This window comes from Comamonas sp. BIGb0152 (genome assembly GCF_024809975.1).
GTDB lineage: Bacteria > Pseudomonadota > Gammaproteobacteria > Burkholderiales > Burkholderiaceae_C > Comamonas.
This window is the reverse complement of sequence record NZ_JANUDY010000014.1, coordinates 1-56,757: the sequence shown is the minus strand read 5'-3', so window position 1 is coordinate 56,757 and position 56,757 is coordinate 1. Positions and strand designations below refer to the sequence as shown.

The 56,757-nt window shown below is 63.7% G+C and carries 50 protein-coding genes (1 of these 50 only partly in view); 23 read left to right on the top strand and 27 right to left on the bottom strand.

Annotated features, from left to right (window positions below; translation table 11 throughout):
* On the top strand, positions 1 to 802 hold the 3' portion of the coding sequence (hmpA, locus tag M2375_RS21335) for an NO-inducible flavohemoprotein (RefSeq protein ID WP_259170268.1). It extends 374 nt beyond the left edge of the window; the window shows 802 of its 1,176 coding nt (coding positions 375–1,176); its start codon lies beyond the left edge, outside the window; the stop codon is at positions 800 to 802.
* A 154-nt stretch (positions 803 to 956) separates the two neighbouring features.
* On the opposite strand, the gene M2375_RS21330 is transcribed toward hmpA, so the two are convergent.
* Entirely contained in the window at positions 957 to 1,208 is a 252-nt protein-coding gene (locus M2375_RS21330; RefSeq protein ID WP_259170267.1) for a DUF3297 family protein, read from the bottom strand.
* A 140-nt stretch (positions 1,209 to 1,348) separates the two neighbouring features.
* Between M2375_RS21330 and M2375_RS21325 the strand changes: the two genes are divergently transcribed.
* From M2375_RS21325 to M2375_RS21310, 4 genes are all read left to right on the top strand, one after another.
* Positions 1,349 to 2,674 carry a DUF445 domain-containing protein gene (locus tag M2375_RS21325; protein WP_259170266.1) on the top strand — a complete coding sequence of 442 codons (1,326 nt, stop codon included), beginning with the start codon at positions 1,349 to 1,351 and terminating at the stop codon, positions 2,672 to 2,674.
* Positions 2,675 to 3,016: 342 nt separating this feature from the next.
* Complete coding sequence (locus M2375_RS21320) at positions 3,017 to 5,083, top strand: ligand-gated channel protein (RefSeq protein ID WP_259170265.1); 2,067 nt, start codon at positions 3,017 to 3,019, stop codon at positions 5,081 to 5,083.
* A 682-nt stretch (positions 5,084 to 5,765) separates the two neighbouring features.
* Complete coding sequence (locus M2375_RS21315) at positions 5,766 to 7,685, top strand: ligand-gated channel protein (protein WP_404979364.1); 1,920 nt, start codon at positions 5,766 to 5,768, stop codon at positions 7,683 to 7,685.
* A 70-nt stretch (positions 7,686 to 7,755) separates the two neighbouring features.
* Positions 7,756 to 8,742: a siderophore ABC transporter substrate-binding protein gene (locus M2375_RS21310; protein ID WP_259170263.1), complete on the top strand. Its 987-nt coding sequence runs from the start codon at positions 7,756 to 7,758 to the stop codon at positions 8,740 to 8,742.
* Between the two features lie 88 nt (positions 8,743 to 8,830).
* Here M2375_RS21310 and M2375_RS21305 read toward each other — a convergent pair whose 3' ends face one another.
* The 8 genes from M2375_RS21305 to M2375_RS21270 all read right to left on the bottom strand — a co-directional run bounded on the left by M2375_RS21305 (position 8,831) and on the right by M2375_RS21270 (position 16,166).
* The gene (locus M2375_RS21305) at positions 8,831 to 10,057 is read right to left on the bottom strand and encodes a CaiB/BaiF CoA-transferase family protein (protein WP_259170262.1); all 1,227 of its coding nucleotides are present in this window, start codon (positions 10,055 to 10,057) and stop codon (positions 8,831 to 8,833) included.
* Between the two features lie 8 nt (positions 10,058 to 10,065).
* Complete coding sequence (locus tag M2375_RS21300; protein WP_259170261.1) at positions 10,066 to 10,845, bottom strand: enoyl-CoA hydratase-related protein; 780 nt, start codon at positions 10,843 to 10,845, stop codon at positions 10,066 to 10,068.
* Between the two features lie 192 nt (positions 10,846 to 11,037).
* Positions 11,038 to 11,832, bottom strand: a complete 795-nt coding sequence (locus M2375_RS21295; RefSeq protein WP_259170259.1) for a MetQ/NlpA family ABC transporter substrate-binding protein — start codon at positions 11,830 to 11,832, stop codon at positions 11,038 to 11,040.
* 93 nt (positions 11,833 to 11,925) lie between these two features.
* Entirely contained in the window at positions 11,926 to 12,378 is a 453-nt protein-coding gene (locus M2375_RS21290) for a hypothetical protein (RefSeq protein WP_259170258.1), read from the bottom strand.
* Positions 12,379 to 12,447: 69 nt separating this feature from the next.
* Positions 12,448 to 13,032: a DJ-1/PfpI family protein gene (locus M2375_RS21285; RefSeq protein WP_259170257.1), complete on the bottom strand. Its 585-nt coding sequence runs from the start codon at positions 13,030 to 13,032 to the stop codon at positions 12,448 to 12,450.
* Between the two features lie 216 nt (positions 13,033 to 13,248).
* Entirely contained in the window at positions 13,249 to 13,974 is a 726-nt protein-coding gene (locus M2375_RS21280; protein WP_259170256.1) for an OmpW family protein, read from the bottom strand.
* Between the two features lie 277 nt (positions 13,975 to 14,251).
* Positions 14,252 to 15,169: a tripartite tricarboxylate transporter substrate binding protein gene (locus tag M2375_RS21275; RefSeq protein WP_259170255.1), complete on the bottom strand. Its 918-nt coding sequence runs from the start codon at positions 15,167 to 15,169 to the stop codon at positions 14,252 to 14,254.
* 79 nt (positions 15,170 to 15,248) lie between these two features.
* A complete protein-coding gene (locus M2375_RS21270; protein WP_259170254.1) occupies positions 15,249 to 16,166 on the bottom strand; it encodes a LysR family transcriptional regulator in 918 nt (305 codons plus the stop codon).
* 149 nt (positions 16,167 to 16,315) lie between these two features.
* Here M2375_RS21270 and M2375_RS21265 point away from each other — a divergent pair, with 149 nt between their 5' ends.
* Positions 16,316 to 17,686, top strand: a complete 1,371-nt coding sequence (locus M2375_RS21265; RefSeq protein WP_259170253.1) for a hypothetical protein — start codon at positions 16,316 to 16,318, stop codon at positions 17,684 to 17,686.
* Between the two features lie 240 nt (positions 17,687 to 17,926).
* Here the strand turns inward: M2375_RS21265 and M2375_RS21260 are convergent, their stop codons facing one another.
* The 4 genes from M2375_RS21260 to M2375_RS21245 all read right to left on the bottom strand — a co-directional run bounded on the left by M2375_RS21260 (position 17,927) and on the right by M2375_RS21245 (position 22,948).
* The gene (locus M2375_RS21260; protein WP_259170252.1) at positions 17,927 to 18,433 is read right to left on the bottom strand and encodes a hypothetical protein; all 507 of its coding nucleotides are present in this window, start codon (positions 18,431 to 18,433) and stop codon (positions 17,927 to 17,929) included.
* A 96-nt stretch (positions 18,434 to 18,529) separates the two neighbouring features.
* Positions 18,530 to 19,198 (bottom strand): TetR family transcriptional regulator, encoded by a 669-nt coding sequence (locus M2375_RS21255; RefSeq protein ID WP_259170251.1) that lies wholly within the window; start codon positions 19,196 to 19,198, stop codon positions 18,530 to 18,532.
* Between the two features lie 159 nt (positions 19,199 to 19,357).
* Positions 19,358 to 21,796, bottom strand: a complete 2,439-nt coding sequence (locus tag M2375_RS21250; protein ID WP_259170250.1) for a membrane-bound PQQ-dependent dehydrogenase, glucose/quinate/shikimate family — start codon at positions 21,794 to 21,796, stop codon at positions 19,358 to 19,360.
* A gap of 264 nt (positions 21,797 to 22,060) precedes the next feature.
* Positions 22,061 to 22,948: a LysR family transcriptional regulator gene (locus tag M2375_RS21245; protein WP_259170249.1), complete on the bottom strand. Its 888-nt coding sequence runs from the start codon at positions 22,946 to 22,948 to the stop codon at positions 22,061 to 22,063.
* Between the two features lie 93 nt (positions 22,949 to 23,041).
* On the opposite strand from M2375_RS21245, the gene M2375_RS21240 reads away from it, so the two are divergent.
* The 5 genes from M2375_RS21240 to M2375_RS21220 are packed head-to-tail and all read left to right on the top strand — an operon-like array spanning position 23,042 to position 26,971.
* Positions 23,042 to 23,929 carry an amidohydrolase gene (locus M2375_RS21240; protein ID WP_259170248.1) on the top strand — a complete coding sequence of 296 codons (888 nt, stop codon included), beginning with the start codon at positions 23,042 to 23,044 and terminating at the stop codon, positions 23,927 to 23,929.
* A gap of 21 nt (positions 23,930 to 23,950) precedes the next feature.
* Positions 23,951 to 24,784: an SDR family NAD(P)-dependent oxidoreductase gene (locus M2375_RS21235; RefSeq protein ID WP_259170247.1), complete on the top strand. Its 834-nt coding sequence runs from the start codon at positions 23,951 to 23,953 to the stop codon at positions 24,782 to 24,784.
* A gap of 25 nt (positions 24,785 to 24,809) precedes the next feature.
* The gene (locus M2375_RS21230) at positions 24,810 to 25,796 is read left to right on the top strand and encodes a tripartite tricarboxylate transporter substrate binding protein (RefSeq protein ID WP_259170246.1); all 987 of its coding nucleotides are present in this window, start codon (positions 24,810 to 24,812) and stop codon (positions 25,794 to 25,796) included.
* A gap of 15 nt (positions 25,797 to 25,811) precedes the next feature.
* On the top strand, positions 25,812 to 26,330 hold the full coding sequence (locus M2375_RS21225; RefSeq protein ID WP_259170245.1) for a carboxymuconolactone decarboxylase family protein: 519 nt from the start codon (positions 25,812 to 25,814) through the stop codon (positions 26,328 to 26,330).
* Positions 26,330 to 26,971: a hypothetical protein gene (locus M2375_RS21220; RefSeq protein ID WP_259170244.1), complete on the top strand. Its 642-nt coding sequence runs from the start codon at positions 26,330 to 26,332 to the stop codon at positions 26,969 to 26,971. Before M2375_RS21225 ends, M2375_RS21220 begins: the two co-directional genes overlap by 1 nt.
* On the opposite strand, the gene M2375_RS21215 is transcribed toward M2375_RS21220, so the two are convergent.
* The 4 genes from M2375_RS21215 to leuS form a co-directional block, all read right to left on the bottom strand.
* Positions 26,968 to 27,363 (bottom strand): VOC family protein, encoded by a 396-nt coding sequence (locus M2375_RS21215; protein ID WP_259170302.1) that lies wholly within the window; start codon positions 27,361 to 27,363, stop codon positions 26,968 to 26,970. The genes M2375_RS21220 and M2375_RS21215 overlap by 4 nt on opposite strands.
* Positions 27,364 to 27,499: 136 nt before the next feature.
* Entirely contained in the window at positions 27,500 to 28,552 is a 1,053-nt protein-coding gene (holA, locus tag M2375_RS21210; RefSeq protein WP_259170243.1) for a DNA polymerase III subunit delta, read from the bottom strand.
* Between the two features lie 40 nt (positions 28,553 to 28,592).
* Entirely contained in the window at positions 28,593 to 29,105 is a 513-nt protein-coding gene (gene lptE / locus M2375_RS21205; RefSeq protein WP_259170242.1) for an LPS assembly lipoprotein LptE, read from the bottom strand.
* A 5-nt stretch (positions 29,106 to 29,110) separates the two neighbouring features.
* On the bottom strand, positions 29,111 to 31,777 hold the full coding sequence (leuS, locus tag M2375_RS21200) for a leucine--tRNA ligase (protein WP_259170241.1): 2,667 nt from the start codon (positions 31,775 to 31,777) through the stop codon (positions 29,111 to 29,113).
* Between the two features lie 276 nt (positions 31,778 to 32,053).
* On the opposite strand from leuS, the gene M2375_RS21195 reads away from it, so the two are divergent.
* A complete protein-coding gene (locus M2375_RS21195) occupies positions 32,054 to 33,280 on the top strand; it encodes a mechanosensitive ion channel family protein (RefSeq protein WP_404979363.1) in 1,227 nt (408 codons plus the stop codon).
* 43 nt (positions 33,281 to 33,323) lie between these two features.
* Here the strand turns inward: M2375_RS21195 and M2375_RS21190 are convergent, their stop codons facing one another.
* The 6 genes from M2375_RS21190 to M2375_RS21165 all read right to left on the bottom strand — a co-directional run bounded on the left by M2375_RS21190 (position 33,324) and on the right by M2375_RS21165 (position 39,092).
* The gene (locus M2375_RS21190) at positions 33,324 to 35,153 is read right to left on the bottom strand and encodes a GDYXXLXY domain-containing protein (RefSeq protein ID WP_259170239.1); all 1,830 of its coding nucleotides are present in this window, start codon (positions 35,151 to 35,153) and stop codon (positions 33,324 to 33,326) included.
* Positions 35,153 to 36,154 carry a DUF2157 domain-containing protein gene (locus M2375_RS21185; protein WP_259170238.1) on the bottom strand — a complete coding sequence of 334 codons (1,002 nt, stop codon included), beginning with the start codon at positions 36,152 to 36,154 and terminating at the stop codon, positions 35,153 to 35,155. Before M2375_RS21185 ends, M2375_RS21190 begins: the two co-directional genes overlap by 1 nt.
* Positions 36,155 to 36,337: 183 nt before the next feature.
* Positions 36,338 to 36,766 carry a biopolymer transporter ExbD gene (locus M2375_RS21180; protein WP_259170237.1) on the bottom strand — a complete coding sequence of 143 codons (429 nt, stop codon included), beginning with the start codon at positions 36,764 to 36,766 and terminating at the stop codon, positions 36,338 to 36,340.
* A 27-nt stretch (positions 36,767 to 36,793) separates the two neighbouring features.
* On the bottom strand, positions 36,794 to 37,528 hold the full coding sequence (locus M2375_RS21175; protein WP_259170236.1) for a MotA/TolQ/ExbB proton channel family protein: 735 nt from the start codon (positions 37,526 to 37,528) through the stop codon (positions 36,794 to 36,796).
* Positions 37,529 to 37,570: 42 nt separating this feature from the next.
* Entirely contained in the window at positions 37,571 to 38,407 is an 837-nt protein-coding gene (gene dapB / locus M2375_RS21170) for a 4-hydroxy-tetrahydrodipicolinate reductase (protein WP_259170235.1), read from the bottom strand.
* Positions 38,408 to 38,525: 118 nt separating this feature from the next.
* On the bottom strand, positions 38,526 to 39,092 hold the full coding sequence (locus tag M2375_RS21165; RefSeq protein ID WP_259170234.1) for an outer membrane protein assembly factor BamE: 567 nt from the start codon (positions 39,090 to 39,092) through the stop codon (positions 38,526 to 38,528).
* A gap of 100 nt (positions 39,093 to 39,192) precedes the next feature.
* Here M2375_RS21165 and fur point away from each other — a divergent pair, with 100 nt between their 5' ends.
* The 3 genes from fur to M2375_RS21150 all read left to right on the top strand — a co-directional run bounded on the left by fur (position 39,193) and on the right by M2375_RS21150 (position 42,588).
* Positions 39,193 to 39,615, top strand: coding sequence for a ferric iron uptake transcriptional regulator (gene fur / locus M2375_RS21160; protein WP_182325810.1), 423 nt, complete (start codon positions 39,193 to 39,195; stop codon positions 39,613 to 39,615).
* Between the two features lie 139 nt (positions 39,616 to 39,754).
* Positions 39,755 to 41,359 carry a DUF1800 domain-containing protein gene (locus M2375_RS21155; RefSeq protein ID WP_259170232.1) on the top strand — a complete coding sequence of 535 codons (1,605 nt, stop codon included), beginning with the start codon at positions 39,755 to 39,757 and terminating at the stop codon, positions 41,357 to 41,359.
* Positions 41,360 to 41,370: 11 nt separating this feature from the next.
* Positions 41,371 to 42,588 carry a DUF1501 domain-containing protein gene (locus M2375_RS21150; protein ID WP_259170231.1) on the top strand — a complete coding sequence of 406 codons (1,218 nt, stop codon included), beginning with the start codon at positions 41,371 to 41,373 and terminating at the stop codon, positions 42,586 to 42,588.
* Positions 42,589 to 42,621: 33 nt separating this feature from the next.
* On the opposite strand, the gene hprK is transcribed toward M2375_RS21150, so the two are convergent.
* The 3 genes from hprK to hpf all read right to left on the bottom strand — a co-directional run bounded on the left by hprK (position 42,622) and on the right by hpf (position 44,661).
* Positions 42,622 to 43,578 carry an HPr(Ser) kinase/phosphatase gene (gene hprK, locus M2375_RS21145; RefSeq protein ID WP_259170230.1) on the bottom strand — a complete coding sequence of 319 codons (957 nt, stop codon included), beginning with the start codon at positions 43,576 to 43,578 and terminating at the stop codon, positions 42,622 to 42,624.
* Between the two features lie 127 nt (positions 43,579 to 43,705).
* On the bottom strand, positions 43,706 to 44,191 hold the full coding sequence (locus M2375_RS21140) for a PTS sugar transporter subunit IIA (RefSeq protein ID WP_259170229.1): 486 nt from the start codon (positions 44,189 to 44,191) through the stop codon (positions 43,706 to 43,708).
* Between the two features lie 137 nt (positions 44,192 to 44,328).
* Positions 44,329 to 44,661 (bottom strand): ribosome hibernation-promoting factor, HPF/YfiA family, encoded by a 333-nt coding sequence (gene hpf / locus M2375_RS21135; protein ID WP_116927826.1) that lies wholly within the window; start codon positions 44,659 to 44,661, stop codon positions 44,329 to 44,331.
* 483 nt (positions 44,662 to 45,144) lie between these two features.
* On the opposite strand from hpf, the gene M2375_RS21130 reads away from it, so the two are divergent.
* Entirely contained in the window at positions 45,145 to 46,065 is a 921-nt protein-coding gene (locus tag M2375_RS21130; RefSeq protein WP_259170228.1) for a phosphoribosylaminoimidazolesuccinocarboxamide synthase, read from the top strand.
* 33 nt (positions 46,066 to 46,098) lie between these two features.
* Here the strand turns inward: M2375_RS21130 and M2375_RS21125 are convergent, their stop codons facing one another.
* Positions 46,099 to 46,386: a hypothetical protein gene (locus M2375_RS21125; protein WP_259170226.1), complete on the bottom strand. Its 288-nt coding sequence runs from the start codon at positions 46,384 to 46,386 to the stop codon at positions 46,099 to 46,101.
* 109 nt (positions 46,387 to 46,495) lie between these two features.
* Between M2375_RS21125 and M2375_RS21120 the strand changes: the two genes are divergently transcribed.
* The 7 genes from M2375_RS21120 (at position 46,496) to gshB (ending at position 56,627) form a co-directional block, all read left to right on the top strand.
* Positions 46,496 to 47,794: a glutamate-5-semialdehyde dehydrogenase gene (locus M2375_RS21120; RefSeq protein ID WP_259170225.1), complete on the top strand. Its 1,299-nt coding sequence runs from the start codon at positions 46,496 to 46,498 to the stop codon at positions 47,792 to 47,794.
* Positions 47,795 to 47,916: 122 nt separating this feature from the next.
* Entirely contained in the window at positions 47,917 to 49,404 is a 1,488-nt protein-coding gene (gene trkA / locus M2375_RS21115) for a Trk system potassium transporter TrkA (RefSeq protein WP_259170224.1), read from the top strand.
* 8 nt (positions 49,405 to 49,412) lie between these two features.
* A complete protein-coding gene (locus M2375_RS21110; protein WP_259170223.1) occupies positions 49,413 to 50,879 on the top strand; it encodes a TrkH family potassium uptake protein in 1,467 nt (488 codons plus the stop codon).
* Between the two features lie 117 nt (positions 50,880 to 50,996).
* Entirely contained in the window at positions 50,997 to 52,286 is a 1,290-nt protein-coding gene (gshA, locus tag M2375_RS21105; protein WP_021026705.1) for a glutamate--cysteine ligase, read from the top strand.
* Positions 52,287 to 52,447: 161 nt separating this feature from the next.
* Positions 52,448 to 54,325, top strand: a complete 1,878-nt coding sequence (locus tag M2375_RS21100) for a potassium transporter Kup (protein ID WP_259170221.1) — start codon at positions 52,448 to 52,450, stop codon at positions 54,323 to 54,325.
* A gap of 67 nt (positions 54,326 to 54,392) precedes the next feature.
* Positions 54,393 to 55,574, top strand: coding sequence for a benzoate/H(+) symporter BenE family transporter (locus M2375_RS21095; protein WP_259170220.1), 1,182 nt, complete (start codon positions 54,393 to 54,395; stop codon positions 55,572 to 55,574).
* Positions 55,575 to 55,673: 99 nt separating this feature from the next.
* Positions 55,674 to 56,627, top strand: coding sequence for a glutathione synthase (gene gshB / locus M2375_RS21090; RefSeq protein ID WP_259170219.1), 954 nt, complete (start codon positions 55,674 to 55,676; stop codon positions 56,625 to 56,627).
* The last annotated feature ends 130 nt before the right edge of the window (positions 56,628 to 56,757 follow it).

The following is a 56,757-nucleotide window of genomic DNA, read 5'->3' as shown; positions in this document are numbered from 1 at the left end:
CGCCTACACCCAGCTGGCCGATATCCTGATCGCTGCCGAGACCCAGGCCTATGACGACATTGCCCATGCCGAAGGCGGCTGGCGCGGTGCGCGTGCCTTCAAGCTGGTGCAGAAGGTGGCAGAGAGCGCCGAGATCAGCTCCTTCTACCTGGAGCCCGCCGATGGCAAGGCGGTGATCAGCCACCAACCGGGCCAGTACATTGGGCTGCGTGCCATCGTGGATGGCACAGAACAGCGCCGCAACTACTCGCTGTCGGCCCCCAGCAATGGCCGCAGCTACCGCATCAGCGTCAAGCGCGAGCCCGGTGGCAAGGTCTCCAACTACCTGCATGGTCTGCAAGTGGGCGACACCTTGGAGCTGTTTGCACCGGCCGGCCATTTCACCCTGCAGGCCAGCGAGCGGCCCCTGGTGCTGATCAGCGGCGGCGTGGGCATCACCCCCACGTTGCCGATGCTCGAAGCCGCGTTGCAGACCGACCGCCCCATCACCTTTATTCACTGTGCCCGTGGCAGTGCGGTGCATGCCTTCCGTGCGCAGATCGATGCGCTGGCCCAGGCGCACAGCCAGCTGCAGCCGCTCTATGTGTATGACCAGGTGGCCGATGGCGAGGCGGTAGCCGCCCAGGGCCCTTTGACCGAGGACCTGCTGGGCCAGTGGCTGCCGGCCTCGCGCGATGCCGATGTGTACTTTCTCGGCCCCAAGCCATTCATGCGTTCGGTCAAAGCCTCGCTGCACAAGCTGGGTGTGCCCGCAGCCCAGGTGCGCTACGAGTTCTTTGGCCCGGCCGAGGCGCTGGCCTGATACCAGGCCTGTGACCGCCTGACGGGCCTGCGGCAAGGCCAGCCGCATGCAAAAACCCGGCCCATCCCCGCCAGCATCGGCGAGGGTGGGTCGGGTTTTTTTGAATCACCGGACTGCTGTGAGGGCAGTCCGGGGAGGTCGATCAGGCCAGGACTCAGTCCTTGTAATAGGCCTCGACCTTGCCCTTGATCTTGATCAGCAGGGGCTTGCCCTTGCGGTCCACGGTCTTGCCGGCGGGCACCTTGACCCAGCCTTCGCTCACGCAGTATTCCTCGACATCCACGCGCTCCGTGCCGTTGAAGCGGATGCCGATATCGTGGTCGAAGACCTCGCGCACAAAGTGCGGGCTCTTGGGATCGATGGACAGGTGGTCGGGCAACTCGGGGCGGGCGGTGGTATCGGTCATGGTCTTGGGCAGAAGAGGACGCGGCCATTGGCCGCACAGGCCGACATTGTCCACACTTTGCGGGCACCCCGCCCGGTAGAGGGAAACAGCGCAGTTGGCTGACTTGGCAAGCCCTGGTGCTTGCCGCTACAGTGCTCTGCATGCCCTTGCTCCTGACTGAAGAACAGCAGCGTTTGCTGCGCCGCGCCAAGCTCACCCCTCTGCTGCTGCTGCTGCTGGTGGCCTTGCTGTTCATCGTGGCCAGTTGGTGCCTGGGCCAGCCGTTTGCCCAGACGAAGCACTGGCAGCTGGCATTGCGCTGCTTGCGCGCGATGACCGAGGCGGGCATGGTGGGCGCGCTGGCTGACTGGTTTGCCGTGGCGGCGCTGTTCAAGCACATCCCCATTCCCTGGATCTCGCGGCACACGGCCATCATTCCGCGCAACAAGGACCGCATTGGCGAGAACCTGGCCGTGTTTGTGCGTGAGCGCTTTCTCGACGGGGATTCGCTGGTGCAACTGGTGCGCACCCACCAGCCGGCCGACAAGCTGGCGCAGTGGCTCAAATCCCCTGCCAATGCCGAGCTGCTGGGCCACCAGGTGGCACGCCTGGCCGCCGCTGCGCTGGCCACGGTGCAGGATGCGCAGGTCGAGCGTTTCATCAAGCTGGCGCTGCGCACCTTGCTGGGCCAGCTCGATCTGTCGCAGTCGCTGTCGAAACTGCTGACGGTGCTGACCCACAATGGCCGCCACCAGGTGCTGCTGGCGCAGGCGCTGGACAAGCTGGTCGAGCTGCTGCACGAGGCCGAGACCCGCACCTTGATCGCCCAGACCATTGCCCACTGGCTCAAGACCGAGCACCCGCTCAAGGAAAAGATGCTGCCCACCGGCTGGCTCAGCGACAAGGGCTCGGCGATGATCGCCAGCAGCCTGGAGCACCTGCTGGACGCGATTGCCGATAACCCAGGCCATGTGCTGCGGGCCAAGTTTGACCAGACCATGCAGGAATGGGTGGAGCGCCTGGCGACCGACCCGGCCTGGCATGCCAAGGGCGAAGAGGTGCGCCGCTACCTGCAGCACGACCCCGCTGTCGGCCAGTATGTGCAGGAGCTGTGGCAAAGCCTGCGCGCCAGCCTGCAGGCCGATCTGGCCAACGAGCATTCGGCCATGTCGCGCAATGTGCGGGGCATGGGCCTGTGGCTGGGCAAGTCGCTGGCAGGCGACCCCGCCCTGCGCAGCGCGCTGAACACGCGCATGGAGCTGTGGGTGCGGGAGCTGGCGCCAGAGATTTCGCAGTTCTTCGGCACCCATATTGCCGACACCGTCAAACGCTGGGATGCACGTGAACTGGGCGAGCTGATCGAGTGGAATATTGGCCGCGATCTGCAGTACATCCGCATCAACGGCACCTTGGTGGGCGGCCTGATCGGCTTTGTGCTGTTCTGGTTGGGTTGGCTGTTGAACCACCTGGGCGCGGGTACGGTGTAGGCATAACAGCAACATGTCGGGATCAAACTGCTTCACCTTGTCTTCACATTAGTCAACACTTCTTTATCGATGCATATAATAAGAAGCATTCGCATTTGTTAATCGTCAATCCACGTTCTTCGTTGCCCAGCCAGGTGGCACCAGCCATCTCCATGCCGCACAGCCCGGCATGCACGCCAGGGCGGCCCAGGTTCAGACCGCTCTGACCACCTGCCGCGCCGCGACTGACACCTCCAACCCCCGCGAATAACCGCTGGCCCTGCGCCTGCGCTTTGCCTGAACGTCACGAGCGACCAGGTGGCGCAGCCGCATGCCATACCTTGATCTGAACCGGAGTTTTCCATGACCGCCCGCCACCTCGCCGCCGCCTGCGCTGCCCGCCCTTCTTTGCAGCGCCATGACCGCCTTTCATCGCGCCTTGCTGCACCCCATGCGTGGCGTGCCACGGCCTGGGTGGCAGCGGCCTTGCTGAGCGGGCCTGCCATGGCACGGGCCGAGACGGACGCCGACAAAACCTTGTCGACCGTGGTGGTGACGGCCTCGGGCTTTGAGCAGGCGGTGGAAGATGCGCCAGCGTCGATCACCGTGATCCCGCGCCAGGAGCTGGAGAAAAAAGCCTACCGCGATGTGACCGATGCGCTGCGCGATGTGCCCGGCGTGGTCATCACCGGCGGTGGTAGCTCCAGCGACATCAGCATTCGGGGCATGGCATCGAACTACACGATGATTCTGGTGGACGGCAAACCGCAAAACTCACGCGAGACCCGCCCCAACAGCGATGGCGCGGGCATCGAGCAAGGCTGGTTGCCGCCGCTCAGCGCCATCGAGCGCATCGAGGTGGTGCGCGGCCCCATGTCTTCGCTCTACGGCTCGGACGCGATGGGCGGCGTGGTCAACATCATCACGCGCAAGGTGGCCAAGCAGTGGACCGGCACCTTGAGCGCCGAGACCATGCAGCAAGAGTCCTCTGCCTCGGGCGATATCTACCAGACCAACTTCTACCTGGCCGGCCCGATCAAGAGCGATGTGCTGGGCCTGCAGATCTACGGCCAGAAATCGCGCCGCCTGGAAGACAAGTTTGTCGGCGGTTTCAACGAGCAAGACAGCAGCTCGGGCACGGCCAAGCTCACGCTCACCCCCAACAAGGACCATGACTTTGCGCTGGAAGTGGGCCGCACCTTGCAGGACCGCTATGCCACGGCCGGCAAGAGCGCCAGCCGCGCCTCCAGCTACTCGGACTATGCGCGCAACCACGTGGCGATCTCGCACACCGGGCGCTGGGGTTTTGGCACCTCGACCACCTACCTGCAGCACGAAGAGGTGGACAACCCCGGCCGCCAGATGAATCTGAAGAACACCGAGTTCAACAGCCAGATCGTGATGCCGATCGGCGAGCGCAACCTGACCACCTTGGGCCTGAGCTACAAGCATGAAAAGCTGATGGACAACGGCAACCAGATGAAGGTGGACAACCCCATCAACACGCTCAAGCGCTACCAGTGGGCGCTGTTTGCCGAGAACGAATGGCGGGTGACCGATGCGATTGCGCTGACCACCGGCCTGCGCATGAACCATGACCAGAACTACGGCACTGACTGGACGCCCCGCGTCTACGGCGTCTGGCATGCCACGCCGCAGTGGAGCGTCAAAGGCGGCATCTCCACCGGCTTCAAATCGCCCAGCCTGCGCGCGGCAGTGGCCGATTGGGGCCAGATCACCGGTGGCGGCGGCGACCCGGCCATCATCCGGGGCAACCCCGACCTCAAACCAGAGAAGAGCACCAGCCAGGAGCTGGGCGTGATTTGGGACAACCGCCGCGACTTTACCGGCAGCCTGACCCTGTTCAACACCGACTTCAAGGACAAGATCACCGAGGTGCGCAGCTGTGAGGACACCGAGGGCGGCGGCCGCGCTATCGTGACTGGCAACTGCACGGTGCTGGGCACGCCCTACAAGTTCATCAGCGACCGCACCAATGTCGACAAGGCCACCATGCGCGGTGTGGAGGCCACGGCCACCTGGAAAGCCAGCGAAGCCCTGCGGCTGGCCGCCAACTACACCTTCACCCGCTCGGAGCAAAAGAGCGGCCGCTTTGCGGGCCAGCCCCTCAACAAGATGCCCAAGCACATGCTCAATGCCACCCTGGATTGGCAGAGCACGGACAAGCTGGGCGTGTGGAGCCGGCTCAACTTCCGGGGCAAAAGCTCGGACTACCTCAGCCGCACCTCCATCGCCAAGGGCTCGCCGTCGTTCACCTTCCTGGACCTGGGCCTGAACTACGCCTACAGCAAGGATGTGCGCTTGAGCACCGGCATCTACAACCTGTTTGACAAGCGGGTCGATACCGCCACCTATGACGCGGTGTATGACGGCCGCCGTTATTGGGCCAAAGTCACTGTCGGTTTCTAAGGACCGGTTGCAGAACCGTCGCCGCATGGGATGGAGGTGGATCGGGATGGGCCGCAAGGCATCTTTTGCAGTCAATATGGCCCTATTGGCGAGGAAGATAATGCAGCGAATCGCCCGCGACCGCGTTCAGACCACGGCAGGGAGTTTTGCAGCGGATCCTAAGCTGTAGCTTTTAAACCATAGCGGAGAGTTGGCGCAGCACCCCAGCGCCAGCACCCGCACACCCGCGCCCCGCCTGGCTGTCATGCAGTTGCAGAGCGCGCGGATTAGTTGCGCCCGAAATAACTTTACAGTCGCGAAACTTCGCATTCCGTAACAATTCTTCATCAATCTCTATAATGAGAACTATTCGCATATAAATGTCTCGCGTTCCCCTGGCTGCCTATCGCTGGATAGGGCAGACATGCCTCCTCGGGACGGTGCCCTGACAAGCGCCGGGACCGCAGACCTGCACAACAAGCGAAGCATCGCTGGCCCGCCGCCAGCGCCAGTCGATGGCCACCATCTGCTGGCGCCTGAGGCGTGGCTGTTGACCCCCTCATTACTGAAAATTTCCATGTCCTCCTCTGCCTCCCTGGCAGTGGGTCGCGCGTCAGCACGGCCTCTGCGTCTTGATTTCCACCGGCTGCCATCGGCACCCCAGGGCCTCGCGCTGCGCGCCATCGCTGGCGTGGTGGCCGGCATGCTGGTCCATGGCGCAGCGGCAGCGCAGGCAGCCGATACCGCAGAGCCATCTGCCAGCGAAAAAACGCTGGGCACCGTGGTGGTCACGGCGGCAGGCTTTGAGCAGGAGGTGACCCAGGCACCCGCATCAATCACGGTGATCCCGCGCGAGAAGCTGGAGCAGGGCGCCTACAGCAACCTGCACGACGCGCTGCGCGATGTGCCGGGTGTGATCATGACGCCGTCGGACAACAACTCCAACGACATCAGCCTGCGCGGCATGGGTGCCAACTACACCTTGATCCTGGTCGATGGCAAACGCATGAGTACGCGTGAGACGCAGACCAATGGCTCGACCGGTACCGACCAAAGCTGGGTGCCACCGCTCGAAGCGATCGAGCGCATCGAGGTGGTGCGCGGGCCCATGTCCTCGCTCTACGGCTCGGACGCCATGGGCGGCGTGATCAATATCATCACCCGCAAAGTCGCCAAGCAGTGGCATGGCTCGCTGCGCGCCGATGCCACCTTGCAAGAGCGCTCCGCATCGGGCAATGCCTACCAGAGCAATTTCTACCTCTCGGGCCCCATCAAGGAAGAGATGCTGGGCATCAGCCTGTACGGCAACTACAGCAAGCGCGACGAAGACCGCATCTACCAGGGCTACAACGACAGCGATACCAAGGCGCTCAACGCCCGCATTGCGCTGACGCCCAACAAGGACCACGACATCATTGCCGAGCTGGGCTCGGCCAAGCAGCATTTCATCTCCACCCCGGGCAAGACCTTGCTCGATACCGAGGCGCTGTCGGACCGCAAGTTCGAGCGCGAGAACTACGCGCTGCAGCACAAGGGCCGCTGGGGCTGGGCCTCGTCCGATACCTATGTGCAGCATGAGAAGACGCGCAACATCTCGCGCGAGATGACCATCAAGAACACGGTGGCCAACAGCAGCTGGGTGGTTCCGGTGGGTGAGTCGCACATCGTCAGCACCGGCCTGTACTACAACAAGCAGGACCTGACCGATACCACCACCAACACCTTGCCGGGCAGCAACCGCACCACCGCCGACCGCACCCAGTACGCCTGGTTTGCCGAGGACGAATGGCGCCTGCGCGAAGACTTTGCGCTGACTGGCGGCCTGCGCTTTGACCACGACAGCAAGGGCGGATCGCAATGGAGCCCGCGCCTCTACGGCGTGTGGAACCTGAGCCCGCGCTGGACCGTCAAGGGCGGTGTCTCCACCGGCTTCCGCGCCCCATCCTTGCGCCAGACCTTGGGCGACTGGGGCCAGGCCAGCCGGGGCGGCAACATCTATGGCAACCCGGATCTGAAGCCGGAGAAATCGCTGTCCAAGGAAGTGGGCGTGCTCTACAACGATGGCGCAGGCTTGTCAGCCGGGCTGACGGTGTTTGACAACGACTTCCGCGACAAGATCACCCGCATTGCCTGCCCCGAGTGCGGGCCGCTCAATGCCTCCGGCAACACCCCGACCACGAACGTCAACATCGACAAGGCAGTGACGCGCGGCATCGAGGCAACCCTGACCATGCCGCTGGCCCGCAGCCTGGATCTGAACTCCAGCTACACCTTTACCCGTTCCGAGCAAAAGAGCGGCGAGTTCGCCGGCCAGCCGCTGTCGCAGCTGCCGCGCCACATGCTGAACGTGGCGCTGGACTGGAAGCCGTCTGACCGCTGGAACGGCTGGACCAAGCTCTCCTACCGGGGCAAGGAAAGCCAGCCCACCGGCGGGCGCTCTGCCCGTACCTGGGTGGCTGGCAGCTATGCGATGTTCGATATCGGTGGCTCGTTCCACTACAACAAGAACACCACCTTCTTCGCCGGCATCTACAACCTGTTTGACAAGGATGTGTACTACGAAGACTACGCCACGGTGCAGGATGGCCGTAGGTACTGGGTGGGCATGAACCTCAAGTTCTAAACCACCCACGCGGCGCTCCGCGTTTGCGGGGGCGCCGCCTCAATTTGATGGACTTGCATTGGAGATAGACATGACCCAGCCATTCACCTCGGCCTGCTGGCGCGCCAGCGCTGCAGCCGCCCTCGCCACGTCGCTGTTCACTGCGCCTGCAGCCTTTGCGCAAACGCCCACCACCCAGGCCCCGGCCACCCTCACCGTGCAACATGCCAAGGGCAGCGCGACGGTGCCATTGGCACCCAAGCGGGTGGTCGTCTACGACCTGGCATCGCTGGACACCATGCTGGCGCTGAACCTGCCAGTGACCGCCTTGGCCAAGGCCAACTTCCCCAGCTATATGCAGGCCTACGCGGATGCGCGCTACCTGCCGGCTGGCACTTTGTTTGAGCCCGATTTTGACGCGCTGAGCCAGATCCGGCCTGACCTGATCGTCGTGGCCGGGCGCAGCGCCGGCAAGTACGACATCCTGAGCAAGATTGCGCCGACGCTGGATCTGTCGGTCAACAACCAGCAGCTGCTGGCCGACATGCAGCGCAATGTGACGACGCTTGCATCCCTGTGGGGCAAGCAGGCCCAGGGTGAGCAGCTAATGCAGCGCGTGCGCGCCGAGGTGGAGAGCACCCGCGCGCTGGCCCAGCAGCAGGCGCCCGGCCTGTTGGTGCTGGCCATCAGCACGACGATCAACGCCCAGCCGCCCGGCGCCCGCTTTGGCCTGCTGCACGATGTGCTGGGCGTTAAGCCCGCCTTGCCGGCCGATGCCAGCAAGCCACGCGGTGTGCCGATGAAGATGGAAGACATCAGCCAGCTCAACCCCGCCTGGCTGTATGTGATTGACCGCAATGCCGGCACCGGCAGCACCACGGGCCGCGACGGCAAGCCGGTCGTCGCCAGCACCGAGCTGTTCAACAACGACGCCATCCGCAACAGCGCCGCTGGCCAGCAAGGCCGGCTGGTGTTTTTGGATCCGCAGGTCTGGTACCTGCTGGGCGTGGCGGGCCCACAGGCCATGCTGCAGACGACGGCACAGCTCAAGGCGGCCTGGCAGGCCAAGCAGCGCTGAGCGCCTTACCTAAGCAATCCCTGCGCAGATGCAAAAAAGGAGTGCGGTACAGCACTCCTTTTTCTTGGGACGATGGCGCTTGCTTTGATCAGCGGCCGTGCAACTGCACCGCCTGGCTGGCGGCCAGCGCGGCAATGTCTTCGCTGCTGTAGCCCAGCTCCTGCAGCACCTCGGCGGTGTGCTCGCCATACTGCGGCGCGCCGCGCCGGGTCACGCCATTGCCGTGCGAGAACTTGATGGGCAGGCCCAGTGCCTGCACCTGGCCGGCGACGGGGTGGTCGACCTCGATGACCATGTCGCGTGCCAGGGTCTGCGGGTCTTCCAGCATGTCCTTGATCTTGCGCACCGGGCCGGCGGGCACGCCGGCTTGCTCGAACTTGTCGACCCAGTAGTCGGTGCTGTTGCTGCGCATGGCCTCGGTGATGAGGGAGATCAGCAGATCGCGGTTGGCCATGCGCTCGCGGTTGCTGGCAAAGCGCTCGTCCTCCAGCAGGTGTTCGAGCTGCAGCACGCGGGTCATGCCCACCCAGGTGGCCTGGCTCACCGCGCCAATGTTGATCCAGCCGTCTTGCGTAGGTATCGCCTGGTAGGGCGCGGCGACCGGGTGGGCCGAGCCCATGGGGCCGGCCGATTCGCCAGTCGCAAAGGCCATGGCGACTTGCCAGTAGGTATGCACCATCGAGGCCTCGTACAGCGAGGTATCGACGTACTGGCCTTCACCCGTGCGCAGCCGCTCGACATAGGCGGCCAGCACGCCGGTCGAGGCCAGGATGCCGGCGGTCACATCACCAATCGGCACGCCGACCTTGACGGGCGGGCGGCCCGGGCCTTCGCCAGTCAGGCTCATGATGCCGGACATGCCCTGCGCAATCAGGTCGTAGCCTGCGCGCTTGGCATAGGGGCCGTTGAGGCCAAAGCCCGTGATCTTGCAGTAGATCAGGCCGGGGTTGCTGGCGCGCAGCACCTCATAGCCCAGGCCGAGTTTTTCCATGGTGCCGGGGCGGAAGTTCTCGATCACCACATCGGCCTTGTCGATGAGGCGGCGCACCACCTGCAGGCCATCGGGGTGCTTGAGGTCGACGGCAATACCGCGCTTGTTGCGGTTGACGATCATGAAGGTGGCGGACTCACCCTGGATCTCGGGGGGGATCGCGCGGCGGGTGTCGTCGCCGCCGGGCAGGCGCTCGACCTTGACCACCTCGGCGCCCATGTCGGCCAGCAGCAAGCCGCCCACGGGGCCTGCCATGACATTGGTGAGCTCAACAACAACGAGGCCCGACAGCGGGCCTGTGCGCGGGGAAGGGGAGGGCTGCATGAACGCTGTTACTTTCCTGTGAAAACCGGCTTGCGCTTGTCCAAAAAGGCGCGGTAGCCTTCGGTGAAATCCTGCGTGTCAAAGCAGGCGTAGCCCTCTTGCTGGTCGGCATCCGTCAGCGGGGTGCCGCTTTGCAGCCGGGCGATGAATTTTTTGTGCCAGCGTGCTGACAGCGGCGCCAGGCCGCTGATGCGGGCGACAGTCTGGGCCAGCTCCTCGTCCCAGGCTGCCTGCGGAACCACGCGGGTGACCAGGCCTTTGGCATAAGCCTCTTGCGCATCCAACAGCCGCCCTTCGAGCAGCAGCTCCAGCGCCACCTGGGGGCCCGCGACATGCACCAGCGCTTCCAGCTCTGGGTAGGCGAGCACACCGCCCAGGCGGCCGATGGGGATGCCAAAGCGGGCGTCATCACTGGCCAGGCGCAGGTCGCAGCAGGCTGCCAGCTCCAGGCCGCCGCCCACACAGGCGCCACGGATCGCTGCCAAGGTAGGGATGGGGCAGTGGCGCAGCAGGCCCATGGCCCGGTGCGCTTGCTGGGCAAAGGCGATGCCTTTTTCCTTGGATGAGCGCAGCGATTCGAACTCGTCGATATCAGCGCCGCTGCCAAAGGCCTGGGTGCCTGCGCCGCGCAGCACAATGCAGCGCAGATCGCTGTCTTGCACCAGTGCGTCCAGCTGCTCAGCCAGGCTGATCCACATGGCGTGGCTGATGGCATTGCGCTTGGCCAGGTTGTCGATCCACAAGGTGGCGACATGGCCGTCGCGGCTAAGGGTGATCTGTCCACTCATGGGCTGGCTTTGTCAAAGGATGATGAAGAAAGGCGCGCCAGTCTGCGCGCCACTGGCGTTGAACGGGTTTTGAGGGGCTAAGACGGCCCAGCAAACCGAAGGTTTGCGGTTGAGACGAGGCGCGATGCCGCAGGCAGTACAAGCGTACGACAAGGCATCGCAACGATGTATCAAGGGCCGTGTTAGCCCCTTTCAGAAGGCGGGGACGATGGAGCCCTGGAACTCCTTGTCAATGAACTGGCGCACCTCCTCCGAATGGTAGGCCTTGACCAGGCGTGCCACCCAGGGCTTGTCCTTGTCGGCCTGGCGCACCGCAATCAGGTTGGTGTACGGCGACTTGGCCGACTCGCGGGCAATGGCGTCCTTGCTGGGGTTGAGCTTGGCGGCAATCGCATAGCTGGTGTTGATGACGGCGGCATCCAGGTCATTGAGCGCATGCACCAGCTGGGCGGCATCGAGCTCGCGCAGGCGCAGCTTCTTGGGGTTGTCCACCACATCCAGCGGCGTGGCCTTGATGCCGGCCGATGCGCGCAGCTTGATGAGGCCATGCTCTTGCAGCAGCAGCAAGGCGCGGCCACCATTGGTGGGGTCATTGGGCAGGCCGATCTGCGCGCCGGGGGGCAGGGCATCGAGCGATTTCACTTTCTTGGAGTACAGCGCAATCGGCAGCACCACGGTGTTGGCGGCTGCGACCAGCTTGTAGCCCCGGTCCTTGACCTGCTGGTCCAGATAAGGGTGGTGCTGGTAGGCATTGGCATCCAGATCACCGGCCACCAGTGCGGCATTGGGCTGGATGAAATCGCTGAACTCGATCACCTGGACTGTGAGGCCCTCTTTGGCGGCCGCTTGTTTGACGGCTTCGGCGATTTGCGCATGCGGGCCGGCCGTGACGCCCAGTTTCAGGGGCTTGTCCTGCGCAAAGGCGGGGGCGGCAAAGGCCGCAGAAACCGCCAGCAGGGCGGCGAGGGTGAAATGGCGCTTGAGCATGGGAGCAGTCGGTAGGCAAGAGACGGCTCACATGCTACGTGCGATCGATAAGATTAAAAAATAATATTATCGAATAACCAAAGATGCGATTCGCTATATGGCGGATGGCTCGTCGCCGGGTTGGCGGTCTGGATCTTGGGCCTGGTTGGCCTCCGATGCCAGGTGCTGGCCGATCTGCATCCAGGCCTCGGCCGCTTCGGCATCACCTGCATAGTGGTGGCAGCTGGCGGCAGCCATCGCAATGCGGGCATTGCGCGGGTCCAGGTCAAAGGCCAGCTCGCTTTGTGCGGCTGCGTTCTGCCACATCACCGTGGCATTGGGCGAGCCTTCCTTGTGCAAGGCATGGGCCTCAGCCATCCAGGCCTGTGCCAGCCGCAAGGCGGCTTCGGGCTGGTTACGGTCGGCCTGGTGGGCGCGGTAAAACGCCTGGCCCGCCTGCTGCCACAAGGCGCGGGCGGCGGCGAAATCCGTGGTGGCAATCTTTTGTGCATCGGCAACGAACTGGTTGCCGGTGGCGAGGTGGTGGCTGTGGCTGTCTGCGGTCATGGGGCTGCGATGGTAGCAGCGATGGCAAGGGCTTGCAGGCGGGTCAGCACTTGCCACCGCGCGGACGGTTTAGCTGTGTTGGATGCGGGTGCCCAGCAAGGCCAGAAACTGCGCCAGCCACTGCGGGTGGGCAGGCCAGGCGGGAGCGCTCACCAGGTTGCCATCGGTGTAGGCCTGGTCCACGGCAATATCTGCATAGGTGCCGCCGGCCAGTACCACCTCGGCCTTGCAGGCCGGGTAGGCCGAGCAGGTCCGCCCTTGGAGCACACCGGCACCCGCCAGCAGCTGCGCGCCGTGGCATACCGCTGCGACGGGTTTGTTGGCCGTGAAGAAGTGGCGCACGGCGGCCAGCACCGCTTCGTTGTTGCGCAGGTACTCGGGGCCGCGCCCGCCGGGGATGACCAGCGCGTCATAGTCCTCCGCTTTGATGTCGGCAAAGCTCGCGTTCAATGTGAAGTTGTGGCCGGGCTTTTCGCTGTAGGTCTGCGCGCCTTCAAAGTCATGGATCGCCGTCTTGATATGGTCGCCAGCTTTTTTGTCCGGGCAGACCGCATGCACCTGGTGGCCCACGGCCAGCAAGGTCTGGAAGGGCACCATGGTTTCGTAGTCCTCGCAGTAGTCACCACAGATCATCAGGATTTTCTTGGCCGGCATAGGGTCTCCAACAGTTGGGTTCAGGCGGGTCTGCCTGCGCCATTGTGGGCCGAGCAGGCGGAGATGCCAAGGGCGCCGCGTGCGGGCAAAAAAAACCCTGCTTTGCAGCAGGGTGGCAAAAGATGGCTTGGAGCCACCGCAGACTGTGGCGTTCAGGGAATGCAGGCCACTTGTTGAGAGCAGCGCATGCGCTGCCGGCTTCTCCTCACTGAAGATTCAGAACTTGTAGGTCACGTAGACGAAAGGAATGATCGGGTCCAAGGTCAGGCGGGTCTGCGAGCTCGCCACCTTTTTGCCATTGACCGTGGTGGTCAGCTTGGCATCGGTCTTCATCGGCACATAGGACACCGAGAAGGTCACGCCCCAGTTCTTGTCGATGGCGTAGTTGGCACCAATGTTGAAGACCGGCGCCCACTGGCTGTCGATCTTGGCGGTGGTTTTGGAGGCGCCGGGAGGCGCACCGATGAATTGGCCCAGGCTGTTTTGCAGACCGCTGCTCAGCCGCACATTGCGGAACTGCGAATAGGTCACGCCCAGGCCCAGCGAGACGCGGAACTTGTCATCAGCATTGCCAAAGAAATACTTGCCCAGCAACGAAGGTGCATACAGGCGCGCATTGCCCAGCTCACCAATGGGGGCCAAGGAACCGGCGCCGTTGAGCTTGAGGCGTGGCGGAATGCCCAGCACGCCTTCCACGGCCCAGTTGTCGGTCAGGAAGTAGTGCACGTTCAAGCCCAAGGTCGTGGCGCTCTTGAGATCAGCACCCGAGTTAGGAATCTGTCGCTCAAAGGGCTCCGTGAAGGTCAGCGGCTTGCTCTTGTCCTGGGGCGAATAGTTGAGCGCTCCGCCGCCTATCACCCAGTCGCCCGCCTTTTGTGCGTAGGCGCTGCTTGCGAGCAAGGCGGTGGCCGCCAGCCACATCCATTTTTTGGCTTGTTTCATTGCTTTGTCTCCTTGGGTTGCTGTTTGAACGATCGTCAAATCTGGCTTGTCTCAGGACAGAGCATAGGAAGACCGACAGGCCATGTCGACAGGGTAAGCGCTGAATTTCAGCAAAAAAAGCACACTCGTTCTAATTTGTGCGGACCTGGGGAAAACGCAGATGGGAAAGGGCGGGAGTTTGTTGTAGAAGCACGCCTTTTTTAGAGGTGCGCCGAGGGATGTGCTACCCCCAAACGCCTTCACACTGATCTCAACCCTTAATGAAAAGCTGCTTGGATCAACGATCGGTTTCGTGCTGCACCTGCAGTGCAAAGTCCTGCATGGAGCCCTCGTAGGGCTGGTTGTTGGCATCGAGTAGGGGATTGCGAATCGATGGCGAGCGAAGGGCTTGCTCGATCAACGCGTGCAGACGCACCACCACCTGGGAGGGCGTGCCCGGAGGGGCGAAGAGCCCGAACAAGGAATCCAGGTTCGCGGATGGGTAACCCAGTTCAGCGAGGGTCGGCACCTCTGGGAGCACGGGCAGTCGCAGCGGTGCACCTACCGCCAAGGCCTTGAAGCGCCCGTCACGCAAGGCGCTGAGCTGGCTCGGTGCGACGTTGGTCGACAATAGCTCGAAGTGGCCACCGAGCGCATCCGTCAATTGCTGCCCGCCCCCCTTGTACGGAACATGGGTGATGCGCACGCCCGCGCGTTGGCTCACGCGTTGCAGCACGGTGTGCCCCGTTGTGCCTTCGCCTGTCGTCGCCCAGCGCAGCATGCCAGGGTGCTTGCGCGCCTCTTCGATCATGTCGGCGAAAGTAGCTGCTTCGAGCGCGGAGGTGCCCACCAAGAGCAGCGGCGTGCGCATGACACCCGCCACGGGCTGCACCGGCAATGGCGCGGTGGCCGCTGAAGTTGGGTCACGCCGCGCAGCTGCGTGGCGCACCAGGCCCACTGCAGCGGCGGCGGTTAAGACCAGTGTTTGGCCATCGGGCGGACTGCGTTGCAAGAGTTCCAGCGCCAAGGTCCCACTCGCTCCGGGCCGGTTCTCGACGATCACCGGCACCTTGCGCTGATTGAACATCTCTTTGGCCAAGGCGCGCGCCACCAGATCGCTCACACCGCCGGGTGGATAGGCCACCAGAATCTTGAGACCAGCGCCTGGCCTTCTCGGGGCGGCCTGTCCTTCCGGGATCACAAGCGATGCGCCCATCAAGCCGCTCAGGAGCATGTCCCTTCGCGACCATCGTTGGGCGTTTGCCGGGATCAGCTTGTGCCATTCGGACATAGGTTTACCTGCTTTTGGAACCATGGCGCTTGGCCAGCTTCTTGGCCAAGGCGATCACCGTTCCTAGAGGGCCATCGCAGTCATGCGCGCGGTACACCAAAGTCAACGGCGCCCATAGATCGAGGGACGGATCGAGCGAGCGATACACCACGGCATGGCGATGCGATCCTTTGATCGACGCCGGAACAATGGACAAGCCCACGCCTGCCGCAACCAGGTTCACATTGGTCATCATGCGCTCGACTTCGGCGGCCACTTCCACATGGACATGGCGTTGCGCACACAGTGCCAGCAGATTGGCATACAGGCCCGGCGCACCAGGCCTGCGCACCAGCACCAGTTTCTCGCCATCGAGCTCATCGAGCATGACGGGCTGGGTGCTGTTGTGCGCCAATCGATGGTCCACCGGAATGGCCAGCAGCGCTTCTTCCTGGAGCAGGGGCTCGAACGCCAATCCATCGGGGTGAGCCACCGGCACGCGCAAAAATCCGCAATGCAGACGTTGCGCAGCGACGGCTTCGGTGATCTCAGCGGCGTTGTTCTCGCTGACGCTCAGCAGGATGTCGGGGTGCGATTTGCGGCAGGTGCGCAGCACTTCCGGGGTGAAGGCATGGGCCGCGGCCGAGCTGGTGAATCCTATGCGCAGATGGCCCCGCTCACCACGCGCAAAAGCCTCGATGCGCTGCTGCATGGCGCCAAAGTCGCCCAGCAGCCGCTCGGCTTCGGCGCGCAACTCATGGCCCAGATCGGTGAGATCCACGCCTTTGGGATGGCGACGAAACAGCGCACTGCCCAGCTCATTCTCCAGCGCCAAAATCTGCTGCGACAACGGCGGCTGCTGGATGCCCAGGCGCTCTGCGGCACGCGTGATATGGCCGCATTCGGCCACCGCAAGAAAATACCGGAGATGACGCAATTCCATATATTTAAAAAGTATGCAGTTGATATCTTAGAAATCTTTGAAATATTTCGCAAGCCGACCAAGAATAGGGAAGCCCTCGCAAACCTACCGCTGGTCCGCCAGCCTTGCGGAGAGCCTCACCCATAAAAACGCTTGATAGGAGACAACCCATGCGATCACACTTTCCCAAACTCGGCCTGCCCCTGCTGGCGCTGCTGGCGCTCAGCGGCTGCGGCGACGGATCCTTGGTGTTGCGAGGGCCTTCCACGTCCGACGAGGCGGCGCCGGTGTTGGCCACCTGCCCTGCCGATGTGCCCAGCGATGCGAAATGCCTGTCCGGCCGCGACTCCAAGGGCGCGTTCTACATGATGGCAGTGCCCGCGAAGTGGAATGGCATCTTGGTGATGCATGCGCATGGAGGCCCCGATCTCGCCGCCCCCGATCTGGACCGCTCCATGGAAGACCTGACCCGCTGGTCCATCATGGTGAAGTCAGGCTACGCATGGGCGGGCTCCTCCTACCGCCAGGGCGGGGTGGAAGTGCGCGCCGCCGCCGAAGACACGGAACGTCTGCGCGGCATCTTCCGCAAGCATGTGGCGATCCCCAGCAAGACCATCTTGCATGGCCAGTCATGGGGGGCTGGCGTGGCAGCCAAGGGCGCGGAGATGTTCACGGCAGATACCGTGGGCGAGCGTCCCTACGATGGCGTTTTGCTCACCAGCGGCGTGCTGGGCGGGGGCACACGTTCCTACGATTTCCGGCTCGACCTGCGCGTGGTCTACCAGTACCTGTGTGGCAACCATCCACGGTCCAGCGAACAGCCCTACGCGCTCAACCTCGGCCTGCCCGCCAATGTCACGATGAAGCAGGCGGATGTGGCGCTGCGCGTGAACGAATGCCTGGCGCTCAACAAGCCCGCTGCCGAGCGCACACCCGAGCAGAAGGCCAAAATCCAGACCATCGTCAATGTGATCAAGATTCCTGAGAGTGCCATCCAGTCGCACATGAACTGGGCGACCATGCATTTCCAGGATATCTCGGCCAAGCGCACCGGCGGCGACAGCCCTTTTGGCAATGAAGGAGCCATCTACACCGGATCTGCCGACGATGCGGCCTTGAACGCAGGCGTGCTGCGCTACAAGGCCCATCCCGCCGCCTACCAGAAGTTCGCCACCGACACCGATCCGGTAGGCAAGATTCCTGTGCCGGTGCTGTCCACCAAATGGATCAGTGACCCGACTGCGTTTGTGGAGCTCGATTCTCGTTTCCGCGAGGTGATGCAAGAAGGCGGCAGTGGGGGTCGTCTGGTGCAGACCTTCACGACCAATGGCACCCACAGCTTCATCAGCGATCCCAGCTATCCCGCGCTGATGGACGCGCTGCTGCAGTGGGTGAACACCGGCACAAAGCCCACGCCTTCCGGTATCGCCAGTGCCTGCCTGGCCCTGGAAGCGACCTACGGCAAGGGCTGCAGCTTTGATGCGAGCTACACGTCACCAGCCCTGTCCACACGCGTCGTGCCGCGTCAACGTCCGCAGTAGTGCCTGCTTGCGTTGGCACCAGTGGTTGGGTTCCATGCCAACTTTACCCCCGGGACATCGCTAGGAGCGACGGCAAGCAGCTAATGTTTTTTGCACTGGTCAAAGCGGAGGCCGGTGCAAAGGCAGTGGATGGGGGCGCCGGCATGGATGCGGCTGCACGTGCTTTGCGAGGGTTTGGCAAACGATGCGATAGGAGCGCCAGTTCTGCCAACAATGAGAGCGGACAAGACGCTCATGCGTTTAGTCGCTGGGTGTGCCGGATGGGCGCTGCTTGAACATTCGGTTGATCCGGATGCTCAGCCCCCACGCCATGGCTGCGAATATGGTGCTGCCCGTGATAGAGCCCAAAGAGCGGCCGGAAAAGGAGGGGCTGAAAAGCGACCGGTGAACGGTGCTGGCGAGCGTGCGATCCGCAGGGGCGACCCAGGACATGCCCGCTGTGGATTGGTGGACTGAACAGAAGACATACAGCAAGGCGCAGCAAACCAAGCCACCCAACGCGCAGTGCTGTGCGACTTTGGCGAGGTGAGCAGACTTCCATCCGTATGCGATCAGCGGCAGCACCCACAGGGCAATGCCCGGCTGCACATAGCGTTTGAGGGTATCCAGCCCTGGCTGGTAGGCATCCGAAAGTGACGCGGTGGCAGCATGGAAGTACACACCCGCGGCGTAGGCCAGCATGAACGAGAAGGTGGCCATGACTTTCAAATGCTGCCATGGCGATAGAGGGCGGTTGTCGGGGCGCATGCGCGGATTATCAAAGCGCGCATGCGGATGAGGATGAGGATGAAGCCAGTGTGAACTCGAAACACTGCGCGCCGGGCCGTGTTCCTTCGCTGCGTTTCAGCCTTGCGCTGCCCGCACACACACCAGCGCATCCACCTGGTCCAGCAGCATCTGCAGATGGCGCTCTCGCAGCGCATCACCGAGCAGATCGACCTGCAGCAGGCTGCGCCAGGTGGCGGCGTGGTCGATGCGAAAGCCGCTGAGCGCGGAGATCAGGTAGTGCACATCGGTGGCGGTGATGTCGGGCTTGAACAGGCCCTGGGCCACGCCGCGTTCCAGGATGCGCTCCAGGGGGGTGAGGGCCGCGCGCCGCAGGGGCTCGGTGTTGGAGATCTGGCCCAGCATTTCGCCGCCCTGAAAGTTCTCCTGCAGCACCAGGCGGGTGAAGGCCTGGTTGTTGGCGTGGTAGTCAAAGCTTTTCTGGGCCAGCGCATGCAGGGCTTGCAAGGGCTCCAAAGCGTCGAGGTTCAGGCTTTCTTCGGAGGCCCGGATATCGGTGTAGCTTTGCTCGATAACGGCCAGGTACACATCCTTCTTGTTGCCGAAATAGTAGTACAGCATGCGCTTGGCGCAGCCGGCCTTGGCGGCAATGCGCTCCAGGCGGGCGCCGTCATAGCCGTAGTTGGCAAACTCGGTCTTGCCCGCATCCAGCAGGGCCTGGCGCATGCCGGCCGATGTGGCGGGGTCTTGGGGGGTTGGCTCTTGCTGGCCTTGCTGCTTGCTCACTGCAGGATCTCCGTGGACACAAGCGGGCAAGCGTACCATGTGCGCCGCAGCGCTGCAGGCCTGGCGGAACTCGCCAAGGGCCGGGCACAAAAAAGCCATGGCCTGCAAAGGCGGGCCATGGCGCGGAGCGGGTCAACGGGCATTGCGACCCGTTCGGGCTTACTGGCTCTTGCCGGGCAAGGCGTAGGCAATCACATAGTCACCACGGTCGGGCGACTGGCGCGCGCCGCCGGCCGAGATCAGCACATACTGCTTGCCGGTCTTGGGCGATTGGTAGGTCATCGGGCCGCCCTGGCTGCCTACGGGCAGGCGGCTTTTCCAGATCTCCTGGCCATTGGCTGTGTTCCAGGCGCGCAGGTAGTAATCCTGCGTGCCGGCAAAGAACACCAGACCGCCCTGGGTGGCCAGGCTGCCGCCCAAGGTGGGCAGGCCCACGGGCAGGGGCATGCGCATCTTGATGCCCATGGGGCCGGTGTCCTGCACGGTGCCCACGGGCACTTGCCAAACCACTTGCTGGGTCTTCATGTCGATGGCCGAGAGCGTGCCAAAAGGGGGCTTTTGGCAAGGGATGCCCAGCGGCGACATAAAGCGGTCCTTGATGACGGCATAAGGCGTGCCGCCCAGCGGTACCTGGCCCATGCCGGTGTTGGGCTGCTCGCCACCATCGGACAGCGCGGCCTTGGGCTTTTGCGGCATCATCTGCACCCACAGGCCCAGGCGCATGTCGTTGACAAAGATCAGGTGGTTGTTCGGGTCGGCCGAGATACCGCCCCAGTTCATGCCGCCCAGCGAGCCGGGGAAGCTCAGCGACACATCGGTAGACGGTGCGGTGAACAGGCCTTCATAGCGCATCGATTTGAACTTGATGCGGCAGATCAGCTGGTCCAGCGGCGTGGCGCCCCACATGTCCGCTTCGGTCAGGGTTTGGGTGCCCATCTGCGGCATGCCGACGGACACGCGCTGGGTCGCGGCATATTTCTCGCCAGGAATGCCTGCGGGCTTGACCGGCACGTCGTCCACCTGGGTCAGCGGCTGGCCACTTTGGCGGTCCAGCACAAAGATCTGGCCAGCCTTGGTGCCCACCACCAGTGCGGGCGTGCTGCTGCCATCTTTCTTCGGAAAGTCGATCAAGGTGGGGGCCATCGGAATATCAAAATCCCAGAGGTCGTTGTGCACGGTTTGGTAGACCCATTTCTCCTGGCCGCTGGAGGCGTCGAGCGCCAGGACCGAGGCGCCGTACTTCAGATCGGCTGCGGAGCGGGGCACGCCATACAGATCGACCGAGGGCGAGCCCATGGGCAGGTAGACGGTGTTGGAGCTGGGGTCGTAGGTGGTGCCGGCCCATACATTGGCGGACGAGCGGGTGTAGGTGGCGCCGGGGGCCAGCACCTCGTTGGGCGTGTTGGAGCCCGCATCGAAGGCCCAGCGCTGTGCGCCGGTCACCACATCAAAGCCGCGGATCACGCCGCCCGGCATGTCGACCTGGACGTTGTCGGCCACACGGCCACCCACCACGATGGTGGTGCCGGCCACGGTGGGGGCCGATGTCAGGGTGTAGTAGGCCGGGTTGGCGATGGCGCCCAGGCCTTGCTTCAGATCCACAATGCCCTGGTTGCCAAAGCCGGCGCAGAGCTCGCCGTTGTCGGCATTGATCGCAAACAGGCGCGCGTCGATGGTGTTCATCACAATGCGGCGCTGGCACTGGTCGCCAGCGGGCAAAGCCACGGGCTGCACGGGTGACGAGCCCGCCACCTGCGGCACCGGCAGCGGCGCATTGGCGTCAAAGTAGGCCAGGCCCCGGCAGCGTTCCCAGACACCACCCACATGCGAGTTGGTGTCGTGGCGCCACAGCTGCTTGCCGGTATCGGCATCCAGCGCAATCACGTTGTTGCTGGGCGTGCAGACAAAGACCTTGTCACCCACTTGCAAGGGGGTTGTCTGGTCCTCGGCACCGGCGCCGGTGGATTTGGGGACATCGCCGGTGCGGAAGGTCCAGGCCACTTGCAGCTGGTTGACGTTGTCCACATTGATCTGGTCCAGCGCCGCAAAGCGGTCGTTGTTGCTGCCGTTGCCGTAGTGGCTCCAGTCCTTTTGCACGCTGGCGGCATCTACCGGCTTGCGGCTGATGGCGGCCTGGTTCTGCACCTCGGGGTGGATCTGGAACATGGAGGCAAAGCTCACCAGACCCACGAGCAGCAGCGCCCCTGCCAAAGCCAGCGGGCCTTTGCTATTGCGCGCGCGGGGGCTGCCAGCTTGCAGCAGCGGCAGGCAGGCGCTGACCACGGCGGCGCCAAAGGTCATCGCCAGCAGGCGCGAGACCAGGCTCCAGTAGTCCAGCCCCACTTCCGCCAAGGCCCACAGCACCGTGGCCGCAAACGTAGCCAGGTACAGCCAGGCGCCAGAGCGGCGGCCGCGCAGCACCTGCACGCCCGACAGCAGCAGGCCCAGGCCTGCCAGCAAAAAGTACCAGCTGCCGCCCAGGCTGATGAGCTTGCCGCCGCCAAGCAAGAAGGCCAGGCCGGCGATGGCCAGCACTGCCCCCAGTACCCCGAGCAGCAGTCGCACGGCCAGTGACGGTGCACGCGCTTGTTGTGTCATATCGATCCTCGAATCTGTCTTGGGCCTGGCAGGCGCAGGAGCCCTCTGCACAAGGCCCAGGATGGGGCGTTGTGCAGAGGGCCCGAAGCAGTCACTGCTACAGACCTTGTCTTGTGTGAGAAAAAATGTCCATTGTGGTGAGAAATAAAGTCCATCGCTGCCTGATGTGTACCGGACATTTCAATAATTTCTGAAATAAATAGCCGCTGAGTCGCCTCTTGCGGGCGCAAATGCAGGTGTGAAGGGCGCGGAAACGGCGAAGATTTAAGCGCTGAAATGCTGCTTCATCAGCGGCTTCAGAATGCCGTGCACGGCCTTGACCAGGCGGTTGTGCGGCCGCGCTGCCGGTGTGGCCAGCACGATGCGGTTGCGGATCACCGGGTGGCTGACCTGGGCGGTGTATACCGGCGCGCTGCCCGGCCAGGTTTTGACGGCGCTGGCGGGCACGACCGAGCAGCCCACATTACGGGCCACCAAGGACAGCACCATCTTGATCGAATCGACCTCGGCGACGATGCGCAGCGGCAGCTGCTGGTCCTCCACCGCGTCGTCAAAAATCATGCGCAGCGCCTGGGGGCGGCTGGGCAGCACCAGCGGGTAGTCCACCAGCTGGGCGACCTTCACCCGCTCGGGCAAGGGGCGGGTGCTGATCAGCACCAGGGGCTCGCGTGCCAGTGGCTCGGTCAACAGCTGGGCGGTGTGGCTGGGGTCAAACAGCACGGCCACATCGAGCCGGTCGGCCAGCAGCCATTCGCGCAACCGAATGCTCAGGCTCTCTTCGACAATGATCGAGGCATCCGGGCAGGCCTGCAAAAACTGCTGCACCACATCAGGCGTGACCAGGCTGGCCACCAAAGGCGGCAAACCCAGGCGCACCTTGCCGCGCGGGCTTTGCAGGCGCTCGGCCATGTCAGCCTTGGCGGCATCGACGGCCGCGCTGATGCTGCGCCCATGGGCCAGCATGGCCTTGCCCGATTCGGTTAAGCGCACGCCCCGGCCATGGCGCTCCAGCAGCGGCTGGCCCAGCTCGGCCTCCAGCAGTTGCACCTGGCGGCTCAAGGTGGGCTGGGTCAGGCTGAGGGCGGCGGCGGCCTTGCTGTAGCTCTGGGCCTGGGCCACGGCCATGAAGTACTGCAAACGCACAAAATCCATGCATCACCTCTATATCTGATATTGGGATTTTATAGGTGATTAAAAAACTGGCAGTTTCACAATGCGCTCAAGACGACTCTTTGATGGCCTTGCATGAACGCCCCGACCCCCCACCTCCAGCAACCCGTACAGACCTATATGCGGGCGCCCTCCAAGCCCAGCCTGGTGCTGCCCGCTGGCAGCTGCGATAGCCATGTGCATGTGTTTGGCCCGGTGAATGCCTTCCCCTATGCGGAGCCGCGCAGCTTCACCCCCGCCGATGCCGGCAAGGAGACCTTGTTTGCGCTGCACCGCCACTTGGGCATCAGCCGCTGCGTGATCGTGCAATCGGCCTGCCATGGCTATGACAACCGCGTGGTCGAGGATGCGATTGCGCACGGCGGCGGCCACTACCTGGGCGTGGCCCTGGTGCCGCTGTCGGTAACGCGTGCCGAGCTGCAGCGCCTGGCGGCAGCGGGCTTTCGGGCGATCCGCTTTAACTTTATGAAGCACCTGAACACCGGCGCCTCGGTCGAAGACGTGGTGGTCCTGACCCCGATGCTGGCCGACCTGGGCATGCACCTGCAGATCCATTTTGAAAGCGCGCTGATCCACAGCCTGGGCCCTGTGCTGCCGCAATCGGCCTGCCCGGTGGTGATCGACCATATGGGCCGTGTCGATGCCACGCTGGGCAGCGAAGGCGCAGATTTTCAGGCGCTGTTGCGGCTTCTGGAGCAGCCGCTGTTCTACGTCAAGGTCAGCGGTATCGACCGCATCGATGCGACCCCGCCTTACCTGCACGGCATCGCGCGTGCGCAGGAGCTGGTGGCCCATGTGCCGGACCGGGTGCTCTGGGGCAGCGACTGGCCGCACCCCAACCACACGCACATCCCTGACGACGGTGTGCTGGTCGATGCGCTGGCGCAGTTCAGCCCCAACCCGGCGCATCTGCAGGCCCTGCTGGTGGACAACCCCCAGCGCCTGTACCGCTTCCCAGCCTGAGACATTCGCAAGGAAAAAAGCATGGCGATTTTTGATGCCAACACCCCCGTCAACCCGCATGGCCGGCTGGCCGGCAAGGTGGTCTATATCACCGGTGCCGGGGCGGCTGGCGCGGGCTGGGGCAATGGCCGCGCGACGGCGATCCGCTTTGCGCAGGAAGGCGCGCTGGTGTTTGGCGTGGACCGCAATGCCGACGCACTGCGCGAGACCGAAGCCAGTATCCGCAGCGCGGGCGGCCAGTTTGTGGCGGGCCATTGCGATGTGATGGATGCGGCCTCGATCGCGGCATCGGTGCAGGCCTGCCAGACGGCGCTCGGACGCATCGATGTGCTGGTCAACAACGTGGGCGGCTCGGCCAAAGGCGGGCCGGTCGAGATGGACGAAGCGGTCTGGGATGCCCAGCTGGACTACAACCTCAAAAGCGTGTTTCTGTGCTGCAAGGCGGTGCTGCCGCTGATGCAGGCGCAGGGAGCCGGCAGCATCGTGAATATCTCATCGACCTCGGGCATGCGCTGGACCGGTGCGGCGCAGATTGCTTATGCATCGAGCAAGGCCGCGGTGATCCAGTTCTCCAAGGTGCTGGCCGTGCAGTATGCGCCGCACAGCATCCGCGTGAACACCGTCGTGCCCGGCCAGTTGCACACGCCCATGGTGGAGACCCGTCTGGCCGGCCAGCGCGCCGGTGGCGATGTCGAGGCCCTGCTGGCCCAGCGCCAGGCGCGTATTCCGCTGCCCTTTATGGGCGATGGGCGCGACACCGCCAACGCGGCGCTGTTTTTGGCCTGTGATGAATCACGCTTTGTGACGGGCACCGAGATTGTGGTGGACGGCGGTATGACCGTGCGCTGCGGATAAAGCAAGATTATTGAAGGAGACAACGATGAGATTCCAAGCCTTTCCCGCAGCCCGCCAGTGGCTGCACGCTGCCGTGCTGGGCACCGCGCTGGGTTGCGCCAGCAGCGCCATGGCGCAAAGCGAGATGACGCGCCTGCTGGTGGCTTTTCCGCCCGGGGGGCCGGTGGACTTTATTGCGCGCAGCATGTCGCAGCAGCTGGCCAAGGAATTGGGCCACCCGGTGATTGTGGAAAACAAGCCGGGAGCCAATGGCGCGATTGCCGCTGACAGCGTGATCCGCTCCGCACCCGATGGCAAGACCCTGTGGCTCACCAGCGTGGGCGCGGTGGCCATCAACCCCGCCCTCTACCCCAAGCTGAACTACAAGCCCACCAGCGACCTGGTGCCCGTGTCGCTGGTGGTCAACAACGTGGAGATCATGGTGGTCAACGCGCAGACCAGCTTCAAGGACGCCAAAGACTTTGTGCAGGCCGCCAGCCAGCGCAAGGACAAGCCGATGACCATGGCCTCGTCGGGCACCGGCAGCGTGCCGCACCTGGCAGCCATCCAGCTCAATGAATCGGCTGGCCTCAATTTGATGCATGTGCCCTACAAGGGCGCGGCCCCCGCCATTACCGACCTGATGGCCGGCCATGTCGATGGCTTCTTTGGTGATATTCCCGGCCTGGTGGGCGCCATCGACAGTGGCAAGTTCCGGCCCGTGGGCATTGCCGCTGCCAAGCGCAGCGCCCGCTACCCGAACGTGCCGACCTTTGACGAGCTGGGCTACAAAGGTGTGGACTCGAACAACTGGTACGCCGTGTTTGCGCCCAAGGGCACCAGCGCCCCGGTGGCCGCCGCTTTGAGCCGCGCCATCCATGCGGCCTTGCATGCGCCCGATGTGCAGCGCAAGATCGAGGCCTCGGGTGCCGAGGTGGTGGGATCCAGCCCTGAGGCCCTGGCCCAGCAGCTGGCGGCCGATACCGACAAGTGGACCGCCATCATCCGCCGCAACCGCATCACCCCCGATTGAGATTGAAAGACTGCCATGCGCATTGAAGCGATTGAGCCAGGCACCCGCAGTGCGCTGGCGGAGTTGGAGCAACAGATACGCGCCGAGCGCGGCCGCATCTCGCCGCTCTACCAGGTGTTGCTGCACAGCCCCGCCATTGCCAAAGGCTGGGAGCAGATGCTGTCCGCCGTGCGCAACTACAGCAGCATCGATGCGGGGCTGCGCGAGCTGGTCATCTTGCGGGTGGCCATGCTCAACCAGGCTGCGTATGAGTTCGATGCCCATGTGCCCCATGCGCTCAAAGCCGGTGTGTCGCAGGCCGCGATTGATGCGACGCGCGATACCCGCAGCACTGCCAGCCCGGCATGGGATGCGCTGCAGCAGCTGGCCATTGCGGTCACCGATGCGCTCACCCGCGATCTGCAGGTGCCCGAGCCGCTGTTTGCACAGGTGGCCGCCCGCTTCAATGCGCAAGAACAGGTGGAGCTGTTTGCCACCATTGGCGCCTACAACATGGTGTCGCGCTTCTTGAACGCTTTTGAGATTGGCCACTGATGCCGACACTGCTTATCGACAGCCTGCTGCTGCGCTGCACGCCAGCGGCGCATGAAACCGGCACTGCGCTGGCGCAGGCCGCGTTGGCGCTGCTGCGCCAGGACTTTGCTGTCTTGCACCTTGACCTGCGCCTGGTGCGAGTCGCCCAGCAGCCGCAGGGCGTGGCTTATCTGTACTTCCAGCTCGGCAGCCCGCAGCCGTTGAGCGCCGAGCAAACGGCGCAGGCCGAGCGCCGTTTGCAGGGCGCGGGCATGGCCGGCCTGGCGGCTTGCGAACTATCACGCCTGCAGCTGGTGATGCACTGTATCGGTCCGTCCAACGGCGAGGCCACGCCCGTGCACTACGCTGTGGAGATGGACCCCGAAGCGGGTTGGCAGGACGACCTGTTTGCCTGGTATGACCAGGAGCATCTGCCCGGCCTGGCCGCCGTGGCTGGCACCGCCCAGGCCTTTCGCTACCTGAACCTGGACCACGGCCCGCTGTCCTTGGCCTGCTATGACCTGGTGAATGCCGAGGTAATGGGCTGCCCGGCCTGGTTGGCGGTGCGGGGTACAGACTGGAGCGCGCGCGTGCGGCCCCATTTCACCAACACGCGGCGCACGATGTTTGATGCGCAGCCGCTGGTGAAGGCGATAAGCTAGGCGCCGGCCACTGGTGAGCAGAGTTCCACCAGCGTGCCATCCGGGCAGCGCACATAGGCCACCACCTGGCCCCAGGGCTTGGTGGTGGGTGCGGCGAGCGCCGTAGCGCCGGCCGCCAACGCGCTGGCATAGGCCAGGGCCACATCGCTGCTGACCAGCGCAATCTCTACCCCCAGCGGCTGGGCCGATTCGGACGCGGCCACATGGCCGCCGCTGAAGTTGGCATGGCCCAGCGCATGGTCGGCAAAGGCCAGGGTGGTGGCGCCGGTGTCCAGCTCACCGTAGCTGCCCGAGGGGTGCAGAAAACGGGTGGCGATGCCAAAGGCCTGCGAGAAAAAAGCCAGCGATGCCGCGACATCGGGCACATAGACGATGGTGTAGCCAAACTGCAGTGCTTGCATGGTGAGCGCCTTTTTTAGAAAAGATTCTGAGACCGCACCCGCTGGCCATGCAGCGCTTGTGGATCGCCCGAGACCGCGTGCACAGACCAAGGCCGGGAGTTTTGCAGAGAGCCCTTTGAACAGGTTCTTAGCGGCTGGTGCAGGCCTTGCAGGTTTGCAAGGCCAGGCGGTGCAGCGCCTGCCAGCCATTGGCCGGCCATTCGGGCACCTTCAGGCCCTTGACGATGCCATCGACCGCATGGGCCGAGTGCAGCAGTCGGGCGACGGTGGCATCGCTGATGCGGGGCAGCACGCGCTCAAAATGGCGCTCCTTGTTGCCCCAGACCCGGTTCTCGCGCAGGGCCATCGGCATGGGCCGGCCGTTGCGCAGGGCATCCTTGACCCGCTTCATCGCGCGGATGTCTTCGGCCAGCGCCCAGTGCACCAGCACCTCGGCCTCGCCCTCGGCCTGCAGGCCGTTGAGCATGCGCTCGGTGCGCAGCACCTGGCCGGAGAGCACGGCGTCCGAGAGCTTGAACACGTCGTAGCGGGCAACATTCAGCACCGCTTGCTCAACCTGCTCAAAGCCCAGCTCACCGGCTGGGTAGAGCAGGCCGAGCTTTTGAATTTCCTGGTGGGCAGCGAGCAGGTTGCCCTCGACCCGGTCGGCAAAAAAGGCCAGGGTGCGCTGGCCTTCTTCACCGGCTTTGACATGCTGCTCCTGCCGCTGCAGGCGCTGGGCAATCCAGGCGGGCAGGGCGGCGCGCTCGATGCTGTCGACCTGCAGAGTGATGCCGTTGGCGTCCAGCGCCGCGAACCAGGCGCCCGTCTTGGTGGCCTTGTCCAGGCGCGGCAGGATGACGATGGTCAAGGTGCTGTCGTTGTCCACGCTGCTGCTGACCAGCTGCTGCAGCGCCGTGCTGCCATCCTTGCCGGGCTTGCCGCTGGGGATGCGCACTTCAATGATCTGCTTGTCGGCAAACAGGCTCAGGCTGCCGCCCGCCGCCAGCACCGCGCTCCAGTCGAAATGGGCACCGGCGACGGTAAAGCTGTTGCGCTCGGTGTAGCCGTTGGCGCGTGCGCTGGCGCGGATGGCGTCCACGGCCTCTTGCACCAGCAGGGCCTCATCGCCATACACGGTGTACAGGGACCGAAGCCCCTTGCCCAACTGGGCAGTCAACTGGTTCAACGGCACTTGCATGCTTGATCGCGCTTCCAGCGCTGCGTTGCCGCAGTGCTTGTCATTCAGTGGGGGTGACGGTCTTGACGATGGCCAGGCGCCGCACAATCTGCTGAACGATGTCGGTCTGCATATTGCGGTAGAGCATCTCTTCTTCGTTGGCCTTCGAGAGCGCGTAGGTTTCCACGTAGCTGATTTCGCGGTACTGCATCAGCTCGGAATCGGGCACATAGATGCCGCCCTTGGCGTCGCGCACCCGAAAGCGCGTGATCAGGCGGATCTGCAGCTCGCGCACTTCGCCGGCGGCGTTGCGCGAGACCACGACCCGCTCGCGGCGCTGGCCCAGGTCATCAAAGATGGCCTCGGCCTGCGTGGCCTCACCGGGGTTGCGCAGCACCTGCAGGCTGCCAGCCGCCTCCAGGTGGCGTTGCAGCTCTTTGAGGAAAGCGGAATTGGCGCTGCCGTTCAAATACAGCGATTTGAAGGCGAAATCCACCGATCCGCGCAGTTTGAAGCCGCATGCCGCCAGCAGCGGCACGCTTGCCAGGGCAGTAAGCAGCGTGCGTTTTTGCATGGCGCTTAGACTACCACGTTCACCAGGCGGCCCGGCACGATGATGACTTTCTTGGGCACCGCGCCATTGGCGATTTTGTGGAAGTCTTCATTGGCCAAAGCTGCCGCTTCAATGGTGGCTTTGTCAGCACCGGCGGCCACGATGATGGAGCCGCGCAGCTTGCCGTTGACCTGCAGCATCAGCTCGATCTCGTCTTGCACCAGCGCCTGGGCATCAACCTCGGGCCAGGCGGCGTCCAGCAGGCCGCCGAGCGCTTGCTGGTAGTCCAGCGTGTCCCACAGCACTTGCGTGAGGTGGGGGGTGGCCGGGTAGAGCGCGCGCAGCAAAATGCCAAAGCCCTCGACCAGCGCGGCGCGGCCGCCTTCGCTGTCCACGGCCTTGAAGTCTTCCAGCGCGTTGATCATCTTCATCGCGCCCGAGACCACGGTGTTGTACTGCATGCGGCTGTAGTCATAGGCCACTTGCTTGAGCACGGTGTGGATCTCCAGGCGCAGGGCCTTGGCTTCCTTGCCAAAATCGGCGTTTGCGGCGCTGGCCGCTTGCGCACGGGCGGCGTCAAACTCAGGCGCATGCAGCTTGCTGCCAAAGTTGTAGACGCGGCGCAGGAAGCGGTAGCTGCCTTCGACGGCCGACTCGTTCCACTCCAAGGTCAGCTCGGGCGGCGCGGTGAACATGGTGTACAGGCGCGCGGTATCGGCGCCGTACTTCTCGATCAGGTCCTGCGGGTCAACGCCGTTGTTCTTGGACTTGGACATGGTCGTCATCTCGTAATCGAGTGTCGACCCATCGGCTTTGAGCGTGCCACCAATCACTACACCGTTGTCATTGGTGATGACATCGACTTCATGCTCCCAGTAGTACGCCTTGGCGCCTGTGGGCAGCTTTTGCGAGAACGCGCCGCGCAATACCATGCCCTGCGTCAGCAGCTTGGTAAATGGCTCATCGAACTTGACCAGGCCCAGGTCGCGCATGACCTTGGTCCAAAAGCGTGCGTACAGCAGGTGCAGGATCGCGTGTTCAATGCCACCGATGTACTGGTCCATGGGCATCCAGTAATCGGCGCCGTCAGCCACCATCTTCTCGCTGTTCTTGGCATCGCAATAGCGCATGAAGTACCAGGACGAGTCCACAAAGGTGTCCATGGTGTCGGTCTCGCGGCGGGCCGGCTTGCCGCAGCAGGGGCAGACCACGCCGGCGTGGAAGGCTTCGCTCTTGATCAGCGGGTTGCCCGAGCCATCGGGCACCAGGTCTTGCGGCAGAACGACCGGCAGGTCCTTCTCAGGCACGGGCTGGGCGCCACAGTCTTCGCAGTGGATGATCGGGATGGGGGTGCCCCAGTAGCGCTGGCGGCTCACGCCCCAATCGCGCAGACGCCAGGTGGTTTTCAGCTCGCCCAGGCCCTTGGCTTCAAGTGCCTTGGCCACCGCTTGCACGCCATCCTTGTAGTGCAGGCCATTGAAGTCGCCGGACTGCATGAGCACGCCGCGTTCCTTGTCGCCGTACCAGTCCTGCCATTGCTGGCTGTCGTAGGCGCCTTCACCTTCGACGGCCACCACTTGCTGGATTGGCAGGCCGTACTTGTTGGCAAACGCAAAGTCGCGCTCGTCGTGGGCGGGCACGCCCATCACGGCGCCATCGCCATAGCTCATCAGCACATAGTTGCCGATCCATACCTCCACCTGCGCACCGGTGATGGGGTGGGTGACGAACAGGCCCGTGGGCTTGCCTTCCTTTTCCTTGACGGCGAGTTCGGCCTCGGTGGTGCCGCCCTTTTTGCATTCTTCGATGAAGGCTGCCAGCTCCGGCTTGGACGCCGCTGCCTGCGTGGCCAGCGGGTGCTCGGGCGCCACGGCGCAGAAGGTCACGCCCATGATGGTGTCGGCGCGCGTGGTGAAGACATACATCTTGCCGTCACCGATGAGCGCGCCATCGGCACCCTGGATGCCGTGCGTGAACGCAAAGCGCACACCAGCGCTCTTGCCGATCCAGTTTTCCTGCATCAGGCGCACCTTGTCGGGCCAGCCGGTCAGGGTCGCCTTGTCATTGCCCATCTGCACATGGTCCAGCAGCTCTTGCGCGTACTGGGTGATGGCCAGGTAGTAGCCCGGGATCTCGCGCTTTTCCACCAGCGCGCCGGTGCGCCAGCCTCGGCCGTCGATCACCTGCTCGTTGGCCAGCACGGTCTGGTCGACAGGGTCCCAGTTCACGGTCTGGGTCTTGCGGTAGGCGATGCCCTTGTCCAGCATCTTGAGGAACAGCCACTGGTTCCACTTGTAGTAGTCGGGGTCGCAGGTCGCCACTTCACGGCTCCAGTCGATCGCCAGACCCATCGCCTGCATCTGCTTTTTCATGTAGGCGATGTTGTCGTAGGTCCACTGCGCAGGCGGCACGCTGTTCTTGATCGCGGCGTTCTCTGCCGGCAGACCAAAGGCATCCCAGCCCATGGGCATCAGCACGTTGTAGCCCTGCATGCGCAGCTGGCGCGTGAGCATGTCGTTGATGGTGTAGTTGCGCACATGGCCCATGTGCAGCTTGCCGCTAGGGTAGGGCAGCATGGAGCAGGCGTAGAACTTTTTCTTGCCCGCGTCCTCGGACACGCGGTAGGCATCTTGGGCTTGCCACTGGCTTTGCGCGGCGGCTTCTACGTCGGAGTGGTTGTATTTTTCTTGCATGGAACTGGTCAGGAAAAAGCGGCCGCCCACGGGCTTTCCGGGGCGAGGTCATTTGGGCAAAGATTGTAGGCCCATCGCCATTGCCCGTGAACGGCGAGTGCCGCAGCCTGGGGTGCGGTTTTACGCCTTATGTAAAAATAAATGAATATTGCCTTGTCGATAGCAAATATCGTCACCGTCTGCGCTCCTTAGTGCAGTGCCGGCGTTCTTCGCCTTCCGTCTTTGAAAGGACTTTGCCTCGTGACTTGGGATACCCTGGACCAATTCGAACCCTGGATGCAGACCGCCGCTGGCCTTGTGGCCCTGGTGCTGCTGGCCTATGCACTGCGTCTGGCCGTGCGCATGGCGCTGCTGCAGGTGGTGCCGCGCTTTCGCTCCAACCTGAGCGCAGCTTGGCTGCGCACCTTGCTCGACAACCGCATTTTGGTGAGCATGGCGCAGATCGTGCCCTCCCTGGTGGTTCAGACCGGCATTGCCGCCGTACCGCACCTGCCGCTTGTCGCCAGCACGGTGATCCGCAATGTGGCCATTGCCATCACGGCACTGCAGGTGGCACGCCTGCTCTGCGCGGTGATGGACAGCATCCAGGAAGCCAATGAGAGCCAGCTGGAGGCCGAGCAAAGCACGCGTTCGGTCAAAAGCTATGTGCAGCTGGGCAAGATGCTGGTGATGGTGGTCGCGGGAATCGTGATGGTGGCGACCTTGATCGACCGCTCCCCGCTCATTCTGCTGAGCGGTCTGGGTGCCATGTCGGCGGTGCTGATGCTGGTGTTCAAGGACACCATCCTGTCGTTTACCGCCGGTGTGCAACTGGCCAGCAACGACATTCTGCGCGTGGGCGATTGGCTGGAGATGAACCAGGTCGGTGCCGATGGTGCTGTGGTGGACATGGCGCTCAACACCGTCAAGGTCCGCAACTGGGACAACACCATCACCACCATTCCCACCTGGCGGCTGATGAGCGACAGCTTCAAGAACTGGCGCGGCATGTCGGAGTCCGGCGGCCGCCGCATCAAGCGGCCCTTGTGCATCGATACCACCTCGGTGCGCTTTCTGACCCGCGCTGAAATCACCGAGCTGAGCCAGATCGCCGTGCTGCGCCCTTACCTGCAGGGCAAGCTCGCAGAGATCACCGCCTACAACCAGGATTTCTCGGCCAAGGCCCCGGACATGGCCGATGAGATCGTCAACCTGCGCCAGCTCACCAATATCGGCACCTACCGCGCCTACTGCAATGCCTATCTGCAGGCCCACCCCAAGCTGCGCAAGGACATGACCTTGATGGCTCGTGCGATGGAGCCCACCAACCAGGGCTCGCCGCTGGAGATCTATGCCTTTACCGATACCACCGCCTGGCTGGAGTACGAGGAGATCCAGGGCGATATTTTTGACCACCTGATCGCCATCCTGCCGGAGTTTGGCCTGCGCGTGTTCCAGGTGCCCTCGGGCAATGACATGCAAGTGGCCCTGCGCCAGCACGAAGTGCAGGCACTGCAGCGTTGATCTGCGGGTGCCAGCCCGGCGGGCCGGTGTTCGCGGCCCCCGTTTAGCGGCGCGAAGCTTGCGCAGGTGCTGGCGCTACGGCCTGCGGCAGGGGCTCGGGTTCCACGGCCACAGGCTGCGTTGCCTCATCGGCCACCGGCGCTTCGCTATCGGCGCTTGTCGCGTCAGGCGCTGCAATACGGGCGCTGGTGGCCAGCGGGCTGTCCCAGATGGATGCGCCCGGCAGGGGTAGCACCGGCTGGCCATCGGCATCGGCCAGACCCACCAGCAGCGCGCGGCCATCGGGCAGCACGCGGAAGTCGCCATAGCGGGTCTGCTCAAAATGCCGGCCCTGGCCTTCGGGGAAAAAGTAGGCATCGGTGACCAGCACCCACTGGCCCTTGAGCCGTTTAAGCGGCAAAGCCACCTCGCCCTTTTTCAGCGTGTCCGTATCTTTCAGCAAGGTGTCGATGGTGGCCACGCCTTGCTCGTCGATGCTGGCGCGCACCAGCTGGCTGGGGCTGACGATGTCCTTGAGCTTTTCGCGCATCTCAAAGGGCAGTGCAAAGTTGAGCGCCATGTAGTCGCCCTGCATCAACGAGCGCGGGTCCACCGGAATCAGCGGCACGAGGATGCGCTGGCCCTGGGCAATCACCTGCTCCTTGCCGCGAACATCCCAGTTCACCAGGCCCAGGGCCAGCAGTGCGCCGACCAGCAGGCCAACCCATTGCAGCCGGCGCACGGGCACGGCATGAAGACCGTCGGCCGCGCCAGCGGCGTGCACATCCGCCGTGCGCCGCAAAGCCCAGAGACAGGCCAACAGCACGGCGCCTGCCAAGGCCAACCCCAGGCCCTTGGCCGCGAGTGACCAGCCCAGGTGATAGTAGAACTGGCCCAGGGCGACCAGCGCCAGCAGCGCGCACAGCACCGCAATGCGCCAGCGCGCGGCCAGCAAGGCGCCCGCAGCCACCAGGCCTACGACGGCCAGACCGGTGCTGAACCAGGCTGCCACCGCCAGCAGGGCACCCGCCAGCAGCACGCTGCGCTCGCCATGGCGCTCGGTGCTGCCCCGCGCGCGCCATTGCTGGGCCAGCATCCAGGTCGACAAAGCCACCACCACGACGGCCAGTCCGCGCCCCGCTGGGAAGGCCCAGGTGATGATGTCGCCACTGTGCTCCCAGAAGATCGCGCGGGCGACGTAACCCGAGGCGAAGTTGCTGATCAGCACGCCGACGATGGCGGCATCGGCAAAGGCGGCCCAGCGCGGCTGGGACCAGCGCTGCGCAGGCGCTGCCAGGCGCGCGGGTTCGCCACGCAGCCACAGGCACCAGAGCAGGGCGGGGATCAGGGCATCGAGCTGCAGCGCCAGCAAGCCCGGCAGCCAGGACTGCAGCGCCATCAGGCTGACCACCACGGCCATGCCCCAACCCAGGCCCATCAACGACTGCATCCAGCGCATCTGTGCCAGTGCCGCGCCCAGCATCAGCACCAGCGCCGATACTGCGCCAATCAGCAGCAGACCCAGGCGGGAGTCGGCCACATCGCCCAGGTTGACCAACACCAACAGGCCACCGGTGCACCACAGCACCAGGGCCACACAGTTCATGAATGCATGGCGGGCCTTGTGCAGCACACCACCGGCAACTGCCAAAAACACCAGGCCGAGTACCACGCCGCCGGGGCCCAACAAAAAGCGTTCGCCCAGCGACAGGGCCAGGAACACGGCCAGCGGCACCAGGCTGGCAATGGCCCCCAGCATGGCGAGGGCCAGCACCAAGACCGAGGGCTCTTGCAAATCAGGGGCGGGTGCATCGCCGTGGACCAGGCCTTGCTGGCGCGCCGGGGCCCACCAGGCGGGCGCAGAATGCAGGAATGACAAAGGACGGTTGGCCATCACAGCACCTCCTGGCTATTGCGCTGCTGGGCATGCAGGTAGTGCTGCGCGGTAATCAAAGCTTTGACCGAGCCGCCCAGGCAGACCATCACCACCACGGCAAAGGCCAGCAAGGCCTCGGTTTCATGCCACTCGAATATCCAGCGGGCAATCAAAGACAGCACCAGCACATTGGCTGCCAAGGTGGCCAGGCAGGTGCAGATAAAGTCGCGAAAACGGCTGAACAGCGACAGCAGCAGGCTGGCGGCGACCAAGGCACCACTGAGCAAGAACGCCACCATCATTTGGCGCGTGGCATGGTCAAACAACTGCACGGTGGCGATGGCCGACCAGGCCGCCAAGGCCAGGCCCAGCGCCAGGCGGTGTGACCACCATCCCATGCCGCCGCGCACCCGCAAGGCGGGCACGGCGTAGACCAGCATCGGCACCAGCGCCAAGGCCAGCCAGAGCGCCAGGCGCAGCATCAGCTGCGCAAAGCTGTCGCGGTCGGCGAGCAGCACCTGCCACAGGTCGAGCTTGCCAGTCCAGAAGACGATGGCGGCGGCGACGATCAGCACCCAGACACACCACAGCAGATCGCTGGCGGCCAGTGCCACCCAGATCAGCGCCAGCGCGGCCCAGGCAGCAAACAGCTGCCAGGCGTCGGCCCCGGTCTGGTAGGTCTGGCCCACATAGGCCAGCAGGCCGCCCAGCACCAAGGTGGCGCACAGCAGGGCCGCCAGCCGCAGGCGTGGCCACAGGCAGGCGGCCAGTACGGACAGCGCCAGCGTGCCTTCGATCAGGCCGAGCTTGAACCAGCGCGATTGATTCTGCCAGTTGGCCGCCACCCAGAAGATGAGCCCGCTGGCGACCAAGAGGGCGGCCACCAGCAGCAGGCCGGCGCGCAGCTTGCGGGCCAGGCCATCCGGCGTGCCTGCAGAGACGACCAGTGCATAAAGCGGTGCTATGCGCGGGTCGCCGGGCGCCGACTCGGCGCTGACCTGGTACAGGGTGGAGTCCATCCGTTATTCCTCGTTGGTGGGCCGGCCTGCACGGTGGTGCAGCGCTGGCGGGGTGCGGACGCCCATTGCGGCCAGCACACAGCCAGCAATATAACCAAACAGAAACTTGCCAGGCCAGGTGCTGGGGCGGGTAGCTTCAAACGATACTGTCAGGCCTGGTCAGGCGAGACCGGGCTGGGGGCGTCAGCGTCCTGATGCGGTCTGGGGCTGTGCCACAAAGCCCATGCGGGTGAGGCCTGCGGTCTGCGCCGCATCCATCAACTCCACCGCACGCGCATAGGGCAGGCTTTGGTCGATGGACAGCTGCACCTCCGTCTGCGGGGTGCGCTCTGCCTGCTGCTTGAGCAAGGCCTTGAGGGCGTCCATGTCGGTGGCTTGGCCATCGGCAAACAGCTGGCCCTGGGCATTGATTTGCACGGCAATCGCTGCGGGCGGGTTGGCGCGGGTGGCGCTGGCGGCCTGGGGCAGGTCGAGGCGGATGGACGCGGCTAGCAAGGGCGCGGCCATGATGAAGATCACCAGCAGCACCAGCATCACATCCACCAGCGGCGTCACATTGATGGCGCTGATGGGCTGGCTGGCCGGGGTTTTGTTAAAGCGTCCGAATGCCATGGCTGGGTCAGTTGCCGTGCGGGCTGCCTAGCGGCTGCCCACATGCGCGAGGGCATCGACGGCGCTATGCGCATGCATGCTGGTGTAGGCCTGCGGCGCCTGGGCGGCTTGCTGCAAGGCCCAGGTCTGCATGTCGTGGGCAAAGCCTTCGAGCAGCTCTTCCACCTGGGCAAGCTTGCGGCCCAAAAGGTTGTAGGCCAGCACGGCGGGCAGCGCAACGGCCAGGCCGGCAGCGGTCATCACCAGCGCCTCGCCCACGGGGCCGGCCAGCTGCTCCAGGCTGACATGGTCGGCACCGGCCAGCGCGGCCAACGCCTGGTGGATGCCCCAGACGGTGCCCAGCAGGCCGACGAACGGGGCCGTGGCCCCTATGGATGCGAGCACGGTCTGCCCCCATTGCAGCCGGTGGCTGGCGCCATGCAAGGCTTCGCGCAGCACGCGGGTGGTTTGCACCTGGGCGCCGCTGGCCACGGCCAGGCTGTGGTGGTCGGCCGGCACGCCGCCCACAATGTGTGCAATCGCATCGGCCACCGGGGTCAGCAGGGCCGCACGGTCAATCTGCGGCAACTGGCTGCGTGCCTGCTCCCAGCTGCTGGCCTGCCAGAAGGCCTGGGTGGCCTGCACGGTGGCGCCTTGGGCGCGGCCCAGCCACCAGGCCTTGTAGAGGATCAGCACCCAGCTGATGACGGACATGGCCAGCAGGGCCAAGGCGGTGGCGAGCGCTACCGCATCCGCTTGTGAGAGCCATTGCCAAAGCGTCATGGGTGGCCGTCCTTGTGAGAAGCTGGTGTGTGACGTCGGTGCTTATTGCAGGCCGAGCACGTCGTTCATGTCGTACAGGCCGGCCTTCTGGCGTGCCAGGTAGCGCGCGGCACGCAGGCTGCCGTTGGCATAGCCGGCACGGCTGCTGGATTTGTGGGAGATCTCGATGCGCTCGCCATCGCCGGCAAACAGCACCGTGTGGTCGCCCACGATATCGCCGCCGCGCACGCTGGCAAAGCCAATGCTGTTGTCCACGCGCGCGCCGGTGTGGCCATAGCGCTCATAAACGGCGCGGTCCGCCAGTTGCGTGCCCTGGGCTTCGGCAATCACCTCGCCCATTTTCAGCGCCGTGCCCGAGGGGGCATCGACCTTGTGCTTGTGGTGGGCCTCGACGATCTCGATGTCGTAGCCGCCTTCTTGCAAGGCCTTGGCTGCCATCTCCAGCAGCTTGAAGGTGACATTCACGCCCACGCTCATATTGGGCGAGAGCAGCACCGCCGTCTTGTCGGCAAACTGGCCGATCTGCGCCTTTTGTTCGTCGCTGAAGCCGGTGGTGCCGATGACCACGCCCACGCCGCCTTCGGCAGCCACAGCCAGGTGGGCCAGGGTGCCTTCGGGGCGGGTGAAATCGATCAGCACATCGGCGCCTTGCAGGCCTTGGGCCACATCAGCGGTGATGCGAACGCCGGTGTCACGGCCCAGAAACGCGCCCGCATCCGTGCCCAGATGGGCGCTGCCCGGCGCATCCAACGCACCGCTCAGCTGCAGATCGCTGCTGGCCAGCACGGCCTCGATCAGCATGCGGCCCATGCGGCCGCTGGCGCCGGTAATGGCTACGGCGATGGCTTTGCTGGAGGTAGGAGAAAGGGGGGCAGTCATGGATCGGTTCCTGTGGCTCAAAGGGCCGGGTGTCATCGCCGCATGGGCCCAACAGGGCCCAAGGACGACAAGGGTGACCGGCTGCCCAAGTCAGCAGGCAGGCCACCCGGGGAAGGCATCAGCGCTGGGGCGACTCCAGTGGTGGGTAGCTGGCAGGGGGCGTAGCGCTGCTGTCGCTGCTGCTGGTATCGGCAGGGGTGGTTGCCGGCGCAGGCTGGTTGGCCTTGTACTTGGCCAGCTCTTCGGGCGTGGCCTCCAGGCGCGGCACCTTGGGGTTCTTGATGGAGGTGGTGACCGAGGCGACGAATTCCTGCTCGCTGGGCATCTCATCGCCCTCGAAGCGGTCCAGGCCGGTGTCGTTGAAGAACACGGTGAAGCGGCGTTCCTGCTCAGGCACACCCTTGCGCTTGATGGTGAACACGTAATCCCAGCGGTTGGCATGGAACACGCTGGCCAGCAGCGGGGTGCCCATCAGGTCCTTGACCTGTTGGCGGCTCATGCCTTTTTGCAGGGCGTCGACCTGCTCCTTGGTGATCACATTGCCTTGCACCACTTCTACCTTGTACGGCGTGATGGAGTTGGCAAACTTTCGGCTGGCTTCATTGAATGAGCCGCAAGCAGCCACGCTGGCACCCAGGGCCAACAGCGCCGCCAGGCGGACACTGGAACGAACAAATTCGGGCATGGTTATAGACATAGCGATATGATCGGTCATTGTAGCGGCTGGTCTCCAGGCCTTCTCCAGAAGTCCGTATACCAATCGGGCCCACTTGAAAGACCTTGTTATGAAAAATATTGAAGAACTCAAAAGCACCGGCCTCAAGGCGACTCTGCCACGCCTGAAGATTCTGGACATCTTCCAGAACGGTGCCCAGCGCCACATGACGGCAGAAGATGTCTTCCGTGTGCTGCTGGAAGAGCGCTCCGACATCGGTCTGGCCACTGTGTACCGTGTGCTGACCCAGTTCGAACAGGCCGGCATTCTGATACGCAGCAACTTCGAGAGCGGCAAGGCCGTCTACGAGCTCAACGAAGGCCAGCACCACGACCATTTTGTCTGCACCAGCTGCGGCAAGGTCGAGGAGTTCTATGACCCCGAGATCGAAAAACGCCAGCAGTCCATCGCCAAGAGCAAAGGCTGGATCGTACATGACCACTCCATGGCGCTGTATGGCCAATGCGCGGAATGCGCTACCAAGGCCAAATAAGCCTCCCGCCTCTACCGGCTAAAAATTGAAAAGCGAAGCGCCCAAAGCGCTTCGCTTTTTACGTTTTGAACACATAGCTTTACCACAGCGAGACGGTGGCAAGGCACCATGGAACGATCTGCACCCGGGTCCACCCACCATGCGCACCTACCGAATGCTCACCCTCAGCGCCGCCGCCTTGGCGGGCACCTTGTGGCTGGCTGCCTGCGCCTCCCACCTGCCGCCGGATGCAGCACGCCGTGCGGAGGCCGCCTCAGAGGCGACGCCCGATACGCCCCTGAGTGCCGCCCAGCGCCTGCAGTGGCTGGACCGCGTGACTTGGGGTGCCCACGACGATGTCGACCAGCACTTGCAGCGCCTGGGCCTGCAGCGCTGGCTGAACGAGCAATTGGCGCCCCCGCAGCCGCCCCAACTGCCTGCCGATGCCCAGCAACGCATTGCAGGTCTGGAAATCAGCCAGCGCAGCATGGCCGACATCCAGCGCGATGTGGCCGCGCAGCGCCTGGCTGCCCGCCAGGCCACCGACGCGGGCCAGGGCGATGGCGAAGGCGCACGCCTGCGCCAGGAAGTGCAGCGCCACCTGAACCAGCTCGCCGCCCAGGCCCAACAGCGCCAGGTGCTGCGCGCGCTGTACTCGCCCGCCCAGTTGCAGGAGCAGATGACCTGGTTCTGGATGAACCACTTCAACGTCAGCACCCGCAAGGGCGAGACCCGGCTGTGGATTGGTGACTACGAGGAGCAGGCCATCCGCCCCCATGCGCTGGGCAACTTCCGCACGCTGCTGGAGGCCAGCATGCGCCACCCGGCGATGCTGCTGTACCTGGACAACGCCAGCAACGCCAAGGGCCGCATCAACGAAAACTACGCCCGCGAGCTGCTGGAGCTGCACACCATGGGTGTGGGCAGCGGCTACACCCAGGCCGATGTGCAGGCCATGGCCCATGTGCTGACGGGCGTGGGCTTGAGCACCCGCGATGCCGATGCAGCGCCGCCCCGCATGGCGCCCGCGCTGCAGGCCGATTACCGCCGCCAAGGTTTCTTCGAGTTCAACCCCAGCCGGCACGACTATGCACCCCAGGTCTTGCTGGGCCAGCCGCTGCGCGCCAAAGGGATGGCGGCGGTCGACGAGGCGCTGGACCGCATCGTTGCTTCGCCCGCCACAGCGCAGTTCATTGCGCGCAAGCTGGCATTGTTCTTCATCAGCGACAACCCACCGCCCGCGCTGGTGCAGCGCACGGCAGGCGCCTTTAGCCGCAGCCATGGCGATATCGCCGCCACCTTGCGCAGCCTGCTGACGGCGCCAGAAGCACTGGCCCAGCACGGCCAGCGCTTCAAGGACCCCATGCACTATGTGCTGGGCGCCGTGCGCCTGGGCTATGGCGAGCGCGTGGCCAGCGATGTGCGGCCCGTCATCGGCTGGATCAATCGCCTGGGCCAGCCCATCTACGGCCACGAAACGCCGGACGGCTACCCCCCATCGCAATCAGACTGGGCCAGCTCCGGCCAGATGGCGGCGCGCTTTGATGTGGCCCGGCAGATTGCGACCCGCAGTGCCGTGCTCTTTCGCACCGACCCTCAGGCACCACTGGCGCAGCCGCCGTACCCCCATCTGGCACAGCGCGCCACGGTGCAGGCCCGGTTGGCCCAGTGGAGCGCGGCATCCCGCGAAGCGCTGGCGCAGGCGCGCAATGCGCCCGACTGGAACACCTACTTTCTCTCCGCCCCTGAAATGATGGTCCGCTGACGAGGTACGCCATGCAAAGACGCCACTTTCTCTCCGCCGCCGCCAGTGTGCCGCTGGCCTTTAGCCTGGCGCGGGCCCGCGCAGCCGCACCGCGCAGCGATACGCCGCGCTTCTTGCTGGTGTTTTTGCGCGGCGCCTATGACAGCAATAGCCTGCTGGTGCCCACGCACAGTGATTTCTACTACGCCGCACGCCCGACGATCGCCATTGCACGCCCGGGCGAGGCCAATGGCGCCCTGCCGCTGGATACGCGCTGGGGTCTGCATCCGGCGATGGAGGGCAGCATCCTGCCGCTGTGGCAGAGCAAGCAGGCCTGTTTTGTGCCGTTTGCCGGCACGGACGACCTCTCGCGCAGCCACTTCGAAACCCAGGATTCCATGGAGCTGGGCCAGCCACTGGATGCCCACCCGGGCGCTCGCTCCGGCTTCATGAACCGCCTGGCCCAAGTGCTGCAAGGGCGCAGCGGCATGGCGCCGATGGCCCCCATGGCGTTTACGGCGCAGCTGCCCCTGTGCATGCGCGGGCCGGCCCGCATTGCCAACACGGCGCTGGCCGATGTGGGCAAAGGCGACGTGGATGCCAACCGCAGCCGGGCCATTGCGGCTATGTACGCGGGCACCGCGCTGGCGCCCGCCGTGAACGAGGGCTTTGCGGTGCGCGAGGCCGTGCTGCGCGGCATGCAAGAAGAGATGGACAAGGCCGGGCGCGATGCCATCAGCGCCAAGGGCTTTGGCCTGGTGGCGCAGCGCATGGCCAGTTTGATGCGCGAGCAGTTCGACCTGGGCTTTGTCGATGTCGGCGGTTGGGATACCCACGTGAACCAGGGCGGCGCCAGCGGCAACCTGGCCAACCGCCTCGACGACCTGGGCCGGGGCCTGGCTGCGTTTGCGCAGGAGATGGGGCCCGAGCCATGGCGCCACACCGTTGTGGCGGTGATCAGTGAGTTTGGCCGCACTTTTCGCGAAAACGGCAACAAGGGGACTGACCATGGCCATGGCACCGCCTACTGGCTGCTGGGCGGCGGCCTTGCGGCGCAGGCCGGCGGGCGGGTGGTGGGCGAGCAGGTAGAGGTGAGCGAAGCGAATCTGTTCCAGAACCGTGACTACCCGGTGCTCAATGACTACCGCAGCGTGCTGGGCGGTCTGTTTGCGCGCATGTACGGACTGGCGCCGGCCCAGCTGGGGCAGATTTTTCCGCAGGCCTCGATCAAAGACCTGCGCTTGGTGTGATGCCAGCGCGGGCTGCAGACCGCCAAGAACGGCCTACACCTCGCGCCCGCTGGCCATGGCCTTGCGGTGCCGGTCCACAAATTCCTGGTAGGTGTCGATACCGCGCAGCTGCAAGATGGTGTTGCGCACGGCAGCCTCCACCAGCACCGCAATATTGCGCCCGGCCACCACCTGGATGACCACCTTCATCACCGCAATGCCCAGCACATCCTGGGTCAGCGGCGCGGCAGGCAGGCGGTCGTAGTCGCGTTCCATGGTTTCCTTGCGCACCAGGTGCACGATCAGCTTGAGCCGCATCTTTCGGCGCACGGCGGTTTCGCCGAAGATGGCGCGGATGTCCAGCAGGCCAATGCCGCGCACCTCCAGCAGGTTTTGCAGCAGGTCGGGGCACTTGCCTTCGATGGTGGTTTGGTTGATGCGGTACAGGTCCACCGCATCGTCGGCCACCAGGCCGTTGCCACGGGTGATCAGCTCCAGCCCCAGCTCGCTCTTGCCCAGGCCCGATTCGCCGGTGATCAGCACGCCCATGCCCAGAATGTCCATGAACACGCCATGCATGGTGGTGCGGTCGGCGAAGTGCTTGGACAGGTAGGCGCGCAGCACATCGATGACGAAGGCCGCCGACTCCTTGGTGGAGAACATGGGGATGTGCGCACGCTCGCACATGGACAGCAGCTCGTCGGGTGCGCCCTGGCCATCGGCCAGCACCAGCACGGGTGGCTCCAGGGTCACGATGCGGGCAATGCGGCGGCGGCAGTCTTCGGTGGTGGAGTTGGTGAGGTAGGCGATTTCGCGCTCGCCCAGCACCTGTGCCCGGTAGGGGTGGATGTAGTTGAGGTAGCCCACCAGGTCGGCGCTGGAGCGGGCGCTGCGCACGGCCACCTCGTCAAAGCGGCGCTCCGAGGCCCCCAGGCCGGCCAGCCACTCCCAGCGCAGCGAGGTGCGAAACTCCTCGAACAACACATCGGCGCTTACGACATTGGGTTTCACGGTGCAGTCCTTTCAAAGCCAGAGCGCGCGCAGCAAGGCTGCCCGCCATCACCCAAGACTAGCAGGAAAAACAAGGTTCAAAACAGATCGCAGGCCTGGCTGGTGCGCCAGCACCGGCGCGCCGATGTCAGGCGTGGACGGTGGAGGGGTTGCTGGTCGAAGACTGCCAGGTGTCGATCATCTGGTGCAGTTGCTCGGCATTGGCGCTGGCCTTCATCTGCTCGCGCAGGCTGGCGTTGGACAGCAGTTCGGCAATTTCGCCGAGGATTTCCAGATGCTGCTGGGTGGCCGCTTCGGGCACCAGCAAGAAAATCAGCAGGTTGACGGGCTGCTCATCGGGGGCGTCAAAACCAATCGGGCGCTCCAGCTGGAAAACGGCCGCCATGGGCGCTTTGAGCCCTTTGATACGGCCATGGGGAATGGCGACGCCATGGCCCAGACCGGTCGAGCCCAGCCGCTCGCGTGCAAACAGGCTGTCAGTGACCAAGGCGCGCGACAGCCCGTGCAGGCTCTCGAACAGCAGACCTGCTTCTTCAAATGCACGTTTTTTACTGGAGACATCCACACTCACTAGCACTTGAGCTGGAGGCAAAATAGAGGCAAGACAGTTCATAGTGGAGTGCGGCAATATGGCAAGCAACTGAGAGAGCATGATCAAACAAGCGCAGCAACACCTGCAGGCAGGTGTTGCTGCTCGTATTATCGGTCAGTACTCAAACAGATTCTTTTTCCTGGGCAAAAGCAGAGGGTTTACGCCATTGCTTGCCGCAACGCATCGCTGTAGTGAGATTGAACACGTTGCTTGTGACGGGCGACCATACGGTCCAGCCTGTCCACCAAAGCATCTACCGCAGCGTACAAATCGTGGTGAGAGCATTGAACGCAAAGTTCATCGCCTTTCACCCGCAAATTGCACACTACACGCTGCCGTTTCTCCTTTTCCTTTTGCTTTTCCACCGAAAGTAAAACTTTGGCATCCACCACCTGGTCAAAGTGTCGCGTAATGCGCATCAGCTTGGATGTTACATATTCGCGCAGCGCCGGGGTCACCGCCAAGTGGTGACCGCTGATCGTCAGGTTCATGAACAAGTCTCCTTCTGCAAACCGAGAAAAGTGACCGAGGCCGTTTAAAACCCAAGCCACCCCGAGGGGGAAACACATGCATGCGTGTAAACCATGATGCGCCCGGACCTGCAAAATTGCAAGTCTATGACAACCCGGTTCACTGGGTTTCTGGGTTTTACCGGGCCCCAATCACCGCGCATGCGGTTACAAATTGGCGCTGGGGTGCTGCAAAAAATGCAGGGCCGTTGCCCGGTGTTGGGGGCTTTCGGCGGGATTGTTCGCTGCCATCGGGCGGTGCAGGCGGTAGGTGCAGCACGTATGCACCTACGTGTTCGACAGGCGCTGCTGCCAATACTGCACTGCAAACCAAGGCATCCAGCCTAGGCGCTGGGGGTGCAGAGAGGGGAAGACTACAATCGAGCGCTTGCCTTGCCGAGGTTGCGCGGCCCTCCGCGCCCTCTGTCGTTAACGCAGGGTGTCTGTCCATCGTTTTGCATCACCATGACCCAGCCCGTACCTTCAGCATTGCATACCTCCAAGCTCCATTCCCTGCCGCTGCTCGCCCGCGGCAAGGTGCGCGACAACTACGCCGTCGGCAACGACCGCATCCTGATGGTGGCCTCGGACCGCCTGTCGGCCTTTGATGTGATCATGGGCGAGCCCATCCCCGGCAAAGGTGCTTTGCTGACCCAGATGGCGCTGTACTGGTTCGACAAGCTGGGCGATATCTGCCCCAACCACCTGACCGGTGAGGAGCCTGAATCGGCGGTTCAGCCCGATGAAGTGCCGCAGGTGCGTCTGCGCTCGATGCTGGTCAAGCGCTTGAAGCCCCTGCCCATCGAGGCGGTGGTGCGCGGCTACCTGGCCGGCAGCGGCTGGAAGGAATACCAGGAGTCGCAGGCCGTCTGCGGCGTGCCTTTGCCCGCTGGCCTGATCAACTCTGCCAAGCTGGCTGAGCCGATCTACACGCCGGCTGCCAAGGCAGAAGCGGGCGAGCACGACGAGAACATCACCTTCGAGCGCACGGTGGAGATGGTGGGCCCTGAGCTGGCTGCGCAGATCCGCGACATCAGCATTGCCATCTACAAGAAGGCCGCTGCGATTGCGCTGACCAAGGGCATGATCATTGCGGACACCAAGTTCGAGTTCGGCCTGGACGAAGACGGCAAGCTGGTGCTGATGGACGAGGTGCTGACGCCTGACAGCTCACGCTACTGGCCGGTGGAAGGCTATGCCGATGCGCTGGCGACTGGTGCCAACCCGCCCAGCTATGACAAGCAGTTTGTGCGTGACTGGCTGGAGCAGGCCAAGGTCAATGGCAAGCCTTGGGACAAGACGGCGCCCGCACCGCGCCTGCCCCAAGAGGTGATCGACAAGACCGCCGCCAAGTACCGCGAAGCGCTGGAGCGCCTGACGGCTTAATGGCCTAACGACCTGGTGTGTGCTGCGGCCCGTTCAGGCCGTGGCGCTCAGCTTGGCGTCGGCCTTTTTCAGCCACAGGCGCAGGCTGTCCACCAGGTCTTTGCGGCTGAACGAGCAGCTTTCCTCATCAAACAGCGCGCTGGATTCGAGCCGGTCCAGCAGCTGCAGCAACACCTCCTGGAACTGCGGAGGCAGCGCGCCGAGCAAATCGGTGTAGCTGCGCGCCTGCTGGCTCAGAGCCGCCGCATCCATGTGGCCGGCCTCGAAATGCTCCAGCCCGTCTTGTAAGGCGCCCAACTGGCGCAGCGCAGCGGATTGCATGGTGGTCTCCTGGTGGCTCAACATGGCTGCAGTGTAGAGGCCTTTGTGCAGGCCCAGCCTGGGATTTGCCAGGGGCCATTGGCAGCGCGGCCTGACCTCCGGCGCGCAAATGCCGGACAATAGCCCTATGAATGCCCTGAACATCTCGGAAACCATGCAGGCCCTGGGGCTGCAGGCCAAACAAGCCTCTGCCCAGATGGCTAAAGCTCCCTCTGCTATCAAAAACAAGGCCTTGCTGGCATTGGCACGTTTGCTGCGCGACCAGACCGAGGCCTTGCAGGTGGACAACGCCAAGGATTTGGCGCGTGCGCAGGCCAATGGCCTGTCGGCGCCGATGGTGGACCGACTGCGCCTGACACCGGCCGTGCTGGAGACCTGTGCCCAGGGCTGCGAGCAGCTGGCGGCCATGGCCGATGTGGTGGGCGAGGTGATTGGCATGAAGCAGATGCCCAGCGGCATCCGCGTGGGCCAGATGCGCGTGCCGATTGGCGTGTTCGGCATGATCTATGAAAGCCGCCCGAATGTGACCATCGAGGCGGCCAGCCTGTCGATCAAGAGCGGCAATGCCTGCATTTTGCGCGGCGGCTCCGAGGCCATCGACTCGAACAAGGCCTTGGCGCGCCTGGTAGAGCAGGCACTGCTGGAGGCTGGGTTGCCGGCGGCCGGCGTGCAGCTGGTGCAAACCACCGACCGCGAAGCGGTGGGCCAGCTGATTGCGATGCCCGCTTTTGTGGATGTGATCATTCCGCGCGGTGGCAAGGGCCTGATCGAGCGCATCAGCCGCGAGGCCAAGGTGCCGGTGATCAAGCACCTGGATGGCAATTGCCATACCTATATTGATGCGCCCTGCGATCTGGATATGGCCGTCAAGGTGACGGAAAACGCCAAGACCCAGAAATACAGCCCCTGCAACGCGACCGAAAGCCTGCTGGTGGCGCGTGCGGTGGCGGCAGACTTTTTGCCGCGCATTGGCGCTGTGTTTGCGGCCAAAGGGGTGGAGATGCGTGCCGATGCCGAGGCTTTGGCGCTGCTGCAGGCAGTGCCCGGTGCCAGCCTGGTACCGGCCACCGAGCAAGACTGGTCGGAAGAATACCTGGCTGCCGTCATCAGCATCAAGGTGGTGGCGGGTGTGCAAGAGGCCATCGCCCATATCAACCAATACTCCAGCCACCATACCGAGGCGATCATTACGCGCGATCACATGCATGCGCAGCAGTTTTTGCGCGAGGTCGATTCGGCCAGCGTGATGGTCAACGCCAGCACGCGTTTTGCCGATGGTTTTGAGTTTGGGCTGGGTGCAGAGATTGGCATCAGCACCGACAAGTTCCATGCCCGTGGGCCGGTGGGCATCGAAGGCCTGACATCGCTGAAATACATTGTGCTGGGCGAAGGCGAAGTGCGCGGCTGATGGCTGTTGCGGCCCCACGTCGTGGGTAGCTGGGGCGCCGGTGTTGGTAGACCGGCGCCATCTCTCCCACGTTATGATGCGGCCATGCCAAGCCGCCCCCTGGTGACTTGGCGCCTCATGATATGAAAATTCTGATCCTCGGCGCAGGCCGCGTGGGCGAGAGCGTCGCTGAAAGCCTGCTGAGTGAAAAAAACGACATCACCGTTATCGATACGGATGGTGTGCGCCTGCGTGATCTTGAAGGCCGCTTCGATCTGCGTGGCGTCGTCGGCAATGGCATCAGCCCCGAGGTGCTGGCCGAGGCCGGTGCCGCCGACACGGACATGCTGATTGCCTGCACCTCCCAGGACGAAACCAACCTGACGGCCTGCAAAATCGCGCAGGTGCTGTTCAATATCCCCACCCGTATTGTGCGCGTGCGCTCCGTGGCGCTCAAAAGCCATGCCGAGTTGCTCTCGGATACCGGCTTTGGGGTAACGCATGCGTTCTGCCCCGAAGAAGCGCTGATGGGCTACATCGGCAAGCTGGTGACTTACCCGGAGGCGCTGCAGGTGCGCGAATTTGCCCAGGGCCATGTGGCGCTGGCATCGGTGCGTGCACGCGGCGGTGCGCCGGTGGTGGGCCTGAGCGTGGCCGATGTGCGGCAGAACCTGCCCCATGGCGCGGTGCGGGTGGTGGGCGTGTACCGGCGTTTTCACCATGAGGCCGACCGCCTGGTCCCCATGGAAGGAAGCACCCGCATCGAGCCGGGTGATGAAGTGTTTGTACTCTCGGGTAAAGACTACCTGGGCGATGTGCTGGCGGCCTTCAACCGCCAGGTGGGTGAGCAGGCCCAGCCAGTGCGCCGCGTGATGGTGGCCGGCGGCGGGCGCGTGGGCATGCGGCTGGCGCGGGCGCTGACCAAGGAGTCCAGGCGCTTCCAGGTCAAGATCATCGAGAAGAGCGAGGACCGCTGCGTCTATCTGGCCTCGCGCCTGCCGTCCGATGTGCTGGTGCTCAAGGGCGATGCGACCGACGAGACCTTGATGGAGAACGAGAACGTCGAAGACGTGGACCTGTTTGTGGCCATCACCGATGACGACGAGGACAACATCATGTCCTGCCTGCTGGCCAAGAAGCTGGGCGCGACACGGGTGCTGGCGCTGATCAACCGCCGCACCTATGCCGACCTGATGCATGGCACGCAGATTGATATTGCGCTGTCGCCCGCGCAAGCCACTTTGGGCGAGCTGCTGGCCTATGTGCGCCAGGGCGATGTGCAGGCGGTGCATAGCCTGCGCCGGGGTGTGGCCGAGGCGATCGAGATTGTGGCGCGCGGGGATGCCAAGACCTCGCGCGCGGTGGGCCGGCGCGTGGGCAACCTGCGCCTGCCGCGCGATGTGCATATTGGCATGATCGTGCGTGGCCTGCCCGAGCCGGATGCGCGCAATACCAATGGCAGCGAGGCGGCTGAGCGCGACGAGGAGGAGCGCCAGGACTTGGTGGAGGTGATTGTTCCGACCAGCGGCACCATCATCCAAAACAACGACCATGTCATCCTCTTCTTGCCCAACAAGCGCCTGGTGCATGAGGTGGAAGCCTTGTTCCGTGTTGGGGTGACCTTTTTCTAGGCCAGCCGATGACTGATCTGCGACCCGTGCTGCGTGTATTGGGCATTTTGCTGCTGATGTTTGGTGGCACGATGGCCGTTCCCGCCCTCTCATCGCTGTGGCTTGATGACGGGGTGTTTGGCGTCTATCCGGTCACCATGGGCATCACCTGGGCCTGCGGTCTGGTGCTGTGGTGGCTGGCCCGCCATGAGCAGCGCGAGCTGCAGGCGCGCCACGGCATCATGCTGGTGGCCTTTGTGTGGATGGTGTTCCCGCTGTTTGCCGCGCTGCCGCTGTACCTGGGTTTTGAGCGCATTGACCGGGCGCTGAGCTGGCAGCACGCCTACTTTGAAGCGGTCTCGGGCCTGACCACCACCGGCTCCACCGTGCTCAACCATGTGGACACCTTGCCGGTGTCGCTCAACATCTGGCGCACTTTTTTGCAGTGGATGGGCGGCATGGGGATTTTGATTCTGGCCGTTGCCATCTTGCCGATGATCGGCATGGGCGGCAGCCAGCTGTTCCGCGCCGAAGCCGCCGGGCCCGTCAAAGACACCAAGCTCACCCCGCGCATGGCCGAGACGGCCAAGGGGCTGTGGGGGGTGTATGGCCTTTTCTCGGTGGTGTGCGCGCTGGCCTATTGGATGGCTGGCATGACGCCGCTGGATGCGGTGATGGTCATGTTCACCACGGTGAGCCTGGGCGGGCTAACCCCCCATGACGCCAGCTTTGCCTATTTCAACTCCCCGCTGATCGAGGCCATCTGCACGGTGTTCATGCTGTTGGCCAGCTGCAATTTTGCGCTGTATTTTGTGGCCATCCGCAAGCGCAATGCCTGGGTGTTGTACCGCCAGCCGGAGTTCCGCGCCACCATCGGCACCTTGCTGGGAGGCGGGTTGCTGGTGGCCGCGCTGCTTTGGTTCAAGGGTGTGTATGGACCCTTGGAATCGTTGCGCATGGGCGTTTTCCACACGGTATCGGTGGCCACTACCACCGGTTACGCGGCTGTGGATTTTGGCCTCTGGCCGCCTTTTGCGCCGGTGTTCATGCTGCTGCTGTCCGGTGTGGCGACCAGTGCGGGCTCGACGGGCGGCGGCATCAAGATGATCCGCATGCTGCTGCTGCTCAAGCAGACTCGGCGCGAGATGCGGCGCCTGGTGCATCCCAATGCGGTGCAGCCTGTCACGGTCGGTGGCCTGGCCGTGGATGAGCGGGTGATCTTCTCGGTGCTGGCCTTCATGCTGGTGTACTGCGCCACCATTGCGGTGCTGACCATGGCCTTGCTGCTGACCGACATGGATTTGCACAATGCGCTGGGGGCTGTGCTTGCCAGCGTCAACTGTGCGGGTGTAGGCTGGGGCGATTTGGGCCCCAGCAACAATTTTGCCGGCCTAACCAGCTTTCAATTGAGCGTGACCACCTTGGGCATGCTGATGGGACGGCTGGAGATCCTCAGCTTCCTGGCCCTTTTGACACCTGCTTTTTGGCGCAGGTGAGTACTTGCCAATGTGTGCGGGCCGCAAAGTTCTGGTGACTTTGGCCCCCAACTCTCTACAATTGGCTCTCAATTGTTTTTTGCTCGTTTTTTTTGAGCCCTCAAACAGTATTCATTTATGGTCCCGAATCTCATAACAGCCCTAACGGGGCCCATCAACGAATTGGAACAGCGCATGCTCGATGCCATGCCCGCGATCGAGCGCTGGTTCCGCCTGGAGTGGATGGAGCACACGCCTCCGCTCTATTCGTCGGTGGATATACGCAACGCCGGCTTCAAGCTGGCGCCCGTGGACACCAATCTGTTTCCAGGTGGCTGGAACAACCTGACCCCGGAGATGGTGCCGCTGGCCGTGCAATCTGCGATGGCGGCGATTGAAAAGATCTGCCCCGAGGCCCGCAACCTGCTGATCATCCCCGAGAACCAGACGCGCAACCCGCAATACCTGGCCAATCTGGTGCAGCTGCAGCACATCTTCTCGATGGCTGGGCTCAATGTGCGCATTGGCTCGATCGACCCGGAAGTCAAGGAGACCATCAAACTCAAGGTGGGCAACAAGGAGCTGGTGATTGAGCCCGCGCTGCGCCATGGCCGCCGCGTGGGTTTGAAGTATTTCGACCCTTGCACCATCTTGCTGAACAACGACCTGTCCACCGGCGCGCCCGGCATTCTGGAAGAGGTGTATGAGCAGTTTGTGCTGCCCCCGTTGCATGCCGGCTGGAGCGTGCGACGCAAGAGCCGCCACTTTCAGAGCTACGAAGAGGTGGCCAAGCGCTTTGGCAAGCTGATGGGGATCGATCCCTGGCTGATCAACCCGATGTTCAGCAGCCGCAAGGGTGTGGACTTCACCGATGGCAGCGAGCATGCGCTCGATGAGCTGCGCGAAGACGTCGATGTGATGCTGACCAAGGTGCGGCGCAAGTACAAGGAATACGGCATCAAGGAGACGCCTTTTGTCGTGGTCAAGGCGGACAACGGCACCTATGGCATGGGCGTGATGAGCGTGCACGACGCCAAGGAACTGCGGCAGCTGTCGGTCAAGACCAAGAACCAGATGTCGCTGGTCAAGGACGGCCAGCAGGTGCATGACATGATCATCCAGGAGGGTGTGCAGACCGTCGAGCGCATGGACAAGGAAGCGGCCGAGCCGGTGGTCTACATGATCGACCGCTATGTAGTCGGTGGCTACTACCGCGCCCACTCCGACAAGGGTGCGGAGGACAACCTCAACGTGCCTGGGGCGCATTTCATCCCGCTGTCCTTCGAGCACGGTATCTCTCCGGGCGATTCGGTGGGGGCCAGCGCGCCTAACCGCTTCTATATGTATGGCGTGGTGGCACGCCTGGCGATGCTGGCGGCCAGCTATGAGCTGGAGGCGACCGACCCGGACGCCGAGATCTACGACTGAGCCTGATTCCACGGTGATCGACCATCTGGTTGCTGCTTGCCAGTGATCCGCCATTCGGGCTTGTCCGGATGTGCGGCTCTCCTGCGGGCGCAACAACAGGCGCACAATGCAAACCAATCCACTACAAGCATGCCTGATGCGGCATGGCACAAAGGCTTGATGTGCAACACAACAATAAATCTGCACTGCCCGGGTTGACGCTTGGTGCCATCGGGGTGGTGTACGGCGATATCGGCACCAGCGTGCTGTACTCGCTCAAAGAGGTGTTCGGCTCAGGCCACGTGCCTTTCACCCACGACAACGTCTACGGCGTGTTGTCCATTCTTTTCTGGACCCTGACCCTGATCGTCTCGCTCAAGTACGTGGTGCTGGTGCTGCGCGCGGACAACAATGGCGAGGGCGGGCTGATTGCGATGCTGGCGCTGGCCTCGCAGGCGGTGAAGGACAAACCACAACTGCGCTCGGTGCTGATGCTGGTCGGCATCTTTGGCACTTGCCTGTTCTATGGCGATGGCGTCATCACGCCCGCGATTTCGGTGCTCTCGGCCGTGGAAGGCCTGGAGGTGGTATCGCCAGGTTTCAAGTCCTGGGTGATTCCGCTGACCTTGCTGGTCTTGCTGCTGCTGTTTTGGGTGCAAAAGCGCGGCACCGCAGGCATTGGCAAGTTCTTCGGGCCCATCATGGTGGTCTGGTTCCTGTGTATTGCGGCCTTGGGCATCTGGAACATCGTGGACCACCCGCAAGTGCTGTGGGCGCTCAGCCCGCACCATGCGCTGGGTTTCATCGTTCGCCATCCAGGCATCAGCTTCATCATTCTGGGTGCCGTGGTGCTGTGCGTGACGGGGGCCGAGGCCTTGTACGCCGACATGGGCCACTTTGGCCGCAAGCCCATTCGCCTGGCCTGGTTCAGCATTGCCATGCCATCGCTGGTGCTCAATTACTTTGGCCAGGGTGCCTTGGTGCTGGAGAACGCGGAGGCGGTGAAGAACCCCTTCTTTATGCTGGCGCCGGGCTGGGCGCTGCTGCCCTTGGTGCTGCTGGCCACCATGGCCACGGTGATTGCATCGCAGGCCTTGATCACCGGGGCCTTCAGCGTGACCAAGCAGGTCATCCAGCTGGGCTACCTGCCGCGCATCCAGATCCTGCACACCAGTGTGCGTGATACGGGGCAGATCTATATCCCGTTTGTGAACTGGAGCCTGTTCCTGACCATCGTTTTGGCGGTGATCCTGTTCAAATCCAGCAGCAATATGGCAGCGGCCTACGGGATTGCCGTGACCTTGGACATGACCATCACCACGGTGCTTACCTTCTTTGTGCTGCGCTACGGCTGGAAATACCCTTTGTGGATGGCGCTGGCGCCCACAGTGTTCTTCTTCTGCATCGATTTCACCTTCTTTGCGTCCAACCTGCTCAAGCTGCTCGATGGCGGTTGGTTCCCGCTGGTCATCGGCCTGTGCCTGTTTGTGGTGATGATGACCTGGAAGCGGGGGCGGGAGCTGGTCTACAGCAAGCTGCATGCCAATGGCATCGATCTGCAGGGCTTTTTGCAGATGGTGCTGCAGGCCCCGCCTACCCGCGTGCCGGGCACGGCGGTGTTTCTGAACTCCGATCCGCATGTGGTGCCCACGGCGCTTTTGCACAACCTCAAGCACAACAAGGTGCTGCATGAGCAGAACATGTTCGTCAACATCGTCTACCACGAGGTGCCCTGGATCGGCCTGGAGAAGCGCGCAGTGATCGAGCCCCTGGGCGGAGACTGCTGGCGGGTGCAGCTGAACTACGGCTTCAAGAACGATGTCGATGTGCCCAATGCCCTGCACCAGCTGCGCGGGCATGGCTGCGACACTGGGCAGATGGTGACCAGCTATTTCCTCTCGCGCGATGTGTTTGTGCCCACCGACAAGGCAAGTGCCGGCATGGCACCTTGGCGTCAGAAGTTGTTTGCCCAAATGCACCACAATGCGGCGGGTGCGGCCGAGTTCCTGCTGCTGCCCAGCAACAGCGTAGTGGAGCTGGGCTCCAAACTAGAAATCTAAACCTGCCAGGGCTTCCACCCGCTGCGCACCCAAGGCCAGCGGGCTCCATGGTGGCGCGAAAGGGTCTATGCGGTTTTTCAAGGATCTGAGCGCCTCATCGCTCATCGCAGGCTTTGTCACGGTGCTGGTGGGCCTGACCAGCTCCATTGCCATTGTGTTTCAGGCTGCGCAAAGCTTTGGCGCCACACCTGCCCAGGTCTCGTCCTGGGTCTGGTCGCTGGGCATCGGTGTCGGTCTGTGCTGCTGGGTGCCCAGCATCTTGCTGCGCAAACCGGTGGTGGTGGCCTGGTCCACCCCGGGCGCTGCAGTGCTGGCTACGGCCGGCGCCACCGGGGCGTTCGGCATGGGCGATGCCATTGGCGCCTTCATCATCAGCGCCGTGCTGATTGCGGTGGTGGGCATGACGGGCTGGTTCGAGCGTCTGATGAACCGCATCCCGATTGCCATTGCCTCGGCCTTGCTGGCGGGGGTGCTGACCCGCTTCGGGCTGGATGCCTTTGCCGCCGCGCAGAGCAATACCTGGCTGGTGGTGGCCATGCTGTTGGCCTATTTGCTGGGCCGGCGCCTGTTGCCGCGCTATGCGGTCATGCTCACCTTGGCGGTGGGCATTGCGGTGGCGCTGCTGCAGCACAAGATCCAGTGGTCGGCCGTGCAGCCAGGCCTGACGATGCCCGTGTTCACCATGCCCAGTTTCAGCTGGCAGGCGGCCATCAGCCTGGCGCTGCCGCTGTTTGTCGTCACCATGGCGTCGCAGAATCTGCCGGGCGTGGCCATCATCCGGGGCTCGGGTTTTGATTTACCGGTCTCCAAGCTGATCACCATGACTGGCTTGGCCACCTTGCTGCTGGCCCCTTTTGGTGCCTTTGGCATCAACCTGGCCGCCATCACCGCGGCCATTTGTATGGGGCCGGAATCCCACCCCGACAAAGCCCGCCGCTACACCGCAGCCGTGGTCTGCGGTGTGATCTATGTGCTGATCGGCTGGTTCGGTGTGGTCATCGCAGGGCTGCTGACGGCGTTCCCGCATGAGCTGGTGGTGGCGATTGCCGGCATCGCGCTGCTGGGCACCATCGGCGGCGGCTTGCACACGGCCTTGCAGGGCGAGCAATACCGCGAGGCCGCGCTGATCACCTTCCTGGTGGCCGTGAGCGGCGTCACAATAGCCGGAGTGGGCTCGGCCTTTTGGGGTGTGGTTGCAGGCAGCCTCGCGCTTTTTGTGCAACATTATGGCAAGCGCCGCTCGGCTTGAGCGCGCCTTTTTCTGTCCGTTTCTGCTTGCGCTGGCCCTTTTGCTGGGCACGCAAGGCCATTGAATAAACAGGGCGGCCTCCGGTCGCCGACCCACACCATGCATATCCTCTTTGTTGCCGATCCGCTTGAATCCTTCAAGATCTACAAGGACAGTACCTTTGCGATGATGCGCAGCGCCCAGGCGCGCGGCCACCGCATCACCGCCTGTGAGCCGCAGCACATCCACTGGATTAGCGGCGAGAAGGTCTCGGCCCGGGTGCGCGACATTGTGCTGACAGGCGACGAATCCCGCTGGTTTGACGAAGCACCGGGCCGCCGCGCTGAACTGGCCGAGTTCGACGCCATCATCATGCGCAAGGATCCGCCCTTCGACAGCGAGTACTTCTATGCCACGCATTTGCTCGGCCAGGCCGAGCGCGAAGGCGCCAAGGTCTTCAACAAGCCAGCAGCCTTGCGCGACCACCCCGAAAAGCTGGCGGTGATGGAGTTTGCCGAATACGCGCCCGTCACCTTGGTTACCCGCAGCGCCCAGGACATCCGCGACTTCCACGCCCAGCACCAGGACATCATCCTGAAGCCCCTGGACGGCATGGGCGGCATGGGCATCTTCCGCGTGGGCCCCGATGGTATGAACCTGGGCAGCATCATCGAAACCCTGAACCTCGATGGCGCCCAGAGTGTGATGGTGCAAAAGTACCTGCCTGAAATCACCAAAGGCGACAAGCGCGTGCTGATCATCGGCGGCAAGCCCGTGCCGTTCTGCCTGGCGCGCATTCCCCAGGGCAACGAAGTGCGCGGCAACCTGGCCGCTGGCGGCAAAGGCGTGGCGCAGGCACTGGAGCCTGAGGACCGTGCCATTGCCGAGCACATCGGCGCGCGCCTTGCGCCGCGTGGCCTCTTGCTGATCGGTCTGGACATCATTGGCCACCGCATCACCGAGATCAATGTCACCAGCCCCACCTGCTTCCAAGAGATCGAGCAGCAAGCCGGTTTTCCGGTGGGCGACATGTTCATCGAAGCGCTGGAAAAGGCCGTTGCCGAAGCCGTCTGACACACGGCTGCAAAAAACACCGACGTTTTCCTGGAGCCCCGGGAAAACGCCTATACAATAGCGTCTATCGACAGCACGATGCCTTGCAAAGCTGCCAGACTCGAAAGAGGGCGGTTCGCAAGGTTTGTTT

Excerpts from the sequence above, each read along its gene's own strand:
- M2375_RS21330 (WP_259170267.1), bottom strand. The coding sequence starts at position 1,208 with ATGACCGATACCACCGCCCGCCCCGAGTTGCCCGACCACCTGTCCATC.
- M2375_RS21325 (WP_259170266.1), top strand. The coding sequence starts at position 1,349 with ATGCCCTTGCTCCTGACTGAAGAACAGCAGCGTTTGCTGCGCCGCGCC.
- M2375_RS21320 (WP_259170265.1), top strand. The coding sequence starts at position 3,017 with ATGACCGCCCGCCACCTCGCCGCCGCCTGCGCTGCCCGCCCTTCTTTG.
- M2375_RS21315 (WP_404979364.1), top strand. The coding sequence starts at position 5,766 with ATGCTGGTCCATGGCGCAGCGGCAGCGCAGGCAGCCGATACCGCAGAG.
- M2375_RS21310 (WP_259170263.1), top strand. The coding sequence starts at position 7,756 with ATGACCCAGCCATTCACCTCGGCCTGCTGGCGCGCCAGCGCTGCAGCC.
- M2375_RS21305 (WP_259170262.1), bottom strand. The coding sequence starts at position 10,057 with ATGCAGCCCTCCCCTTCCCCGCGCACAGGCCCGCTGTCGGGCCTCGTT.
- M2375_RS21300 (WP_259170261.1), bottom strand. The coding sequence starts at position 10,845 with ATGAGTGGACAGATCACCCTTAGCCGCGACGGCCATGTCGCCACCTTG.
- M2375_RS21295 (WP_259170259.1), bottom strand. The coding sequence starts at position 11,832 with ATGCTCAAGCGCCATTTCACCCTCGCCGCCCTGCTGGCGGTTTCTGCG.
- M2375_RS21290 (WP_259170258.1), bottom strand. The coding sequence starts at position 12,378 with ATGACCGCAGACAGCCACAGCCACCACCTCGCCACCGGCAACCAGTTC.
- M2375_RS21285 (WP_259170257.1), bottom strand. The coding sequence starts at position 13,032 with ATGCCGGCCAAGAAAATCCTGATGATCTGTGGTGACTACTGCGAGGAC.
- M2375_RS21280 (WP_259170256.1), bottom strand. The coding sequence starts at position 13,974 with ATGAAACAAGCCAAAAAATGGATGTGGCTGGCGGCCACCGCCTTGCTC.
- M2375_RS21275 (WP_259170255.1), bottom strand. The coding sequence starts at position 15,169 with ATGGGCGCATCGCTTGTGATCCCGGAAGGACAGGCCGCCCCGAGAAGG.
- M2375_RS21270 (WP_259170254.1), bottom strand. The coding sequence starts at position 16,166 with ATGGAATTGCGTCATCTCCGGTATTTTCTTGCGGTGGCCGAATGCGGC.
- M2375_RS21265 (WP_259170253.1), top strand. The coding sequence starts at position 16,316 with ATGCGATCACACTTTCCCAAACTCGGCCTGCCCCTGCTGGCGCTGCTG.
- M2375_RS21260 (WP_259170252.1), bottom strand. The coding sequence starts at position 18,433 with ATGCGCCCCGACAACCGCCCTCTATCGCCATGGCAGCATTTGAAAGTC.
- M2375_RS21250 (WP_259170250.1), bottom strand. The coding sequence starts at position 21,796 with ATGACACAACAAGCGCGTGCACCGTCACTGGCCGTGCGACTGCTGCTC.
- M2375_RS21245 (WP_259170249.1), bottom strand. The coding sequence starts at position 22,948 with ATGGATTTTGTGCGTTTGCAGTACTTCATGGCCGTGGCCCAGGCCCAG.
- M2375_RS21240 (WP_259170248.1), top strand. The coding sequence starts at position 23,042 with ATGAACGCCCCGACCCCCCACCTCCAGCAACCCGTACAGACCTATATG.
- M2375_RS21235 (WP_259170247.1), top strand. The coding sequence starts at position 23,951 with ATGGCGATTTTTGATGCCAACACCCCCGTCAACCCGCATGGCCGGCTG.
- M2375_RS21230 (WP_259170246.1), top strand. The coding sequence starts at position 24,810 with ATGAGATTCCAAGCCTTTCCCGCAGCCCGCCAGTGGCTGCACGCTGCC.
- M2375_RS21225 (WP_259170245.1), top strand. The coding sequence starts at position 25,812 with ATGCGCATTGAAGCGATTGAGCCAGGCACCCGCAGTGCGCTGGCGGAG.
- M2375_RS21220 (WP_259170244.1), top strand. The coding sequence starts at position 26,330 with ATGCCGACACTGCTTATCGACAGCCTGCTGCTGCGCTGCACGCCAGCG.
- holA (WP_259170243.1), bottom strand. The coding sequence starts at position 28,552 with ATGCAAGTGCCGTTGAACCAGTTGACTGCCCAGTTGGGCAAGGGGCTT.
- lptE (WP_259170242.1), bottom strand. The coding sequence starts at position 29,105 with ATGCAAAAACGCACGCTGCTTACTGCCCTGGCAAGCGTGCCGCTGCTG.
- leuS (WP_259170241.1), bottom strand. The coding sequence starts at position 31,777 with ATGCAAGAAAAATACAACCACTCCGACGTAGAAGCCGCCGCGCAAAGC.
- M2375_RS21195 (WP_404979363.1), top strand. The coding sequence starts at position 32,054 with ATGCAGACCGCCGCTGGCCTTGTGGCCCTGGTGCTGCTGGCCTATGCA.
- M2375_RS21190 (WP_259170239.1), bottom strand. The coding sequence starts at position 35,153 with ATGGCCAACCGTCCTTTGTCATTCCTGCATTCTGCGCCCGCCTGGTGG.
- M2375_RS21185 (WP_259170238.1), bottom strand. The coding sequence starts at position 36,154 with ATGGACTCCACCCTGTACCAGGTCAGCGCCGAGTCGGCGCCCGGCGAC.
- M2375_RS21180 (WP_259170237.1), bottom strand. The coding sequence starts at position 36,766 with ATGGCATTCGGACGCTTTAACAAAACCCCGGCCAGCCAGCCCATCAGC.
- M2375_RS21175 (WP_259170236.1), bottom strand. The coding sequence starts at position 37,528 with ATGACGCTTTGGCAATGGCTCTCACAAGCGGATGCGGTAGCGCTCGCC.
- dapB (WP_259170235.1), bottom strand. The coding sequence starts at position 38,407 with ATGACTGCCCCCCTTTCTCCTACCTCCAGCAAAGCCATCGCCGTAGCC.
- M2375_RS21165 (WP_259170234.1), bottom strand. The coding sequence starts at position 39,092 with ATGCCCGAATTTGTTCGTTCCAGTGTCCGCCTGGCGGCGCTGTTGGCC.
- fur (WP_182325810.1), top strand. The coding sequence starts at position 39,193 with ATGAAAAATATTGAAGAACTCAAAAGCACCGGCCTCAAGGCGACTCTG.
- M2375_RS21155 (WP_259170232.1), top strand. The coding sequence starts at position 39,755 with ATGCGCACCTACCGAATGCTCACCCTCAGCGCCGCCGCCTTGGCGGGC.
- M2375_RS21150 (WP_259170231.1), top strand. The coding sequence starts at position 41,371 with ATGCAAAGACGCCACTTTCTCTCCGCCGCCGCCAGTGTGCCGCTGGCC.
- M2375_RS21140 (WP_259170229.1), bottom strand. The coding sequence starts at position 44,191 with ATGAACTGTCTTGCCTCTATTTTGCCTCCAGCTCAAGTGCTAGTGAGT.
- hpf (WP_116927826.1), bottom strand. The coding sequence starts at position 44,661 with ATGAACCTGACGATCAGCGGTCACCACTTGGCGGTGACCCCGGCGCTG.
- M2375_RS21130 (WP_259170228.1), top strand. The coding sequence starts at position 45,145 with ATGACCCAGCCCGTACCTTCAGCATTGCATACCTCCAAGCTCCATTCC.
- M2375_RS21125 (WP_259170226.1), bottom strand. The coding sequence starts at position 46,386 with ATGCAATCCGCTGCGCTGCGCCAGTTGGGCGCCTTACAAGACGGGCTG.
- M2375_RS21120 (WP_259170225.1), top strand. The coding sequence starts at position 46,496 with ATGCCGGACAATAGCCCTATGAATGCCCTGAACATCTCGGAAACCATG.
- trkA (WP_259170224.1), top strand. The coding sequence starts at position 47,917 with ATGAAAATTCTGATCCTCGGCGCAGGCCGCGTGGGCGAGAGCGTCGCT.
- M2375_RS21110 (WP_259170223.1), top strand. The coding sequence starts at position 49,413 with ATGACTGATCTGCGACCCGTGCTGCGTGTATTGGGCATTTTGCTGCTG.
- gshA (WP_021026705.1), top strand. The coding sequence starts at position 50,997 with ATGGTCCCGAATCTCATAACAGCCCTAACGGGGCCCATCAACGAATTG.
- M2375_RS21095 (WP_259170220.1), top strand. The coding sequence starts at position 54,393 with ATGCGGTTTTTCAAGGATCTGAGCGCCTCATCGCTCATCGCAGGCTTT.
- gshB (WP_259170219.1), top strand. The coding sequence starts at position 55,674 with ATGCATATCCTCTTTGTTGCCGATCCGCTTGAATCCTTCAAGATCTAC.